This is a genomic window from Martelella sp. FOR1707, assembly GCF_053484265.1.
On sequence record NZ_JBAKFP010000002.1, the window covers coordinates 433,464 to 488,034 of the forward strand.

At 62.3% G+C, this 54,571-nt stretch carries 64 protein-coding genes, 1 pseudogene and 1 riboswitch (1 of these 66 running past the window's edge); of the genes and pseudogenes, 36 read left to right on the forward strand and 29 right to left on the reverse strand.

Going from position 1 to position 54,571, the window contains the following annotated elements; all coding sequences use genetic code 11:
* The 5 genes from V6765_RS05865 to V6765_RS05885 form a co-directional block, all read left to right on the forward strand.
* Positions 1-2,871 (forward strand): Ig-like domain-containing protein (locus V6765_RS05865; RefSeq protein WP_448427208.1); only part of this gene is annotated, 2,871 nt, incomplete at its 5' end.
* An 88-nt stretch (positions 2,872-2,959) separates the two neighbouring features.
* Positions 2,960-5,146, forward strand: a complete 2,187-nt coding sequence (locus V6765_RS05870; RefSeq protein ID WP_448427209.1) for a type I secretion system permease/ATPase — start codon at positions 2,960-2,962, stop codon at positions 5,144-5,146.
* Entirely contained in the window at positions 5,143-6,324 is a 1,182-nt protein-coding gene (locus V6765_RS05875; protein ID WP_448427210.1) for an HlyD family type I secretion periplasmic adaptor subunit, read from the forward strand. Before V6765_RS05870 ends, V6765_RS05875 begins: the two co-directional genes overlap by 4 nt.
* Before the next feature lie 61 nt (positions 6,325-6,385).
* On the forward strand, positions 6,386-6,790 hold the full coding sequence (gene bamE, locus V6765_RS05880; protein ID WP_448427211.1) for an outer membrane protein assembly factor BamE domain-containing protein: 405 nt from the start codon (positions 6,386-6,388) through the stop codon (positions 6,788-6,790).
* A 153-nt stretch (positions 6,791-6,943) separates the two neighbouring features.
* Positions 6,944-8,413 carry a TolC family protein gene (locus V6765_RS05885; RefSeq protein ID WP_448427212.1) on the forward strand — a complete coding sequence of 490 codons (1,470 nt, stop codon included), beginning with the start codon at positions 6,944-6,946 and terminating at the stop codon, positions 8,411-8,413.
* 91 nt (positions 8,414-8,504) lie between these two features.
* On the opposite strand, the gene V6765_RS05890 is transcribed toward V6765_RS05885, so the two are convergent.
* From V6765_RS05890 to V6765_RS05900, 3 genes are all read right to left on the reverse strand, one after another.
* Positions 8,505-9,869, reverse strand: coding sequence for a hypothetical protein (locus V6765_RS05890; RefSeq protein WP_448427213.1), 1,365 nt, complete (start codon positions 9,867-9,869; stop codon positions 8,505-8,507).
* Between the two features lie 90 nt (positions 9,870-9,959).
* Positions 9,960-10,355: a Co2+/Mg2+ efflux protein ApaG gene (gene apaG, locus V6765_RS05895; RefSeq protein WP_448427214.1), complete on the reverse strand. Its 396-nt coding sequence runs from the start codon at positions 10,353-10,355 to the stop codon at positions 9,960-9,962.
* A 154-nt stretch (positions 10,356-10,509) separates the two neighbouring features.
* Positions 10,510-11,694, reverse strand: coding sequence for an O-succinylhomoserine sulfhydrylase (locus V6765_RS05900; RefSeq protein ID WP_448427215.1), 1,185 nt, complete (start codon positions 11,692-11,694; stop codon positions 10,510-10,512).
* A gap of 33 nt (positions 11,695-11,727) precedes the next feature.
* A riboswitch (SAM riboswitch) is annotated at positions 11,728-11,805 on the reverse strand.
* 70 nt (positions 11,806-11,875) lie between these two features.
* Between V6765_RS05900 and V6765_RS05905 the strand changes: the two genes are divergently transcribed.
* Positions 11,876-12,964, forward strand: a complete 1,089-nt coding sequence (locus V6765_RS05905; protein WP_448427216.1) for a 2'-deoxycytidine 5'-triphosphate deaminase — start codon at positions 11,876-11,878, stop codon at positions 12,962-12,964.
* Between the two features lie 39 nt (positions 12,965-13,003).
* On the opposite strand, the gene V6765_RS05910 is transcribed toward V6765_RS05905, so the two are convergent.
* A complete protein-coding gene (locus V6765_RS05910) occupies positions 13,004-13,294 on the reverse strand; it encodes a YggT family protein (protein WP_018062808.1) in 291 nt (96 codons plus the stop codon).
* Positions 13,295-13,426: 132 nt separating this feature from the next.
* Here V6765_RS05910 and V6765_RS05915 point away from each other — a divergent pair, with 132 nt between their 5' ends.
* On the forward strand, positions 13,427-14,686 hold the full coding sequence (locus tag V6765_RS05915) for an MFS transporter (protein ID WP_448427217.1): 1,260 nt from the start codon (positions 13,427-13,429) through the stop codon (positions 14,684-14,686).
* Here V6765_RS05915 and V6765_RS05920 read toward each other — a convergent pair.
* From V6765_RS05920 to hemC, 6 genes are all read right to left on the reverse strand, one after another.
* A complete protein-coding gene (locus tag V6765_RS05920; RefSeq protein ID WP_448427583.1) occupies positions 14,683-15,414 on the reverse strand; it encodes a glutamine amidotransferase in 732 nt (243 codons plus the stop codon). The two genes, V6765_RS05915 and V6765_RS05920, sit on opposite strands and share 4 nt — an antisense overlap.
* On the reverse strand, positions 15,389-15,877 hold the full coding sequence (locus V6765_RS05925; RefSeq protein ID WP_448427218.1) for a tellurite resistance TerB family protein: 489 nt from the start codon (positions 15,875-15,877) through the stop codon (positions 15,389-15,391). The genes V6765_RS05920 and V6765_RS05925 overlap by 26 nt, the downstream gene beginning before the upstream one ends.
* Positions 15,878-15,991: 114 nt before the next feature.
* Positions 15,992-17,773: a heme biosynthesis HemY N-terminal domain-containing protein gene (locus tag V6765_RS05930; protein WP_448427219.1), complete on the reverse strand. Its 1,782-nt coding sequence runs from the start codon at positions 17,771-17,773 to the stop codon at positions 15,992-15,994.
* A gap of 11 nt (positions 17,774-17,784) precedes the next feature.
* Entirely contained in the window at positions 17,785-19,041 is a 1,257-nt protein-coding gene (locus tag V6765_RS05935; RefSeq protein ID WP_448427220.1) for a COG4223 family protein, read from the reverse strand.
* Positions 19,042-19,151: 110 nt separating this feature from the next.
* A complete protein-coding gene (locus tag V6765_RS05940) occupies positions 19,152-19,868 on the reverse strand; it encodes a uroporphyrinogen-III synthase (RefSeq protein WP_448427221.1) in 717 nt (238 codons plus the stop codon).
* 8 nt (positions 19,869-19,876) lie between these two features.
* Positions 19,877-20,806, reverse strand: a complete 930-nt coding sequence (gene hemC / locus V6765_RS05945) for a hydroxymethylbilane synthase (protein ID WP_448427222.1) — start codon at positions 20,804-20,806, stop codon at positions 19,877-19,879.
* 65 nt (positions 20,807-20,871) lie between these two features.
* On the opposite strand from hemC, the gene tsaD reads away from it, so the two are divergent.
* From tsaD to V6765_RS05980, 7 genes are all read left to right on the forward strand, one after another.
* Positions 20,872-21,969, forward strand: coding sequence for a tRNA (adenosine(37)-N6)-threonylcarbamoyltransferase complex transferase subunit TsaD (tsaD, locus tag V6765_RS05950; RefSeq protein WP_448427223.1), 1,098 nt, complete (start codon positions 20,872-20,874; stop codon positions 21,967-21,969).
* A complete protein-coding gene (locus tag V6765_RS05955) occupies positions 21,966-22,946 on the forward strand; it encodes an NAD(P)H-dependent glycerol-3-phosphate dehydrogenase (RefSeq protein ID WP_448427224.1) in 981 nt (326 codons plus the stop codon). The genes tsaD and V6765_RS05955 overlap by 4 nt, the downstream gene beginning before the upstream one ends.
* Before the next feature lie 11 nt (positions 22,947-22,957).
* Positions 22,958-23,251: a YciI-like protein gene (locus V6765_RS05960; protein ID WP_448427225.1), complete on the forward strand. Its 294-nt coding sequence runs from the start codon at positions 22,958-22,960 to the stop codon at positions 23,249-23,251.
* Between the two features lie 3 nt (positions 23,252-23,254).
* Positions 23,255-23,674, forward strand: a complete 420-nt coding sequence (locus V6765_RS05965) for an EVE domain-containing protein (RefSeq protein WP_018062797.1) — start codon at positions 23,255-23,257, stop codon at positions 23,672-23,674.
* 31 nt (positions 23,675-23,705) lie between these two features.
* Positions 23,706-23,891 (forward strand): hypothetical protein, encoded by a 186-nt coding sequence (locus tag V6765_RS05970; RefSeq protein WP_448427226.1) that lies wholly within the window; start codon positions 23,706-23,708, stop codon positions 23,889-23,891.
* A gap of 241 nt (positions 23,892-24,132) precedes the next feature.
* Complete coding sequence (locus tag V6765_RS05975) at positions 24,133-26,268, forward strand: sodium-translocating pyrophosphatase (protein ID WP_448427227.1); 2,136 nt, start codon at positions 24,133-24,135, stop codon at positions 26,266-26,268.
* A gap of 70 nt (positions 26,269-26,338) precedes the next feature.
* On the forward strand, positions 26,339-26,686 hold the full coding sequence (locus V6765_RS05980; RefSeq protein ID WP_448427228.1) for a hypothetical protein: 348 nt from the start codon (positions 26,339-26,341) through the stop codon (positions 26,684-26,686).
* A 65-nt stretch (positions 26,687-26,751) separates the two neighbouring features.
* Here the strand turns inward: V6765_RS05980 and V6765_RS05985 are convergent, their stop codons facing one another.
* Positions 26,752-27,285 carry an outer membrane protein assembly factor BamE gene (locus V6765_RS05985; protein ID WP_448427229.1) on the reverse strand — a complete coding sequence of 178 codons (534 nt, stop codon included), beginning with the start codon at positions 27,283-27,285 and terminating at the stop codon, positions 26,752-26,754.
* A gap of 255 nt (positions 27,286-27,540) precedes the next feature.
* Here V6765_RS05985 and V6765_RS05990 point away from each other — a divergent pair, with 255 nt between their 5' ends.
* The 9 genes from V6765_RS05990 (at position 27,541) to V6765_RS06030 (ending at position 36,121) form a co-directional block, all read left to right on the forward strand.
* The gene (locus tag V6765_RS05990; protein ID WP_448427230.1) at positions 27,541-28,125 is read left to right on the forward strand and encodes a ubiquinol-cytochrome C chaperone family protein; all 585 of its coding nucleotides are present in this window, start codon (positions 27,541-27,543) and stop codon (positions 28,123-28,125) included.
* Positions 28,118-28,693 (forward strand): YceD family protein, encoded by a 576-nt coding sequence (locus V6765_RS05995; RefSeq protein WP_448427231.1) that lies wholly within the window; start codon positions 28,118-28,120, stop codon positions 28,691-28,693. The genes V6765_RS05990 and V6765_RS05995 overlap by 8 nt, the downstream gene beginning before the upstream one ends.
* Before the next feature lie 134 nt (positions 28,694-28,827).
* Entirely contained in the window at positions 28,828-29,874 is a 1,047-nt protein-coding gene (plsX, locus tag V6765_RS06000) for a phosphate acyltransferase PlsX (protein ID WP_448427232.1), read from the forward strand.
* 54 nt (positions 29,875-29,928) lie between these two features.
* Positions 29,929-30,897 carry a beta-ketoacyl-ACP synthase III gene (locus V6765_RS06005; RefSeq protein ID WP_448427233.1) on the forward strand — a complete coding sequence of 323 codons (969 nt, stop codon included), beginning with the start codon at positions 29,929-29,931 and terminating at the stop codon, positions 30,895-30,897.
* A 102-nt stretch (positions 30,898-30,999) separates the two neighbouring features.
* Entirely contained in the window at positions 31,000-31,344 is a 345-nt protein-coding gene (locus tag V6765_RS06010) for an integration host factor subunit alpha (RefSeq protein WP_230721976.1), read from the forward strand.
* Between the two features lie 149 nt (positions 31,345-31,493).
* Positions 31,494-32,015 (forward strand): MerR family transcriptional regulator, encoded by a 522-nt coding sequence (locus V6765_RS06015; RefSeq protein ID WP_018062787.1) that lies wholly within the window; start codon positions 31,494-31,496, stop codon positions 32,013-32,015.
* A 162-nt stretch (positions 32,016-32,177) separates the two neighbouring features.
* Entirely contained in the window at positions 32,178-34,721 is a 2,544-nt protein-coding gene (locus tag V6765_RS06020) for a plasma-membrane proton-efflux P-type ATPase (RefSeq protein WP_448427234.1), read from the forward strand.
* 70 nt (positions 34,722-34,791) lie between these two features.
* Complete coding sequence (locus V6765_RS06025; RefSeq protein ID WP_448427235.1) at positions 34,792-35,625, forward strand: polyphosphate kinase 2 family protein; 834 nt, start codon at positions 34,792-34,794, stop codon at positions 35,623-35,625.
* 367 nt (positions 35,626-35,992) lie between these two features.
* Positions 35,993-36,121 (forward strand): hypothetical protein, encoded by a 129-nt coding sequence (locus V6765_RS06030; protein WP_448427236.1) that lies wholly within the window; start codon positions 35,993-35,995, stop codon positions 36,119-36,121.
* A 198-nt stretch (positions 36,122-36,319) separates the two neighbouring features.
* Here V6765_RS06030 and V6765_RS06035 read toward each other — a convergent pair whose 3' ends face one another.
* From V6765_RS06035 to V6765_RS06115, 17 genes and pseudogenes are all read right to left on the reverse strand, one after another.
* Entirely contained in the window at positions 36,320-36,811 is a 492-nt protein-coding gene (locus V6765_RS06035; protein ID WP_448427237.1) for a GIY-YIG nuclease family protein, read from the reverse strand.
* The gene (locus V6765_RS06040) at positions 36,808-37,920 is read right to left on the reverse strand and encodes a tyrosine-type recombinase/integrase (RefSeq protein ID WP_448427238.1); all 1,113 of its coding nucleotides are present in this window, start codon (positions 37,918-37,920) and stop codon (positions 36,808-36,810) included. The genes V6765_RS06035 and V6765_RS06040 overlap by 4 nt, the downstream gene beginning before the upstream one ends.
* A 17-nt stretch (positions 37,921-37,937) precedes the next feature.
* Positions 37,938-38,105, reverse strand: a pseudogene (locus V6765_RS06045) (helix-turn-helix domain-containing protein); the annotation flags it as partial.
* 2 nt (positions 38,106-38,107) lie between these two features.
* Positions 38,108-39,229: a DNA polymerase III subunit beta gene (gene dnaN, locus V6765_RS06050; protein WP_448427239.1), complete on the reverse strand. Its 1,122-nt coding sequence runs from the start codon at positions 39,227-39,229 to the stop codon at positions 38,108-38,110.
* A gap of 23 nt (positions 39,230-39,252) precedes the next feature.
* Complete coding sequence (locus tag V6765_RS06055) at positions 39,253-39,582, reverse strand: hypothetical protein (protein WP_448427240.1); 330 nt, start codon at positions 39,580-39,582, stop codon at positions 39,253-39,255.
* The gene (locus V6765_RS06060) at positions 39,582-39,845 is read right to left on the reverse strand and encodes a DUF2312 domain-containing protein (RefSeq protein WP_292051985.1); all 264 of its coding nucleotides are present in this window, start codon (positions 39,843-39,845) and stop codon (positions 39,582-39,584) included. The genes V6765_RS06055 and V6765_RS06060 overlap by 1 nt, the downstream gene beginning before the upstream one ends.
* 11 nt (positions 39,846-39,856) lie before the next feature.
* Positions 39,857-40,324, reverse strand: coding sequence for a single-stranded DNA-binding protein (ssb, locus tag V6765_RS06065; RefSeq protein WP_448427241.1), 468 nt, complete (start codon positions 40,322-40,324; stop codon positions 39,857-39,859).
* A 2-nt stretch (positions 40,325-40,326) separates the two neighbouring features.
* A complete protein-coding gene (locus V6765_RS06070) occupies positions 40,327-40,704 on the reverse strand; it encodes a hypothetical protein (RefSeq protein WP_448427242.1) in 378 nt (125 codons plus the stop codon).
* Positions 40,705-40,714: 10 nt separating this feature from the next.
* Positions 40,715-41,374 (reverse strand): hypothetical protein, encoded by a 660-nt coding sequence (locus V6765_RS06075; protein WP_448427243.1) that lies wholly within the window; start codon positions 41,372-41,374, stop codon positions 40,715-40,717.
* Entirely contained in the window at positions 41,371-41,679 is a 309-nt protein-coding gene (locus V6765_RS06080; protein ID WP_448427244.1) for an Arc family DNA-binding protein, read from the reverse strand. The genes V6765_RS06075 and V6765_RS06080 overlap by 4 nt, the downstream gene beginning before the upstream one ends.
* Positions 41,680-41,682: 3 nt before the next feature.
* Positions 41,683-41,838: a hypothetical protein gene (locus tag V6765_RS06085; protein ID WP_448427245.1), complete on the reverse strand. Its 156-nt coding sequence runs from the start codon at positions 41,836-41,838 to the stop codon at positions 41,683-41,685.
* Complete coding sequence (locus V6765_RS06090; protein ID WP_448427246.1) at positions 41,835-42,083, reverse strand: hypothetical protein; 249 nt, start codon at positions 42,081-42,083, stop codon at positions 41,835-41,837. The genes V6765_RS06085 and V6765_RS06090 overlap by 4 nt, the downstream gene beginning before the upstream one ends.
* Positions 42,080-42,352 carry a hypothetical protein gene (locus V6765_RS06095; protein WP_448427247.1) on the reverse strand — a complete coding sequence of 91 codons (273 nt, stop codon included), beginning with the start codon at positions 42,350-42,352 and terminating at the stop codon, positions 42,080-42,082. The genes V6765_RS06090 and V6765_RS06095 overlap by 4 nt, the downstream gene beginning before the upstream one ends.
* Positions 42,349-42,771 carry a hypothetical protein gene (locus tag V6765_RS06100; protein WP_448427248.1) on the reverse strand — a complete coding sequence of 141 codons (423 nt, stop codon included), beginning with the start codon at positions 42,769-42,771 and terminating at the stop codon, positions 42,349-42,351. The genes V6765_RS06095 and V6765_RS06100 overlap by 4 nt, the downstream gene beginning before the upstream one ends.
* Before the next feature lie 63 nt (positions 42,772-42,834).
* The gene (locus V6765_RS06105; protein ID WP_448427249.1) at positions 42,835-43,281 is read right to left on the reverse strand and encodes a hypothetical protein; all 447 of its coding nucleotides are present in this window, start codon (positions 43,279-43,281) and stop codon (positions 42,835-42,837) included.
* Positions 43,282-43,623: 342 nt separating this feature from the next.
* A complete protein-coding gene (locus V6765_RS06110; RefSeq protein WP_448427250.1) occupies positions 43,624-43,914 on the reverse strand; it encodes a hypothetical protein in 291 nt (96 codons plus the stop codon).
* A gap of 71 nt (positions 43,915-43,985) precedes the next feature.
* Positions 43,986-44,648 carry a LexA family transcriptional regulator gene (locus V6765_RS06115; RefSeq protein ID WP_448427251.1) on the reverse strand — a complete coding sequence of 221 codons (663 nt, stop codon included), beginning with the start codon at positions 44,646-44,648 and terminating at the stop codon, positions 43,986-43,988.
* 20 nt (positions 44,649-44,668) lie between these two features.
* Between V6765_RS06115 and V6765_RS06120 the strand changes: the two genes are divergently transcribed.
* Together V6765_RS06120 and V6765_RS06125 are read left to right on the forward strand one after the other, a co-directional pair.
* Positions 44,669-44,875 (forward strand): helix-turn-helix domain-containing protein, encoded by a 207-nt coding sequence (locus V6765_RS06120; protein WP_448427252.1) that lies wholly within the window; start codon positions 44,669-44,671, stop codon positions 44,873-44,875.
* Positions 44,872-45,057, forward strand: coding sequence for a hypothetical protein (locus V6765_RS06125; protein WP_448427253.1), 186 nt, complete (start codon positions 44,872-44,874; stop codon positions 45,055-45,057). The genes V6765_RS06120 and V6765_RS06125 overlap by 4 nt, the downstream gene beginning before the upstream one ends.
* A 14-nt stretch (positions 45,058-45,071) precedes the next feature.
* Here V6765_RS06125 and V6765_RS06130 read toward each other — a convergent pair whose 3' ends face one another.
* Entirely contained in the window at positions 45,072-45,380 is a 309-nt protein-coding gene (locus V6765_RS06130) for a hypothetical protein (protein WP_448427254.1), read from the reverse strand.
* Positions 45,381-45,468: 88 nt separating this feature from the next.
* Between V6765_RS06130 and V6765_RS06135 the strand changes: the two genes are divergently transcribed.
* The 11 genes in view from V6765_RS06135 to V6765_RS06185 are tightly spaced (at most 14 nt apart) and all read left to right on the forward strand, a layout consistent with a single transcriptional unit that may run on beyond the window.
* Positions 45,469-45,762, forward strand: a complete 294-nt coding sequence (locus V6765_RS06135) for a hypothetical protein (protein ID WP_448427255.1) — start codon at positions 45,469-45,471, stop codon at positions 45,760-45,762.
* The gene (locus V6765_RS06140; protein WP_448427256.1) at positions 45,746-46,201 is read left to right on the forward strand and encodes a hypothetical protein; all 456 of its coding nucleotides are present in this window, start codon (positions 45,746-45,748) and stop codon (positions 46,199-46,201) included. Before V6765_RS06135 ends, V6765_RS06140 begins: the two co-directional genes overlap by 17 nt.
* Positions 46,201-46,485 carry a hypothetical protein gene (locus V6765_RS06145; protein WP_448427257.1) on the forward strand — a complete coding sequence of 95 codons (285 nt, stop codon included), beginning with the start codon at positions 46,201-46,203 and terminating at the stop codon, positions 46,483-46,485. Before V6765_RS06140 ends, V6765_RS06145 begins: the two co-directional genes overlap by 1 nt.
* Positions 46,485-46,997 (forward strand): GcrA family cell cycle regulator, encoded by a 513-nt coding sequence (locus tag V6765_RS06150; protein WP_448427258.1) that lies wholly within the window; start codon positions 46,485-46,487, stop codon positions 46,995-46,997. Before V6765_RS06145 ends, V6765_RS06150 begins: the two co-directional genes overlap by 1 nt.
* The gene (locus V6765_RS06155; RefSeq protein ID WP_448427259.1) at positions 46,994-49,738 is read left to right on the forward strand and encodes a DNA methyltransferase; all 2,745 of its coding nucleotides are present in this window, start codon (positions 46,994-46,996) and stop codon (positions 49,736-49,738) included. Before V6765_RS06150 ends, V6765_RS06155 begins: the two co-directional genes overlap by 4 nt.
* Entirely contained in the window at positions 49,735-50,739 is a 1,005-nt protein-coding gene (locus V6765_RS06160; protein WP_448427260.1) for a phosphoadenosine phosphosulfate reductase domain-containing protein, read from the forward strand. The genes V6765_RS06155 and V6765_RS06160 overlap by 4 nt, the downstream gene beginning before the upstream one ends.
* Positions 50,736-51,128 (forward strand): hypothetical protein, encoded by a 393-nt coding sequence (locus V6765_RS06165; protein ID WP_448427261.1) that lies wholly within the window; start codon positions 50,736-50,738, stop codon positions 51,126-51,128. Before V6765_RS06160 ends, V6765_RS06165 begins: the two co-directional genes overlap by 4 nt.
* A complete protein-coding gene (locus V6765_RS06170) occupies positions 51,119-51,295 on the forward strand; it encodes a hypothetical protein (protein WP_448427262.1) in 177 nt (58 codons plus the stop codon). Before V6765_RS06165 ends, V6765_RS06170 begins: the two co-directional genes overlap by 10 nt.
* On the forward strand, positions 51,295-51,624 hold the full coding sequence (locus V6765_RS06175; protein ID WP_448427263.1) for a hypothetical protein: 330 nt from the start codon (positions 51,295-51,297) through the stop codon (positions 51,622-51,624). Before V6765_RS06170 ends, V6765_RS06175 begins: the two co-directional genes overlap by 1 nt.
* A 14-nt stretch (positions 51,625-51,638) precedes the next feature.
* The gene (locus V6765_RS06180) at positions 51,639-53,711 is read left to right on the forward strand and encodes a DNA cytosine methyltransferase (RefSeq protein WP_448427584.1); all 2,073 of its coding nucleotides are present in this window, start codon (positions 51,639-51,641) and stop codon (positions 53,709-53,711) included.
* On the forward strand, positions 53,708-54,571 hold the 5' portion of the coding sequence (locus tag V6765_RS06185; protein WP_448427264.1) for a DUF7146 domain-containing protein. The gene runs 384 nt beyond the window's last position; only the first 864 of its 1,248 coding nucleotides appear in the window; it begins with the start codon at positions 53,708-53,710; its stop codon lies beyond the right edge, outside the window. Before V6765_RS06180 ends, V6765_RS06185 begins: the two co-directional genes overlap by 4 nt.

The following is a 54,571-nucleotide window of genomic DNA, read 5'->3' on the forward strand; positions in this document are numbered from 1 at the left end:
GTGACGGCCACCGTCACCGAAGGTTCTTACACGGATACGGCCGGCAATGAAGGTTCCGAAGGCGTCGACACCGAGACCTTCGACGTCGACGGTCCGTCCGTCGTGGTCGATATCGTCAACGAAGGCCAGACCGGCACGGTCACCTTCACCTTCTCCGAGCCCGTGACCGGCTTCGATGGTAGCGATGTTACCGTTGGCAACGGCACACTGTCGAACCTGACGCAGACCGGCCCCAACACCTGGACGGCAATTGTAACGCCTGCCGCCACCGGCGATGTCACGGTTGCCGTCGGCGATGGCTCCTACACCGACCTTGCCGGCAATCCGGGCACGCCCGGCTCCGACAGCGAGGTCTTTGACCGCACCGCGCCGACGGTCGGCGTCGAGATCACCGATAACGGGCAGGACGGCACGCTGGTGCTGACCTTCTCGCCGGATACCGATCGCGACAGCTTCAACCCGGCCGACGATCTCGATCTGGAGAATGCCGATCTCGGCACGGATGGCACATGGTCGGAAGATGCCGACGGCAACCAGGTCTGGACGGCAACCATCACGCCGACCGGCAATGGCGAAGTGACGGCCACCGTCACCGACGGCTCTTACACGGATACAGCCGGCAATGAAGGTTCGGAAGGCGCAGACACCGAGACCTTCGACGTCGACGGTCCGTCCGTCACGGTCGATATCGTCAACGAAGGCCAGACCGGCACGGTCACCTTCACCTTCTCCGAGCCGGTAACCGGCTTTGAGGCTGGCGATGTTACCGTTGGCAACGGTACGCTGTCGAACCTGACGCAGACCGGCCCCAACACCTGGACGGCGACGGTCACCCCGGAAACGACCGGCGATGTGATCGTCTCCGTCGGCGACGGCTCCTACACCGACCTTGCCGGCAACCCCGGCACGCCCGGCTCCGACAGCGAGGTCTTTGACCGCACCGCGCCGACGGTCGGCGTCGAGATCACCGATAACGGGCAGGACGGCACGCTGGTGCTGACCTTCTCGCCGGATACCGATCGCGACAGCTTCAACCCGGCCGACGATCTCGATCTGGAGAATGCCGATCTCGGCACGGATGGCACATGGTCGGAAGATGCCGATGGCAACCAGGTCTGGACGGCCACGATCACCCCGACCGGCAATGGCGAAGTGACGGCCACGGTTACCGACGGCTCCTACACCGACACGGCCGGCAATGAAGGTTCCGAAGGCGCCGACACCGAGACCTTCGACGTCGACGGTCCGTCCGTCGTGGTCGATATCGATATCGACGATGACGGCCTGGGCGGTGACGTCACCTTCACCTTCTCCGAAGATGTTGATGGCTTCGATGCCTCCGATATCAGCGTCAACAACGGTACGCTTTCGAACCTGCAGCAGGTCGACGGTCATACCTGGACCGCGAGGGTGACGCCTGAAAAGGCTGGCGGCGACCTGACCGTAACGGTTGCCGATGAGAGCTATACCGACAAGGTCGGCAATCTCGGCTCTGAGGGCGCGGATACCGAGGCATTTGAGCGCAATGCGCCGCTCGCATACGAAGACGATATCAGCCTGCAGCTTGCCGGCGATGACTTCAAGAGCGACGAGAACTTCAACATCGCCTTCGTTCTCGATTTCAGTGGCAGCGTTAACAACTACGAAGCAGGTCAGATGCTGAGTGCCGTGAAGACGGCCGGTCAGGCCTTCTTCGAAGGCACGACAGGTGATGTCAAAATCCAGCTTGTGGCTTTTTCTTCGGGTGCCACTTCGACAGTATCCTTCAGTAGCTATGCCGAATTCGCGGCGCAGGTTGATGCCTGGAATTCCCATCGTCCCTATAACGACCAGACCAATTACACGGCGGCCGTCAACGAGACAATGGAGTCCTATCAACCTATCGACGGTTACAACAATCGCGTCTTCTTCATGAGCGATGGAGAGCCCACCCGGGACTATGAAGGCACGTCGACCAGCGACATCGACCATTCGTTGAAGAGCGCCACCCAGACTGCATGGAATAATTTTGTTGCAGACAACAAAATCGACGTGCAGACGGTCGGCATCGGCCAGGGCGTCACGGTGCCCCGTCTGCAGGATGTCGATGAAGCCGATGGCGACAACCATGTCGTCCAGGTGGCCAACTTCGACGACCTCGTGGACGACCTGCTTGACGTTCTCAAGGAAGTGGACATCTCCGGCAATGTGCTGAACGGCGCCGATGGCGTCGCCGGTACCGCGGATGACGATCTTCTCGGTATCGATGGCGGCCGCATCCTCTCGATCGATGTCGACGGCGAGACCTACACCTATGATCAGGGCCGTATTGTCGACCACAACGGCAACCAGGTCGAGGACGGGTCGATCCTCAACGTGGAAACCGATCAGGGCGGCAGGCTCGTCTTCGATTTCGAAACCGGCGACTGGACCTACACGGCTGATCCCGACACGGGCACGGGCGAAGAAAACTTCCGCTATGTGCTTACCGATGACAGCGGTGATACCAGCGAAGCCTCGTTGAAGATCGATGTTCAGGAGGCCGGCGCCACTGCGTCTGCCGCACGCATGGCAATCGAGACCGACAGTGCGGAAGACAGCGGCGACGCGGCGGTTCAAGGCATGTTCCACGCCGAGACGCTGGGCCTCGCCTCGATCGGTGAAGCCCCGGCCGAGGAAAATGACGCCAGCGGCGATCATCCGGCCGCCGATGACGACATCAACGTGGCCGAGCTTGTCTACGAGGACAATGTCGAAAGCCTCGAGGCCTATCTGCCCGAGGAAAAGCACGCGGATCGCACGGCGGCAAATGACCCGCAGGACTTCAGCGATCCGGGCACGGCCAGCATCGATCTCAACGAGCTTGAAGATCACGCGATGATGGTGGGCTGAGCCCCCATCAGTGCCCATGAAGCACGATTGACAGCCGGGGCTCGGTCCCGGCTGCTAGCCCCCTTTTTCTCACAAGTCTGGCCCGGCCATGAATATCCACATCAACAGTAGTCGCGAGAACGGTGAAAAGGTCGAGCTTTCGGCCGGGACCGTTTCGGCCCGCTGGATCGAGGCCCTGCTGGCGGTTGCCGGCCATTACCGGATCGACTGTTCGCCCGAGCAGCTTCGGCTCGCCGATGCCTGGGACAACAGCGGCGACCGCAAGAGAAGTTTCGGCAAGCTTGCCCGCCAGGCCGGACTTTCGATCCGGTTCATCAGCACCGATCTTCGCATGATCAACGATATGCGGCTGCCTGTCGTGCTGGTCTTGAAGGATGGCGAGGTGGCCGTCGCCACCCGGCGCAATGGAGACCGGCTGACGCTCGGCTTTTCCGGCGATGGCGGGCTGACATCGGATATCAAGATTGACGGGATCCGGGACAGGATCGAACTGGTGGCGGTGATCCGCCCGGCCGGCGGCATGCCGGATGGCCGGATCGACAATTATATCGAGCCGTTCAAGAAACACTGGATGAGATCGATCGTCCTTGCCGATCTCAGGCCCTATGTCTTCATCATGCTGGCCTCGCTTGCGGCCAATATCCTTGCGCTCGCCAGCGTCATCTTTTCCATGCAGGTCTATGACCGCGTGGTGCCGGCGCAGTCCTATCCGACGTTGTTTGTGCTTGGCGGCGGCGCGCTTATCGCGGTGATCTTCGCCTTCGTCATGCGCCAGATGCGCATGAAGATCACCGATGTTCTGGGCAAGCGGGCCGATCTGCGCATATCCGACAAGGTGTTCGGCCATGCGCTTCGGGTGAAGAACAGCGCCCGTCCGCAGGCGACCGGCACCTTTATCGCGCAGCTTCGCGAACTGGAACATGTGCGTGAGATGATGACCTCGTCGGCCGTCTCGGCCATCGCGGATATCCCGTTCTTTCTGCTGTTCTGCCTGATCTTCTGGTGGGTTGCGGGCAATCTGGTCTGGGTTCCGGCGGTCGCGGTACTGCTTCTCATCCTGCCCGGCGTTCTCGCGCAGGGCCGGCTCAGGGCGCTGGCCAAGGCCAATATGCGCGAATCCGCGCTGCGCAACGCCATGCTGGTCGAGGCCGTCCAGGGGCTGGACGACATCAAGCTGTTGCAGGCCGAGGACCGGTTCCAGAACCACTGGAACCATTACAACGCCGTCAACGCCGACAGCGGCATGAAGCTGCGCGACCTTGTCGGTACGCTCGGCAACTGGACGCAGACGGTGCAGGGCATGGTCTATATCGCCGTCGTCGCGGCCGGCGCGCCGGCGGTAATGTTCGGCGACATGACGACGGGTGCACTGGTTGCCGCCGCCATGCTGTCGACTCGCATGCTGGCGCCGCTCGCCAGCGTTGCGCAAATCCTCAACCGTTGGCAGCAGGCGAAGATCGCCGGCGAAAGCCTCGACAAGATCATGACGCTGCCGGTCGACCACCCCGAGAATGCCAAGCGCATCCACAAGCCGGTGATCAAGGGCGAATTTCAGTTCACGAATGCAGTCTTTGCCTATGAAAAGGAGCCGGTGCTCACCGTCGAGGCGCTGAAAATCGCGGCGGGCTCGAAGGTCGGCATTATCGGCCGCAACGGTGCCGGCAAGTCGACCCTGCTGCAGGGGCTTTCCGGGCTGATGGAAGCGCGCTCGGGCACGGTGCTGGTCGATGGCGTCAATATCACCCATGTCGATCCGGCCGATCTGCGCCGCCATATCGGACTTGCCGGCCAGAACGCCCGGCTGTTCTACGGCACGATCCGTGAAAATCTCTGCCTCGGCGCGCCCAATGCCCGCGACGAGGAACTGATCGCCGCCCTTGAGCGCACCGGCGCATGGGAGTTCATCCGCGCCATGCCCGAAGGGCTCGATCGGCAGATCCAGGAGGGCGGTATCGGCCTTTCCGGCGGCCAGCGTCAGGCCATTATTCTGTCGCGCCTGTTGTTGCGCGAACCCTCGGTGATCCTGCTCGACGAGCCGACCGCGTCGCTTGATGAAACCGCGGAGCAGAAGGTGCTTTCCGCGCTTTCGGAGCTGGCAGGGGAAACCACGCTGGTCGTCGCCACCCACAAGCCATCGATCCTGGCGCTGGTGGACCGGCTGCTGGTGGTGTCGAACGGCAAGATCATCATGGACGGGCCGCGCGACACGATCCTGACCCGCCTGCGCAAGGGCGAGGCGCTGGCCGCCAAAAAGCGCGAGGTGAAGGTCCAATGAGCGCCGCTTCTTATGACAGCCTGATCGAGGGCGACGATATTTCGGCCAGCGGCGCCAACCGGGTTGTGCTGGTACTGTTCCTGATCCTCGCCGCCTTCTTCGTCTGGGCCTACTTCTTTTCCGTGGAGGAAGTGTCGTCGGGGCCCGGCACGGTGGTGCCGCTCTCGCATGAACAGGTGATCCAGTCCTTCGACGGCGGTATTCTGGCCGAGCTTGATGTCAGCGCCGGCGAGATCGTCGACAAGGGTCAGGTGCTGGCGCGCCTCGACCCCACACGCGCCCAGGCCGAATATGACGAGACGGCGGCGCGCTACCGCGCTTCGCTGGCCCAGGCCGCGCGCCTGCAGGCGGAAGTCACCGGAGCGGAAAGCGTAACCTTTCCGGCGGCGCTCGACGATTATCCGGAGCTCAGAGCTTCCGAACAGGCCCTGTTTACGGCCCGGACGGAAAGCTACCACGAATCCATCACCGATATGGAAGCCGATATGGCGCTGCTCGAGGAGCAGCTTCGCCTGACCACGCCGCTGCTCGCGACCGGGGCTGCGAGCAAGGTCGAACTTATCAAGCTCAAGCGCGACCGCGGCGACATCAAGCTCAGAATGGATGACATGCGCTCCAAATATGTCATCGAGACCGGCGAGAAGCTGGCCGAGGCGCAGGCGGAAGTGCAGTCGCTGCTGTCCACGCTGAACGGGCTTGAGGACACGATTTCCCACACCACGATCCGCTCCCCGGTTCATGGCGTGATCAAGGATGTGGCGGTGACCACGATCGGCGGCGTGATTTCGCCGAATGGCGCGGTGATGACGATCGTGCCGCTCAACGACCAGCTCTTGATCGAGGCGCGCGTCTCGCCGCGCGATATTGCCTTCATCCATCCCGGCCAAGACGCGCTGGTGAAGATCACCGCCTATGATTACTCGGTCTATGGCGGGCTTGAGGGCACGGTCGAGAATATCTCGCCGGACACGATCCGCGACGAGATCACTCCGGAAAACCTCTATTACCGCGTCTATATCCGCACCGCCTCCGACGCGCTGGTCAATGCGGCCGGCAAGCGGTTTCCCATTTCCCCCGGCATGATCGCGACTGTCGATATCAAGACCGGCGAAAAGACCGTCTGGGATTATCTCATCAAGCCGCTCAACCGGGGTCGGGAGGCTCTCAGGGAGCGCTGATCATCATGAAAGGCCCGTCAGGGCGAACCAACCGATGTCAATGAAACTGAAGGAGAGAGAAATGCTGAAGACCATATCCATCGCCATCCTTGCGGGCGTTCTGTCCGCCGGTGCCGCCAGCGCGGGCATGCTGAATGTCCATAACCCGAACATGCGGTTTGACAGTGTGTCGCCGGCGCTGACCGAACTGGACGCTTATTTCGTCCGCCCCGGCAAGCCCGTCAGCGTCAACCGGGTTCGCGAAATCCAGCTCGGCGCTTCGCAGAGCGACGTTGCCAAGTTGCTGGGCCAGCCGGTGCGCACCGCCAAGAATGGCAAGGCTTGGGATTACGATCTCAAATTCGTGACGGCGGAGGAAGGCGAGATCGTCTGCCAGTACAAGGTTCTGTTCGGCAATGGCAACGCGGTTGAAGAAACCGTATGGCGCCGTCCGCAGTGCCGCGACCTCGTGATCGGCCGCAACTAAGTTGTGGATAACGAATCAATAGGTTATGTTGATCTAGGTATTGATTCGTTCTTCTCCCGCAGCAATCTGTGCGTGCGTTGTCCGCTCGGGAACAAAGCAGTCTGGGAGGCCCATTTCGGGCGTTTTCTCAAGACCGCATAGTATGGAAGCGCAGTGGCACAGCAAATTATGCTCTGTGTGGCTTCGGCCGCACGGCGTCTGAATCTCGCCCTTTTTTTGAGCCTGGCGGCCGGCGTCGCCAGTTGCTCGACAAGTGGCGCCGGACGACCCTCCGTATCATTCGAAGACAGGACCGGCTCGATCCAGGAAGAGCGACCGGCGATCGACAAGCCTGCCGATTTGACCGCGGCCGGCCAGAGCATTGACGGTCTGGTGCAGGTCGCGCTCTACCAGAGCCCGGCGATGATCGAGAGCGCCGCAACCATTCGCGAAGCGTCCGGCAATATCGATGTCGCCAAGGGCGGCTACCTGCCCACGATCAGCGGCGGGGTGACAGGCGGCGTGGGCGATGCCGACGACCCATCCTTCGTGCTTTCGGCCAACCAGCTGCTCTTCGATTTCGGCAGGACGGACCGCGAGGTGGCGCGCGCCGACCTTTCCGCACAGGAAGCCGTGCTGGAGTTTCAGGCCAATGCCGACAAGGTGCTGATCGATGTGCTGACCGCCTATGCCGAGTTCAGCCGCTACCGCAACAATGTCAAAATAGACCAGGAACGGGTCAAGCGGCTCGGCGAACTGAGCAATCTGATCGGCCAGCGCGCATCGGCCGGCGCCACCACCCAACCGGATGTGCTGGCGGCGCAAAACAGCCTTGAGAAGGCCCGTCACGATCTGCTCGAAATGCAGTCCGAACGCGACCGGGCCGCCAACCAGCTTCGTGAATATTCGGGCCCCTTCGCCATCGACCTGAATGTGGATCTGGAGAAGGTCCCGGGGTCCTGCACGCCGACCCCGACCGTACCCGACACGCTCCCGGAAGTGGCGCTTGCGCATCTGGAAATCGCCCAGGCCCAACTTGAATATGAGGATGCCCAGAAGGCCCGTCTGCCCGGCGTTTCGGCGGAGGCCTATGGCCGACAGCCGCTTTATGACGAGGGGTTCAGGGTGGGCATCAATTTCAATGTGCTGCCGACGCTCTGGCAGGGCGGCGCGATCGAGGCGGCGAAAAGGGCGGCCGAGGATGCGCTCGCTGCCGCGAAGGCGCGCCTCGACAAGGTGCGCCAGACCGCCTCGCTCGATGCGCTCGATGCCGGAACCGCCATGACCAATGCCCGTCAGTTGATTGCATCCGCGAACACCCAGACGAAATTGCTCGATCAGACCCGGGCGCTTTACCGCAGCCAGTATTTCGATCTCGGCACCCGCAACCTCAACGACCTGCTGGATGCGGAGGAGGATTACTACAACGCCCTGATCGAGCGCAGCGACAGCGAACGCGATCTCGACGTCGCACTGCTGCAATGCCACCTCACCGGCGGCACGCTCCGCTCCGCCCTCGGCCTCTCCAACGTGACGCTATACGGCTACCCCATCGACAGTTTCGGCGTCGATGTCGGCGAGGAGACGGCGGAGGTCGAGGAATCCAGTGTCGCGATGAAAGCCGCAGATAGCAGCGCTCAGTGATGGGAGTAATTGCGACTAAAATGGCTTCACAGGAAAGGCCCTGAGAGTTTCGCCTTTCCCTCGCTCGCTCATGGATGGAAGCGAATAAACTTCATGCTGTTCCGTCCTGAGGTAAAGCACCAGCTGCGCCGAGGTCATGCAACTCAATCTCGCCAGGGTCTGCCGCACTCCGAGGCTTTATCGGTTTGGGTGGTGCGGCTTGCCATGCTTTCAAATTGACGCCTACGAGGTCATAAAACGCCGGAACGATTGTCTCCAAGTCTTCTATGAAAGTCTTCCTGCCGGAAAAGCGCTTTCCCAGCGACTCTACTAAGAGAACCTCAAAGCTATGGGGCACCAAGTCGGAATTGTCGGTCTGGATCGATTCCGGTGTTTCGCGGAGCTCCGATGTTAATTTTGTGGTTGGTGCACCGCGGCCGGGCCAATGTGCTCTTACGAGCAGCCGTTCATCTTTATCCGGCAGCATGCGAAGTAGCCAGTTAACTCGAGCTTTGGTCGATTTACGGTCGCCTGGCGCTTTCACGTTCATTGAACAGCAGATCGTTTTTCGCGCGAGATCTGCCACCAGATCAATGTCGGAGGCACAATCCGGTACGCGGATCGTTGACTTCAAATAATGATGCTCTACCAATCCATCAATTTGCTTCTTTCTCCGTCCTTCGGGGTCCCCTTGCAGGCGTCGTTCGATAATGGCCTGCACCTGTCTACCGACATGGCTCGAAAGGTGGAGACACAAATCGCGCTCCTCTGCGAGCCAACTCGAAGCGACATTTTCCACGTCTTGCGCGGTCTTCTTTAGCTTGACGTCATTGGAAATCGCCTGGACAACATCTTTCCATTCCGGCGCCATTTGCGTGAATCTTTCGATGCCTGTCGCCGGGTGGGCGAAAAAGTCATTGAGTTGATTAAGCAGGTAGGATTGTTCACTATCAGTAACTTCTTCAGCGTAAGCCAAGATTTCGCAAATTGTGGCCAGCCAAGTCCATGACCAGTGGTAGAGACCAACCTTTCGAAGCAAGTTTTTTGGCACTGGGACCGGAGATTGGTCGGCGCGAGCTACGAACTGATTTGAAATTGTAATGACGGCATCAATTCCCTGCGACCGCGCAACCTCCACGTAGCGCTGAACCTGATCAGAATCGAGGTCGTTCTTGCCTACTTTGGCTTCAATCAAAGCGGACCAGATGTTCCGTCCCGTCTCGACCACGATTAGGCCGTCAGGCCGGCAACCGCTGATGCTCTTCTCTCTGAATACGACTTCGGTGAAAGCTCTGACTCGAGTTCGCTTTCCCACTCGGACGCCCACTGTGCCAAGCACGTTTTCCGCGACTGCGGGGATTTGGGTCATGACCGAGAGAAATATAGAAGCTACACGTTTCTCTTTACTGGTTTCGGCCAAGATCGGAAATAGTCTGGCCTGATCCCCACTCGAAAGATATTCTGGCAGTTCTGTCATATACGGTTCCCCCTCCGTTTCTCAAACAGAATAGCGAGGGAATATATTGGAGTCTATGGTGCCGGTTTCATGAATGGACGTGGGCGGCTCTCAATGCCGGCTTCCGGCGTCGTAGGGTGAATCCAGCGAGAAGGCGGGGATGTCGATCTTAAGGAGGCGGTTGTCGGCGGTTTTGACGATGTAGTGGCCGACCATGATGCCGGAGGGCGTGTCGAGCGGAGCGGCGGATTGGTAGCTGTAGCGCTCTTCCGGTTCGATCACCGGATGCTTGCCGGCAATGCCGTCGCCCGACACGGTTTCGACAATGCCGCTGGCATTGGTGATCGTCCAGTGACGCGAGACGATCTCGATCCGGCTGTCGCGGTGATTGGCGATCTCGATCTCATAGGCCCAGACGAAATGCTCGTCCTCCGGCATGGAATGGTTTTCCAGAAAGCTTGGCCTGACGCTGACCTCGATCTCGTGGGTGATCGCCCTGTAGTGCACTGGTTCTCCCTGCAAGCCCCGGCCGGCTTGAGTCATCGGGCGTCAATCTGAATCGCCCGATGATCCAGCTCTTTGTCTCAACGCATCGGGTTATCGAAAAGCCGGCTCCCGCTTTTTCGCCCGATGCTCTGGCCGCCCGTGAGGCCAATGTGGCTCAGTCAGGCAGTTTTGCAAGGGCCTGGGCGAAATCCTCGATCAGGTCGTCGGTGTCCTCGATGCCGGCGGAGAACCGGATCGTGCCGCCGGTGATGCCGAGTTCGGCGCGCGCGTCCTCCGCGAGGTTCTTGTGCGTCGTGGTCGCCGGATGGGTGATCAGGCTCTTGGCGTCGCCGAGATTATTGGAGATCGAGACGATGTCGAGCTTGTCCTGCAGCGCGAAGGCCGCCTCCTTGCCGCCCTTCAGCTCAAACGCGACCAGCGTGGAGCCGGCGGCCATCTGCTTCTTGACGATGTCGGCCTGCGGATGGTCATCGCGGCCGGGATAGATCACGCGCGCGATCTGCTTCTGGTCGGCCAGGAAATCGGCGATCTTTCCGGCAGTCTCGGTCTGCTGGCGCACGCGCAGCGGGAAGGTTTCGAGACCCTTCAGAAGCAGCCATGCATTGAAAGGGGAGAGGGCAGGGCCGGTATGGCGGAAATAGTCTTGCAACTCTTCCTCGATCCATTCCTTCGACGACAGCACGAGACCGCCGAGCACCCGGCCCTGGCCGTCGATATGCTTGGTCGCGGAATAGACGACGATGTCGGCGCCGAGTTCCAGCGGCTTCTGGTAGAGCGCGGTGGCAAACACATTGTCGACCACGGTGCGGGCGCCGGCCTGCTTTGCGAGCGCCGCAACGCCGGCGATATCGACAACTTCCAGCGTCGGATTGGTCGGGCTTTCGAGGAAGAACAGCTTGGTGTTGGGGCGGATCGCGGCTTCCCAATTGGCAAGATCGCGGCCATCGACCAGCGTGCATTCAATGCCGTATTTGGGAGCCAGCGTCTCCACCACCCAGCGGCAGGAACCGAACAGCGCACGGGCCGCGACGATATGATCGCCGGCCTTCAACTGGCACAGGATCGCCGCGGAAACCGCGGCCATGCCGGAGGCGGTGGCGCGGGCATCCTCGGCGCCTTCCAGCGCGCACATGCGTTGCTCGAACATCGCATTGGTGGGGCTGCCATAACGGGCGTAGATGAAGCCCTCTTCCTCGCCCTTGAAGCGCGCTTCGGCGGCGGCGGAATTCTCGTAGAGAAAGCCCTGTGTGAGGAAAATGCCCTCCGACATTTCGCCATACTGCGAACGGAGGCTGCCGCCGTGAACGAGCTTGGTCTGAGGACGCCAGGACTTTTTCATCATATCTCTCCAAACAAAAAAACCGGTCGCGCGGGACCGGTTCACCCGGCCTTTTAGCTAGTTGTTTAACGTGGCTGCAAGCCGACCGGCCAAATCACCACGGGTATAAAGGCGGCATAATCCCTATAAGCGCTTGCGTCAATTCTGAAAGCTTGGTTTTGTCGCGCAACAGGAGCAAAACATGTCACAAAAGCCCGGAATTCTGGCCGATCGCGCGATCGCCAGCCTGTTTGAAAACGGAAATCTGATTGCGGCCGCGCCGCGCGACGACGACCAGATCCAGCCGGCAAGCCTCGATCTAAGACTTGGTGCCAAGGCCTATCGCGTGCGCGCGAGCTTTCTGCCGGGGCCCGGCCACCAGGTCGCCGACAAGCTGTCGCGACTTTCCCTGCACGAGATCGACCTCACCGAGGGCGCGGTGCTGGAGACCGGCTGCGTCTATATCGTGGAACTGATGGAGGCGCTGAAGCTTAAGGACGGGCTGTCGGCCTCGACCAACCCGAAAAGCTCCACCGGCCGCCTCGATATCTTCACCCGGGTGATCTCCGATTACGCCCAGGAATTCGATATCATCCCGGCCGGCTATGAGGGACCGCTCTATCTCGAAATCTCGCCGCGCACCTTTCCGGTGATCGTCCGGCAGGGGTCGCGGCTGTCGCAGATCCGCTTTCGCACGGGGCAATCCGTGCTCACCGAGTCCGCCCTTCTGGCGCTGCACGAGCGCGAAACGCTGGTGGCGAGCGAGATGCCGAATGTCTCCGGCGGCGGGATCGCGCTGTCGATCGATCTGGCGGGCGAGGGGCTGGTTGGCTATCGCGGCAAGCACCATACCGGCGTGATCGATGTCGACCGCAAGGCCGGTTACGACGTGCTGGATTTCTGGGAGCCGATCCATGGGCGCGGCAAGGGCGAACTGATCCTCGATCCCGACGAATTCTACATTCTGGTCTCGCGCGAGGCCGTTCACGTGCCGCCGCTTTGCGCCGCCGAGATGACGCCGTTCGATCCGCTGGTGGGCGAGTTCCGGGTGCATTATGCCGGCTTCTTCGATCCAGGCTTCGGCCATGCGGGCGCAGGCGGCAAGGGTGCGCGGGCGGTGCTGGAGGTGCGCAGCCACGAGGTGCCGTTCATCCTCGAACACGGCCAGATCGTCGGCCGGCTGATCTATGAGAACATGCTGGAAATGCCCGAGACGCTTTATGGCGCGGGTCTCGGCTCAAACTATCAGGCGCAGGGCCTGAAGCTTTCCAAGCATTTCAGGGCCGACTGACCGGCCAACTCTGCGTTGCGGGGGGCCTTGCGGGCGGGCTCAGTAGAGCCGCGGCATGACGCCGGTCAGGATCAGGCGCTGCAGGAAGAACACGATCAACAGCACGATCACCGGCGAGATGTCGATCCCGCCGAGATTGGGCAGGAAGTTGCGGATCGGCCGGTAGACCGGTTCGGTGACCGCATAGAGCCCGCGACCGATCGAGTTGATGAAGGGGCTGTGCGCATTGATGATGTTGAAAGCGTAGAGCCAGGAGAAGATAGCGCTGGCGATGATCACCCACTTATAGATTTCAAGTGCGTAGTAAATCGTCTCGAACAGCGCGATCATGAAGGACTCCCGTTTTTTCCTTGCAAACATTTAGACATTCAATTCTAAACGAGCAAGGGGCGGCGGGTTTTGTCCGGTATTTATTGCCGGTTGCGCCCTCAGCGCATTGTGTCTCCCGAAAGCTTATCCAAGATGACCCTGTCCCCCTCCGGCGCCCGCTTCGATGCCTTCCGCCACAAAGGCTATTCGCTTTATTTCTTCTCGCGGTTTCTCGGCACGTTCGCGGTTCAGATCGTTTCCGTTGCTGTCGGCTGGCAGATGTATGACGAGACCGGCAACGCCTTCTATCTCGGTCTCATCGGTCTGTTCCAGTTTCTGCCGGCGCTGCTTCTGACGCTGGTGACCGGCACGGTCGCCGACCGCTACAACCGCCGGATGATTGCCGCGATCTGCTTTGCGGTGGCCACCGCCTGCGCCGCTTGCCTTCTGGCGATCACCGTGCTTGGCCTGTTTTCGCCCTGGCCGGTGTTCGCGCTACTGGCGGTGTTCGGCACGGAACGCGCCTTTTCCGGCCCGGCACTGCAGTCGCTCGCACCCAACCTTGTGCCCGAAAAGGATCTCGCCAACGCGATCGCCTGGAACTCCTCGTCCTGGCAGATCGCCTCGATCGTCGGCCCGGTCGCGGGCGGCCTGCTTTACGGCGGCGGCGCGACGCTTGCCTATTCCACCGCGCTTGCGCTCTTCGCCGCGGCCACGGTGTTGATGATGACCGTGCCGAAGCCGAGCCAGCGCCGCCCCACAAGCGCGGTCACGCTCAACACCATTCTCGCGGGCTTTCGCTTCATCACATCCGAAAAGGTCGTGCTCGGGGCAATCTCGCTCGATCTGTTCGTGGTGCTTTTGGGGGGCGCGGTGGCGCTGATGCCGGTCTTCGCCCGCGACGTTCTGGATCTCGGCCCGTGGGGGCTCGGCCTGCTGCGGGCCGCGCCGGGCTTCGGCGGCGTGCTGGTCGCGCTGCTGCTTGCCAGCGTGCCGATCCGCCACCATGCCGGCTATTACATGTTTGCCGGCGTGGCGATTTTCGGCCTTTCCACCGTGGTCTTCGGCCTGTCCGAAAGCGCCTGGATTTCGATCGCCGCACTTGCCGTCATGGGCGGGGCCGACATGATCTCGGTCTATGTCCGCGAAACGCTAATCGCGCTTTGGACGCCGGACGAGCTGCGCGGCCGCGTCAACGCCGTCAACATGGTGTTCGTCGGGGCCTCAAACGAACTCGGCGAGTTTCGCGCCGGCACCATGGCCCATGTCATCGGCGCCGTGCCGGCGGTGGTCTTCGGCGGGGTTGGGTCGCTGGCGGTCGCTGTGGCATGGGCGATGACCTTCACCAAGCTCAGGAAGGTCGACAGCCTGGAGACGCCCGAGCACCTGGTTGGCGAATCGAATCAGCCCTAAAGCGATTGCGCCGGCATGCGCTCGAAAACGATGTCGAGGAATTCGCTGAGCCAGGCCTTCAGCGCCCGGTCATGCAGCATCCGGCCTTCGAGGTGAAGGTGGCCCGCCTGCGCCTGGGGCAGCGAGAACCGGCTGGCGCCGTGCACCACCCATCTTTGCATCATCGCGCGGGTCAGTTCGGCGTGAAACTGCACGGCATAAGCCTTCTCGCCATAGCGGAAGGCCTGGTTCGGGTAGAGGTCGCCGCTGGCCAGCAGTTCGGCGCCATGCGGCAGCTCAAATCCCTCGCGGTGGAACTGATAGACCATGGACGGCCATTTCATCATCAGCCGGCCGTGCTCAGTCGCGTGCAGCGGATACCAGCCGATCTCGACCGAGCCGTCGCTGTTGCTCTGGACCTTGCCGCCGAGATGGCGGGCCAGCATCTGCGCGCCGAGGCAAATGCCGAGATAGGGACGGTTTTCCTTGAGCGGAACCGAGAGCCAGTCGATCTCGCGCCGGACATAGTCCTCATTGTCATTGGCGCTCATCGGGCCGCCGAACACCACCGCGCCTGCATGGGCGGCGAGCGTATCCGGTAGCTTGTCGCCAAGCGCGGGGCGGCGGATGTCGAGACGGAAACCCTTTTCGGTAAGCATCTGGCCAACGCGGCCGGGGGTCGAGCGTTCCTGGTGAAGGACGACCAGGATCGGCCGTGTCGGTTCAATCGTCACCGGGCAGTTCTCCATCGTCGACAACGGCCGCGCGCTTGAGCGCAGCCTGGCGCTCCAGCACCCGCTCGCGGCCCGAAACCCCGATCAGTTCGGAAATCCGCCAGACGACATTGTCCTCCATCTCGCTGCGGCTGCCATCGGCATAGGCGATATCCCACAACAGTCCGATGAGGCGCACGCGCTGGTCCTCATCGAGATGGCGCTTGACGTCGGAGGTGAAGCGATAGAAATCGACAGCCTCGTTGCCGGCTTCCTCGCCGGCGGAAATCAGCTCTTCCAGCCCGGCGCCGTGTAGATCGTACTGGCTTTCGATCAGTTCCCGAAGCCTGTTGCGTTCGCTGTCGCTGATGACGCCGTCGGCCTCCATCACCTGATAACAGAGCGCCACCACGGCCACGCGAGCATCATCGGGCCGGGCCTCGCCCCTGGGAGCGTCGCTGCCGATGTCCTGGAGAAACCTGCTGATCTTTTCTAACATTCTCGGAGATTCGCCTTGTTCATTGCGCCATCATGACCCGCCCGGGCCGCTACGCCAATAGATCACTTAACATCAGTCAATCAAATTACGGTTACGACACATGAGCGGACCGGATCAGAAAAACAGGCGTTTCTTCGCGGCCGGCGGCGTTTCGTCGTCATCATCGCTATCGTCAATACCCGGATCGTCCGGCGTGCGTCCGCCAAAGGGCTTCAACGGGGCGTTGGCGTCATCGTCCTCTTCCACGCTGCCCTCGGCGGGTTTCGGCGGAATGTCTTCCGAGCGGGCCTCCACCACGAGCGGCTTTTCCTCCGGCGCGACCTTCGCTTCATCAGTTTTGATCGCGGATGCGCCGGGAGCGGGGTCCATGATCACGGGCCGGACCGTTTCCGTTTTCGGGGGCTCATTCTTGCTTTCGTCCTCGGCGGGGGCCGCAGATTCGGGGGCTTGCGCCGTCTCGGCCTCGGCTTCAGGCTTGGTGTCCTCCTGGAAAATCGGAACGTCGTCCGCGGGCGTTTCCGGTTCCGCCCGGCTTCCGCCTACAGGGGGAAGGCTCCTCAAGGCCTCGTCGAGCCGCGAGGCGCTGCCCTCCTCGATCGGACCGGCGATTTCGCCATAGGGCACCTTCCATGAGAAGGCGTCGAGCTGACCGGTTGCCGGCGAGAACGGCCGCCAGTATTCGGAGACCAGACCATCGGCGACCCAAGTCGGGTCGCGCTCGGAGCGGAGCGCCTGCGCCATCCAGTGGCGCACGCGACCCTGGTCGACGGTTTCGGCCTCCTCGATATCGGCGAGCAGCAGGAAGGCGCTTTCGCGCGGCTGCATGCGCGCCGCGGCTTCCGCCTTTTCGCGGGCCTTTTCGAATTCGCGGGCGTCGAGTGCTGCGCGCGCGACAACCATCAGCGAGACCCAGTTGTTGGGCTTCAGACCCTCCAGCTTTTCGGCCCGCTTCAGCCTGTCGACGGCGCTGTCGCCGCCGCGGGCGCGCACGTAAAGCGCGCCGGTCTGCGGGTGGGGCTCCTTCTTCCACACCATCTCCAGAACGCCGGCGGATTTCCTGAGATTGCCCTGCGCCAGATAGGCCTTGGCGGCGATGATCGCGGCGGGGTGGAAATCGTCGCGCAGCTTCAGCGCCTGCAGCGCATCGGCGGCCGCCGCCTTCGGGTCGGTATCGAGCCTGCTTTCGGCGCGCGCGGTCAGCACCACCGATTTCAGCCTCGCCGATTCGTCCTTGTCGGTCACCTTGGCGGAGCGCTGCTGGTCCAGAAGGCGGATCGCGTCGTCCCAGCGGCCCTGGCGGGCGCGCGCTTCCAGCGTCGCCTTGGCGGCCCAGGCGAGATAGGGCGCCTTGTCGGCGGCCTGCTCGGCAAAATGCTGGGCGGCCTCATCGGCGCCGACGCGCTTGGCCTCAAGATAGAGACCGCGCAGACCGAGTTCGGCGGTTTCCGGATCCTCCGACATCGCCTCAAACAGCCGCCGCGCCTTGTCGTAATTGCCTTCGGTCAGCGCAACCTGCGCATCGAGCACGTGGATGAGCGGCTCCTGATCGGCGCTCAGAAGCGCATGGGCGCGCGTGCTCATCTTGCGCGCCTGCACCAGATTGCCGGCGCCGACGGCAATCAGCCCGGTCGAGATCGCCTGATAGCCGCGGTCGCGCTTGCGGGCGCGGAAATAGCGGGTGACGCTTTTCGGCGAGGTCCAAATCGCGCTGATCAGCCACCACACGATCATCACCACGAAGATGAGGGCGATCAGCAGCGCGAGCGCGGTGGTCAGCGGGGTTTCGAACATCTGGCCCTGCCAGACGAGCGTCAACTCGCCAGGCCGGTCGGCAAACCAGGAAAAGCCGAGCGCGAAGGCAAGAACGATGATCGCGAAAATCAAGAGCCTGATCATATCCTACCTCCTCAATTGCCGGACGGCGTAACGGGCGCGCCGGCGGTGGCGCCGAGCGCGCTTGAAAGCGTGGTGGAGACGAGATCATCGGCCTCGATCCGCGCCTTCAGCCCGTCGGCAAATTTCTGTGAGGCCTGCTTTGCGGCGTCAGGTAGTGTTTCCCACTCGCTTTCCGCCGTCTTCAGGTCGCCCTTGCTCAGCGCGTTTTCGATGCGCGCGACGATCGCCGGCACGGTGTCGCCCTCGACATCGCCGACGGGACGCACGCTGACGAGGCCTTTGGCGCTGTCGACAAGACGGTTGAAGATATTGCCCTCCGGCGGCGGCGGTTCGGCGGCCGCGATAATGGCGTCGGCGGCGTCGGAGAATTCGTCGGCGAGTTCCTCGCGGGTCGGGATTCCGCTTGTCGCGAGCGCCTTCAGCTTGGAGAGATCGGCGTTTTCCGGCGCTACCTCGGCATAGGTCGCAAGCTCGGTCGCGAAACTGTCGCCCCGGTCGATCGCCGATTTCAGCGCGGCGGCGGCGATGGCGCGGGCAACGGCCAGATCCTTGCCGGGCGTGTTCACCTTGGCTTCCAGAGCCGAAAGCTTCTGCTGGATTGCCTGCTGGTCGGAGCTCAGGCTGGATTTCAGGTCGTTAAAGGCCGATTGCAGGTTCTTGACCGCACCGACATCGTTCTGCTGCGTGCTCTGGATGGAGCTTACCTGTTGTTTGAGCGAGGCAATGTCCTCGCCCGAGCCTTTGGAGCTCTGGACCTGCTGTTTCAGGGCATCAAGCTGTGACTGCAATTCCGATGAGCCGTCATTGGCCTTGAGAGTGGCGAGTTCCTGGCGCAGCGAAGCAATCTCGTCATTGATCTTGCCGCCTACGCCCCCGCCCAGCATGCCCGCCGACGACAACGTGTATGCGCCGGCGAGTGCAATCACGGCGCCGGCGACGCCGGCCAGAAGCACCGGGCCGAAGCCGGGGCCTTTGCGGAGCGGCGGGGACGATGCCGGGGGCTCCGGCGGCGGTGGGCTGTCTGCCTTTTCGTCGACGGTCTCTCCATCGGCGCGCTCTTCATCGCCGAGGCTCGCCGCCTGTGAAATTTCCTTGTCCTGATGCTCCTCATGGCGCTTGATCGCCGCGGCGACATCGGCCATGGCGGTTTCAACGGCAGCATCATCGGTCTTGGGCGGGAGCGGCCCGGTCGGGCCTTCCGGCGCCGTGTCTTCTGCTGTCGCGTCGTTTTTCTTGTCGTTTTTCGAAGACGGCGTATCCGAAACCATGGCTACCTCTTTTTCGCTTCCCGACCATAGGGTAGTGGCCGAGGGGTATTAAGAAAAGGCTTTTGTTGAAGACTTGTTCCCCGCCGCGCCCGGTCTTTCTGGCGAAACCGTCAGGGCAGCAGCGCAAGCAGGCTTTTCTCGGTCGTCCTGTCGGCGATGCGCACGTGATCGGCCAGCTCCGCCGGCACGGCATGCGCGACATTGGCCGAAAGGCACAAAAGGGCCGGCGGCTCGTCGCGTTTCGCGAGTGCCCTGCCAGCGCCGAGCGCGAAGAAGCGGGCGGCCGTCATGTGGGAATAGAATAAGATCGCATCGGCCGCTCCGACCAAAGCGTCGACTTCCTTCGCATCATAGTTCAGCGGCTCCATTGCATAGATGGTGACGGTCTCGAACGGCACGTGCAGGGCCTCGAGCCTGCGCTCCAATAAGGGCGCGCGCGGCGAGCCGGCCAGATAGAGAAGAGGGGCGCGCACGAACAGCGATGGTTCGGCGGCGATCGCCTCGGCAAGCCGCTCGCCATTGCCCTGGCCGGTGAAAACGCGCGTGAAGCCGGCGTCCCTGGCTCTACCGGCGGTCTCGGTTCCGACAGCGAAGACCGGTCGGTCGATCATCTCGCGGGCGTCGCGCTTCGCCTCGATCCCGTGCAGGGCCTCGGTGCTGGTGACCGCAAGCGCCGCCCAGCTTTCACGCGCGATTGCCTCCCTGGCTTCGTCCACATGGTGCACGGTCTTAAACAGCGGCATCGAAACCGGCTGATGGCCCATGGCGGAAAGCAATGCGCCGGTCTTCTCAGCCTTGTTTTGCGGACGGGTTACCAGAACGCGCATCGCAAACCTCAGACCCAGTCCTCGAAAAAGCGCGGGCCGGCGCGACCGCGCAGGGTTTCGCCGGCCGCGCGGCCGAGCGCCTCGGCCTCGGCACGCGTTCCTTCAACGGCAATGTCGTGGGCCTGCCGCCCGTCCGGCGTCAGGATCAGGCCGGAAAAACGGATCGTTTCGCCATCGAGCAGGGCATGGCCCGCGATCGGCGTGCGGCAGGAGCCGTCGAGGGCCGCCAGAAAACCGCGCTCGCAGGCGACGGCATCATAGGTGTCACGGTCGTTGATCGGGGCGAGCAGGGCCGATATCCGTTCGTCGCTCTCTCGCTGCTCAATGCAGATCGCGCCCTGGGCCGGGGCAGGAATAAATTCCTTCGGGTCGAGAACCTCGGTCGCCACATGCCGCATGCCGAGCCGCGTCAGGCCGGCATAGGCGAGGAAGGTGCCGTCGACGGCGCCATCGGCGAGCTTCTGCAGCCGCGTCTGTACCGAACCGCGGAAGATCACCACTTCGATATCGGGCCGCAGCCGGCGAATCAGCGCCTGGCGTCTGAGCGAGGCGGAGCCGACGATCGCGCCCGCCGGCAGATCGGCGAGGTTTTTCACGGTGCGGCCGATGAAGGCATCGCGCGGGTCGGCGCGCGGCAGAAAGGTGGAAAGCGTCAGCCCTTCAGGCAGCGCCGTCGGCATGTCCTTGGAAGAATGCACGGCGAAATCGAGCGCGCCGGAAAGCAGTTGTTCCTCGATCTCCTCGGTGAAAAGCCCCTTGCCGCCGATCGCCGCCAGCGCGCGATCGGTGATCCGGTCGCCCTTGGTGGAGAGCACTACGATCTCGAACATCTCCTCCGGCAGGCCATGGGCGGCCATCAGCCGGTCGCGGGTTTCATGCGCCTGGGCCAGCGCCAGCGGGCTGCCGCGCGTTCCGATCCTGTAAGGTTTCGTTTGCATCCTGCGTCCACCATTGTTACCGGGTGTCTCGTAAACCGGATTGCGCCCTGCCGCAAACAATCGCGATGAAAAAACAGACACTCTTTCTCGGCATCGAATCGAGCTGCGACGAAACCGCCGCCGCCATCGTGGCGATGGATGAGGATGGTCGCGGCGAAATCATCGCCGATCTGGTGCTGAGCCAATTGGAAGAACACGCGGCCTTCGGCGGCGTGGTGCCGGAGATCGCGGCCCGCGCGCATGTCGAGGCGATGGACGGGTTGATCGCCGGCGCGCTTGCAGAAGCGGGGCTGGGCTTTGCCGATCTCGACGGCATTGCCGCGACAATCGGTCCCGGGCTGATCGGCGGGCTGATCACCGGCGCGATGAGCGGCAAGGCAATCGCCTATGCTGCGGGCAAGCCGTTCTACGGCATCAATCACCTCGAAGGCCATGCGCTGACCGCGCGGCTGACCGATGGCGTCGCCTTTCCCTTCCTGATGCTGTTGGTCTCGGGCGGCCATACCCAGATCGTGCTGGTGAAGGGCGTGGGCGAATACGAGCGCTGGGGTTCGACCATCGACGACGCGCTGGGCGAGGCCTTCGACAAGACGGCGAAGCTTCTGGGCCTCGGTTATCCGGGCGGGCCGGCGGTGGAGAAGGCGGCTGCGACCGGCGATCCGCGGCGGGTGAAACTGCCGCGACCGATGAAGGGCGAGGACCGGCTGGATTTCTCCTTTTCCGGGCTTAAGACGGCGGTGCGTCAGGCGGCACAGGCACTGGCGCCGGTGAGCGGGCAGGATATCGCCGATATCTGCGCCGCTTTCCAGCTTGCCGTCACCGATACGCTGGAAGACAGGATCGCCCGCGCGCTTCAGCGCTTCAGGGCCGAAGGTCTCGCTGCCGATAATCAGCCCGCGCTGGTGGTGGCGGGCGGCGTTGCCGCTAATGGCGCGATCCGGGCGATGCTGACAGGGCTTTGTGAGAAACAAGGCTTTGCCTTCGTCGCGCCACCCTTGCGGCTGTGCACGGATAACGCGGTGATGATCGCCTGGGCGGGGCTGGAGCGTCGGCGCGCCGGATTTGATCCGGACGATATGGAAATTTCGGTGCGCTCGCGCTTTCCGCTGGACGGCAATGCGGCGGCGCTGATCGGCAGCGGCAGAAGAGGGGTCAAGGCATGACCAGAAACACAGTCGTCATCGGCTCCGGTGCATTCGGCACGGCGCTTGCCGCCGTTTTTGCCCATGAGGGCGAGGACGCCGTCACGCTGCTCGGCCGGGATGCCGGGCTGATCGGCATACTGAAAACGACCCGACGGCATCAGGCAGCGCTTCCCGGCATCACTCTGCCGCAAGCCCTTGCGTTCACGATCGATCCGTCGGTGCTCGAAACGGCCGATATCGTGGTATTGGCAATGCCGGCACAGGCCCAGCGTGCGGCGGCGCTCTACTACGGCCCCTATCTCAATCCCGATGCGGTGATTGTCTCCGCCGCCAAGGGCATCGACCGCGCCAGCGGCCGGCTGATCACCGAGGTCCTGAACGAGACGCTTCCGAACCATCCCGCCGGCGCGCTGTCCGGTCCCGGCTTCGCCGTCGATCTCGCCGCCGGCAAGCCGATCGCCATGGTGCTCGCCTTCGCAAATGGAGAGCGGGCCAAGGAAACCGCGACAGTTCTTTCCGGCCGGACCTTCCGGCTCTATGCCTCGGGCGATCCCGTCGGCGTGCAGATTGGTGGGGCGCTGAAGAATGTGCTGGCGATTGCCTGCGGCATCGTCGAGGGCGCGGATCTCGGCGAATCCGCCCGCGCGGCATTGATTTCGCGCGGACTTGCCGAAATGTCGCGGCTGGCTGTCGCCATGGGCGGCGAACCGGAAACCGTGCGCGGTCTTTCAGGCCTCGGCGATTTGGTGCTGACCGGCACCTCGCGCCAGTCGCGCAATTTCCGCTATGGCGTGGCGCTCGCCGAGGGTAATTTCGAGAGCGTCAATGCAGCGCTCGTCGAGGGCGTCTACAGCGCCTCCGTTGCCAGCGAGCTTGCCGCAAGCCATGGCGTCGAGATGCCGATATCGAGCGCTGTCGCCCGCGTGCTCGAGGGCAAGCTCGGCATTCCGCAGGCGCTGGAGGAACTGATGAGCCGGCCGATCACGACCGAATGAAGGAGAAGACCATGCTTTACGCCGTCTTGTGCAAGGACAAGCCCGATCACCTCCATATCCGTATGGAAAACCGCCCGCGTCATCTCGAATGGCTCGACGGGCTCAACGCGGCCGGCACGCTGAAGATCGCCGGTCCGTTTCTTGACGGCGACGACAAGCCCTGCGGCTCGATGCTGCTCATCGAAGCCGACACCCAGGCGGGCGCGGAGGCGATCGCGGCCGAGGACCCTTATGGCAAGGCCGGCCTGTTCGAAAAGGTCGAGGTCAAGCCCTACAAGTGGCTCTACAATAATCCGGAGGCATGAAGCATGGCCTATTGGCTGTTCAAATCCGAGCCGTTCAAATTCTCCTGGCAGATGCTGAAAGACAAGGGCGCGGCCGGGGAAGAATGGGACGGCGTGCGCAATTATCAGGCGCGCAACAACATGCGGGCGATGGAAATCGGCGACAAGGGCTTCTTCTACCACTCCAATGAGGGGCTGGAGGTCGTCGGCATCTGCGAGGTCTGCGCGCTCGCCCATCATGACAGCACCACCGATGACCCGCGCTGGGAATGCGTCGATATCCGCGCGGTCGAGGACATGCCCAAGCCGGTGACGCTGAAGGATGTGAAGGCCAATCCCAAGCTTGCCGACATGTCGCTCGTCACCTCCATGCGGCTCTCCGTTCAGCCGGTAAAGGAAGACGAGTGGCTGGAAGTCTGCCGCATGGGCGGGATGGACGTCTGAGAGGCGGGAAAAGCAAACGGGAGATGTTTTGATGATCTGGAAGCTGATGATTCTGGTGATCTTTGCGGTCGGCTACATCTGGCCGGTCACGATCATCCTGAAACGTATGGGCTATTCACCTTGGTGGGCGCTGCTGACCGTGGTCTCTCCGCTGAACATGATTGGCCTGTGGGTGCTGGCCCGCGCCCGCTGGCCCCGCGTCGAGGAAAAGCTTTAGGTCCCACACAGCCTGCCATGTCTATCGTCTAAAGTGCGCAAAGGGCACTTGACGCTTCGCGCCCGGCCCATCACTCTCCCTTTGGCTGCGGGACGCGGGAGGAACTGGACGTCCGGCGGCGCTATACGGCGGTTTCGGACCAGCCGGCAGGTGGAAAACCTTCCGACAGGGCGAGTTTCGCCGTGAGGTCAATTCGGCCGACATGCGCCTTCGCGCAGGCCGTAGAGGGAAGGAAAGCGAAATGACGATACTGCTTGCCGTGATTGTCTGCGGCCTTTTGTCGATCGTATACGCCCTGTGGGCGATCCGCTCGGTCATGGTCGCCGATCAGGGAACCCCGCGCATGAAGGAAATCGCGGGCTATATCCGGGAAGGGGCGCAGGCCTATCTGACGCGCCAATACACCACGATCGCCATTGTCGGCGTGGTCGTCTTCATTCTGGCCTGGCTGCTGCTCTCGCTGACGGCGGCAATCGGCTTCGTCATCGGCGCGGTGCTTTCGGGCGCGGCCGGCTTCATCGGCATGCATGTCTCCGTGCGCGCCAATGTGCGCACCGCCCAGGCGGCGTCCTACAGCCTGGCGTCGGGCCTCGATATCGCCTTCAAGTCCGGCGCGATCACCGGCATGCTGGTGGCCGGTCTCGCGCTGCTCGGCGTCTCCGTCTACTACTATATCCTGACCGCCATTCTCGGCCACGCGCCGGATGACCGTCATGTCATCGACGCGCTGGTCGCGCTCGGCTTCGGCGCTTCGCTGATATCCGTGTTCGCGCGTCTTGGCGGCGGCATCTTCACCAAGGGCGCCGATGTCGGCGGCGATCTGGTCGGCAAGGTCGAGGCCGGCATTCCGGAGGACGACCCGCGCAACCCGGCAACCATTGCCGATAATGTCGGCGACAATGTCGGCGACTGCGCCGGCATGGCGGCGGACCTGTTCGAGACCTACGCCGTCTCGGTGGTCGCGACCATGGTGCTCGGCGCGATCTTCTTCGGCGGCGCGTCGGTGCTTGCCGATGTCATGCTGCTGCCGCTTGCCATCTGCGGCGTCTGCATCCTGACGTCGATTGTCGGCACCTTCTTCGTCAAGCTCGGCACCAATGGCTCGATCATGGGCGCGCTCTATCGCGGCCTGATCGTGACCGGCCTGCTGTCGATCGTCGGCATCGGCCTTGCTGTCTGGGCGACCATCGGTTTCGGCTCGATCGGTGAGGTCGCGGGCCGCAACATTACCGGTCTGGCGCTGTTCATCTGCGGCATTGTCGGCCTTATCGTCACGGCGCTGATCGTGGTGATCACCGAGTATTATACCGGCACGGGCAAGCGCCCGGTGACCTCGATCGCCCAGGCCTCGGTCTCCGGCCATGGCACCAATGTCATCCAGGGGCTTGCGGTCTCGCTCGAGGCGACCGCGCTGCCGGCGCTGGTGATCTGCGGCGGCATCATCGTCACCTATCAGCTTGCCGGCCTGTTCGGCACCGGGATCGCGGTGACCGCCATGCTCGGCCTTGCCGGCATGATCGTCGCGCTCGACGCCTTTGGCCCGGTCACGGATAACGCCGGGGGCATCGCCGAGATGTCCGGTCTGCCGCCGGAAGTGCGCAAATCCACCGATGCGCTCGATGCCGTCGGCAATACCACCAAGGCGGTCACCAAGGGCTATGCGATCGGCTCGGCCGGTCTCGGCGCGCTGGTGCTGTTTGCGGCCTATTCGAACGATCTGGCCTTCTTCGCGGCCAATGGCGATCAATATCCGTTCTACGCGGATATGGGCGATATCTCGTTCTCGCTGTCGAACCCCTATGTGGTCGCCGGCCTGATCTTCGGCGGGCTGATCCCCTACCTCTTCGGCGGCATCGCGATGACGGCCGTGGGCCGGGCGGCAAGTGCCGTGGTGGCCGAGGTGCGCCAGCAGTTCCGCGACAAGCCGGGCATTATGGGCGGCACGGAGAAGCCGGATTACGGCCGGGCCGTCGACATGCTGACCCGCGCCGCGATCCGCGAGATGATCGTGCCCTCGCTACTGCCGGTGCTGGCGCCGCTGGTGGTGTTCTTCGGCGTCTGGCTGATGTCGGGATCCAAGGCGTCGGCCTTTGCGGCCCTCGGCGCATCGCTCCTCGGCGTGATCGTCAACGGGCTGTTCGTCGCGATCTCGATGACGTCTGGCGGCGGTGCATGGGACAATGCTAAGAAGAGCTTCGAGGACGGCTTCGTCGATGCCGACGGCGTGACCCACGAAAAGGGCTCGGAAGCGCATAAGGCGTCTGTCACCGGCGATACCGTCGGCGATCCCTACAAGGACACCGCTGGCCCCGCCGTCAACCCGGCGATCAAGATCACCAACATCATGGCACTGCTGCTGCTGGCGGTGTTGGCTTAGGGGCCATTCCCCGGCTTCGGCCGGGGGCGTTTTTCGAGTTCGCCGAGTCCAAGGAAAAAAGAGGAATTGCATGAAAAGACTTTTGGTGACCGCTCTCGGCCTTGGCCTTCTTGCGGGTTGTCAGTCGACGCAGGAAGCAAATGAATTTGCTGTGGCCCAGACGGCGCTGGCCGGCAGCAAGGCCATGCAGAGGGAAGTTTCAAAAGAGTGCGTCAACGAGATGAAGGCGCTCAGCGTCGAAGACATACGCATGATTGCGGTCGTGCTCGACACGACCAAGTCCAAGGCTCTGCCCCTGCTGTGCTCGCGCATCGTGACCGGCATGGCCAATGGTGACCTGACCTACCAGGATTACAAGGCCGCTCAGCGTGGACAGCTTTCGCCGAAGGTCGTACGGGTGATGCAGGGCACGAACTGAGCGCCTGCGAAAATCGCTGCTCAAATGAAATGGCAGGCCCGGGGCCTGCCATTTGTGTTTGTGGATTAGGGCCCGACCACACCGGCATTGTTGCCGGCGCCGAAGAAGTCGCGGGCGGCGCTGCCGCCGGTGCCCTGCAGGATCTGCTGGATGAAGGTGATGTCCTTGCCGCCGGTCGGCGTCGTTTCGGTCGCCATGTCGATGACATTGCCGTCCTGCAGCGTGTAGCGGCCGATGCGCTCGACGCGGCCATTGCCGTCGAAATAGACAGCCAGGATTTCCTGGTCGACGAGGCGCGGCTTCTGGAAGGTGAAGCGCTTTTCCTTCTTCTGCGAGATATAGAAGAACACCTCGTTGTCGAAGGTCGCGGTGGTCGAGGGCTCGCCAAGCGTCAGAATAACCTGCTCGCGGCTGGAGCCGACCTTGACGAGCTGCAGCATCTGCTCGTCGACGACATAGCCCTGGTAATAGACGTTCTTGCTGCCGATGACATCGCTGGTCGAGCAGCCTGCAACCAGAAGGGTGACGGCGACAAGGGCACCGGCGGCTGCCGGTCGGGCCGGCCTCAGATCAAATTTCACACCGTGCGTCTTCAACATACACTCCCTGGCAGGTCTCGGCGCCGGTCGGGCGAACCCGCCGGCTGATTGTTTTCATCTTTCGCCAGCTTCAGGCAATGCCTGTTGCCGGCGACGATTCCCGGTTGCGGCCAGCCCCCGCGCAAACTACCATTGTCCATGGTTGGTTCAGGGGACTGCAGCCATCTTCGGTCGGCTCGTCATCGAGCTTCGCGTTTTCCAGTGTAACTGGATAAACCAGCTTGGGTCCGGATGCAATTGCATCGGGCGGGTGCGATGCCATGGAATTTTTGTAGAGAGAGTGGGACGACCTTGGGACTATTCAGCAGAAGACGCGGCAACCGTCAGGTGGTGGAGCGCCAGTATGGCGTGATCACGACGACGGCGCGCCAGCCGTGTTTTTATACCGATTACAACGTGCCGGACACGGTGATGGGTCGTTTCGAGATGCTGTCATCGGTGATGATCCTGTTCCTGTGGCGCACCGCGAAGTCCTCCGACAGCGGCAAGCAGCTCTCGCAGGAGGTGGTCGACGCCTTCTTTCTCGACATCGACTACTCCATCCGCGAACTGGGCGTCGGCGACAATTCCGTGCCGAAGCGGATGAAGAAGCTCGCCGGCATGTTCTACGGCCGGCTGGAGCGCTATGTGCGCTGCCTCCAGGATCGCGATCTCGGCCAGCTCGCGATCGCGCTTTCGCAGAATTTCCACGGGGTCGACTCCGAGCCGGTCGACATGGCGGAACTCGCGCGCTGGATGCTGGCCAATGCCGATCATCTCGGGCGCATGGACGAGGTCATGGTCGAAACCGGCATGGTGAGTTTTCTGGTGCCGGAAAGCACGGAGGTTGCCCGTGGCTGAAGAAAACGCCGAAGACAGAAAGCTGCCCTTCTCACGGCCGTTCGCCGTCGCCCGCGCCTCATCCGCCGCCTTCGACATGCGTGTGGAGGCCGCTGAGGCGGAGCGCGCGGCGACAGCGGATTTCCTCGATATCCGCTCTGTCGAAAGCCTTACGGCGGATCTGAGAATTTCCCCGTGGCGGCGCGATGGCGTCCGGGTCAAAGGCACGGTCAGGGCCGAGATCACCCAGAACTGCGTGGTCACGCTCGAGCCGCTGGAGGCGACGATCGAGGAGGAGGTGGATGCCACTTTCCTTCCGGAAAATTCCCGCCAGTTTCATAGCAAGTTCAACGAGGAAGGCGAGCTGATCGTCGATCCAGACGGTCCGGATGAGCCGGAGCCGTTCGCCGGAAGCGAGGTCGATATCGCCGCCTTGGTGATCGAGACGATCGGCCTTGCGATCGATCCCTATCCGCGCAAGCCCGGTGCCGCCTTGCCGGAGGATTCGGCCGAAGGGGATGACACGGAAGATGACGCCGCGCCGTCTCCCTTTGCCGCGCTGAAGGACTGGAAAAACAAATCCGAATAGATTTTTGCTGATTGGCGGGGTGGCTGCAAGCGGTGGAAACTGATGTTTTTCAACCGGCCTAGTTGTCTCGGGAAGCAAAAAGGGTATTTTGGCCCGGCTCCGCCGATGCACGTGTAAACAGGGACCTGGAACGTTTGATTAGAATTTCCATTGATGTCATGGGGGGAGATGTCGGGCCGGAAGTCGCGATTGGCGGCGCTGCCCAGTCGCTGATGCGGCATCCCGATATCAGCTTTCTCCTCTACGGCAGGAAGGACGCGATCGAACCGCTTCTCGCAGGCTATCCGAAGCTTGCCGAGCGGGCTGAGGTTATCGATTGCGAAGTCACCGTCGAGATGGATGAGAAGCCGAGCCAGGCGCTCAGGCGCGGCCGCAATGTCTCCAGCATGTGGCGCGCGATCGACGCGGTCAAGGAAGGCCGGTCCGATGCGGCTGTCTCCGCCGGCAATACCGGTGCGCTGATGGCGATGGCGATGTTCTGTCTGAAAACCATGCCGGCGATCGACCGCCCGGCGATCGCCGGCATCTGGCCGACGCTGAGGGGCGAGAGCATCGTGCTCGATATCGGCGCCACGATCGGCGCCGATGCCAAGCAATTGCTCGATTTCGCGCTGATGGGCGGGGCGATGGCCCGCGCGCTTTTCGAGATCAAGAAGCCCACGGTCGGCCTCGTCAATGTCGGCGTCGAGGAGGTCAAGGGCGTCGAACAGGTCAAGGAAGCCGGCAAACTGTTGCGCGAGGCCGATATCGACAATCTCGAATATGCCGGCTTCGTCGAGGGCGACGATCTCGGGCGCGGAACCGTGGACGTGTTCGTGGTCGAGGGTTTCACCGGCAATATTGCGCTGAAGACGGCGGAGGGCACCGCCCGCCAGATCGCCGAATATCTGCGCTCTGCGATGTCGCGCACCTGGATGACCCGGCTTGGCTATGTGCTCGCCCGCGGCGCGTTCCAGATGCTGCGCGACAAGCTCGACCCGCGCAAGGTCAATGGCGGCGTGTTCCTCGGGCTGAACGGCATCGTCATCAAGAGCCATGGCGGCACGGATGCGGAAGGCTATGCCTCGGCGATCGACGTGGCCTACGATATGGTTCACAACGGCTTGCAGGCCAAGATTCAGCATGATCTGAACGAGTATCACGCCCGTAACGAATCACCGATGGGTCCGGAAGCGGCCTGAGGCCGGCAATACCGGATAAACGCAGCCCTGCTGCTGCCAATAAGGAAAAGAAACATGACCCGTTCAGTCGTTTGCGGTTTCGGTAAAGCCCTGCCCAGACGCGTCGTGACCAACGAGGAGCTTCAGAAGCTTGTCGATACCTCCGATAGCTGGATCCAGCAGCGCACCGGCATAAAGCAGCGCTATATCGCGGGCGAGGGCGAGACCACGGCTTCGCTTGGCGAGGCCGCCGCGCGCGAAGCCCTTGCCAATGCCGGGCTGACGCCCGATGACATCGATCTCATCGTGGTCGCGACCTCCACGCCCGACAACACCTTCCCGGCCACCGCCGTCAATATCCAGCATCGCCTTGGAATGAACCACGGCTTCGCCTTCGACATGCAGGCGGTCTGCTCGGGCTTCGTCTACGCGGTGACGACGGCGGACAATTTCATCCGCGCGGGGCGGGCGAAGCGTGTGCTGGTGATCGGCGCCGAGACCTTCTCGCGTCTTCTCGACTGGACCGACCGCACCACCTGCGTGCTGTTCGGCGACGGCGCCGGCGCGATCATCCTTGAGGCGACCGACGACGCGGCGGCGGGCGATCGCGGCATCATCGCCGCCAGCCTGCGCTCCGATGGCGCGCATTGCGAAAAGCTCTATGTCGATGGCGGCGTATCGACGACCGGCGATATCGGCCATCTGCGCATGCAGGGGCGCGAGGTCTTCAAGCATGCCGTCGGCATGATCACCGACGTGATCGAGGCCGCCTTCGACGAGGCCGGCATCGCCGCCGACGAACTCGACTGGCTGGTGCCGCATCAGGCCAATCGCCGCATCATCGAGGGGTCGGCCAAAAAGCTCGGCATCCCGATGGAAAAGGTCGTGGTCACGGTCGACCAGCACGCCAATACCTCGGCGGCCTCGATCCCGCTGGCGCTGGCCGCTGCCGCCGGCGATGGCCGGATCAAGCGCGGCGACACTGTAATGCTGGAAGCCATGGGCGGCGGTTTCACCTGGGGCGCGGTGCTTTTGCGTTGGTAGCGGCGCTCATCGCGGATTCCGTCCCATCAGGCGCTTGACCGCCATGCCGGTCGGCAATAGTGTTCTGGGCGACGGGGAAATAGACAAAATCGGGATGCGGTAATGCCTGGCAAAACTGTGACGCGCGCGGACCTGGCCGAATCGGTTTTCCGCAAGGTGGGACTTTCGCGAACGGAATCCGCCGAACTGGTGGAAACCGTGATCGACGAAATCTGCGACGCGATCGTGCGCGGCGAAACGGTCAAGCTCTCTTCCTTCGCGACCTTCCAGGTGCGCGACAAGAACGAGCGCATCGGCCGCAACCCGAAGACCGGCGAGGAAGTGCCGATCTCGCCCCGCCGCGTGATGACCTTCAAGGCGTCCAACGTGCTGAAGCAGAAGATCCTCAAGTCGCATCTGATGCGCCGCAACAAGGCCGAGAAGGCCGCCGCCAAGTCGGCTGGCTGATCCGTCCCCTGCCAATTTTCGATTCCGCCTTGTCATCGCGGCGCGTTCGCGATGAAATAGCCGCGATTCGATAGTGTTTTCGCGCGTCTGGACGGGAAACCCACCGCCACTTTTTCTTGACGCGTTTTAACGGGGAGCGTTTGACTGGCATGGACAAAAGTCCCGAGGCGTTTCGCACCATTTCCGAGGTTGCCGAAGAACTGGAACTGCCCCAGCACGTGCTCCGGTTCTGGGAAACGCGCTTTACCCAGGTCAAGCCGATGAAACGCGGCGGCGGGCGGCGCTATTACCGGCCCGAGGATATCGAGCTCCTGAAGGGCATCCGCCATCTCCTCTATGATCACGGCTACACCATCAAGGGCGTTCAGAAGCTTCTGAAAAGCAACGGCAATCGCTTTGTCACCGCGGTCGGCAGCGGCGACGCCGAACTGATCGAGGCGCTTGCGCCCCAGCCGGAGGCCCGCAAGGAGGATCAGCATTCGATCTTCGACGATGACCAGGTCGTCGGTCGGCCCAAGAAGGCAAGCGGCAAGAGCTTCTTCCGGCGCGCCAAGGAAGGCGAGGGCGATGTCGATCCCGCGTTTGGCCTTGCGCGTTCCGACGACGCGATGCTGAAGGAAGTGCTTTCCGACCTTCTGGAATGCAAGCGGCTTCTCGATCAGGTTCGATAGGCGCTGGCAAAAACATGCCGGTTTGATCGACGTCATCCAAATATCGCGTTTTTCGTGTAGCGATCCTTTCGTACACGCATATTGCCAAACCGCCTGCGTTCTGTTTCCACTTATGGTGGCGAGACCGTGCGGTTTCGCAAACGCCCTTGCTGGAGTTGGACGATGGCAGATGAAGCGGCAGGAACGGACCTCGAAAACGCGCCGGTCGACGCGGTTGTTGAAAAGCTGAAAACCGATATTGCGTCGGGGCTTTCCGAAGACGAGGCCGCCAGGCGGCTTGCGACCTACGGCCCGAACGCGCTGCCGGAGGAGAAGACCAGTCTGGCGCGGCAGATCCTACGGCACTTCGTCGGACCTATCGCCTTCATGATCGAGGCTGCCGCCCTGGTCTCGCTTCTGCTCGGCGATAGGGGCGATTTCGTCATCATTTTCGGCCTGCTGCTCTTCAATGCGGGCCTCGAATTCTATCAGGACAGCAAGGCCACCAATGCGCTTGCCGCGCTGAAGAACTCGCTCGCCCCGCAGGCAAGCGCGGTGCGCGGCGGCGTGGTCAAGACGGTGGATGCCGCGACGCTGGTGCCCGGCGATATCGTCAATATTCATCTCGGCGGCATCGTGCCGGCCGATATCAGGTTGGTCTCCGGCGATTATGCCTCGATCGATCAGGCCGCGCTGACGGGCGAATCGCTGCCGGTTACCAAGAAGGTCGGCGATCTCGCCTATTCCGGCAGCGTGGTGAAGCAGGGCGAGATGGCCGGCGTGGTGATCGCTACCGGCGGCAACACGTTCTTTGGCCGCACGGCCAAGCTCGTCGCCGGAGCCGGAGCGGTCAGCCAGGCGCAGAAGGCGATGTTCCACATCGGCAATTTCCTGATCGTGCTTGCCGTGGTCCTGGCGCTGATCATGGTCGCCGTTCAGGTCTATGTCGACATCGTGAAGGCCGATAATTGGGGCCTTGCCGATGCGTTGGCGATCCTGCAATTCGTGCTGGTGCTGCTGGTTGCCTCGATCCCGGTCGCCATGCCCGCCGTGTTTTCGATCACCATGGCGCTCGGCGCGCTGGCGCTGTCGAAGGAAAAGGCGATCGTCTCGCGCCTGTCCTCGATCGACGAAATGGCCGGGGCCGATATCCTGTGCTCCGACAAGACCGGCACGCTGACCAAGAATATCCTGACGCTCGGCGATCCGATTCCGCTCGATGGCGCTGATCCCGCCGAGATCGTGCTGGCTGGCGCGCTCGCCTCGCGTTCCGAGGATAGCGATGCGATCGACGGCGCGGTGATTGCGGCGCTGCCGGACAAGGCCGTGCTTGGGCAATACCGGCTTTCGCGGTTCACGCCGTTCGACCCGGTTTCGAAACGCACGGAGGCTGCCGTTGCCGGGCCGGATGGCACGGCGTTCCTGGTCTCCAAGGGCGCGCCGCATGCGATCGTGGCGCTTTGCGGTGGGCAGAATGCAAGGGCGGTCGATACCCATGTGGCGACGCTGGGCGAGAAAGGCTATCGCGCGCTCGCAGTGGCGCGCTCGGATGATGACGGCGAGCATTGGCGGTTGCTTGGCATTCTGCCGATGTACGATCCGCCGCGCGACGATTCCAAACAGACCATCGACAATGTCCGCGCCAAGGGCGTGACGGTGAAGATGATCACCGGCGACGATACCGCGATTGCACGAGAGACCGCCCGCCAACTGGGCCTCGGCACCAATATTCTCACCGCGGCGGATGTGTTCCCCAAGGACATGGATCCCGACAACGTTCCGGGGCCGATCGCCAACCGCATCCTGACCGCAGACGGCTTCGCGCGCGTCTTCCCCGAGCACAAATACGCCATCGTCAAGACGTTCCAGAAGAACGGCCATCTGGTGGCGATGACCGGGGATGGGGTCAATGACGCGCCGGCGTTGAAACAGGCCGATTGCGGGATCGCGGTCTCGGGTGCAACCGATGCCGCGCGCAGCGCCGCGGCGCTGATTCTCACCGCCCCCGGCCTTTCGGTGATCGAAAACGCGATCGACGAGGCCCGGCGGATTTTCGGGCGGATCACCAGCTACACCGTCTATCGCGTTGCGCTGACCATGACGATCATGTTCCTGGTGGTGCTGTCGACGATCTTCCTCGGTTTCCAGCCGCTGACGCCGATCATGATCGTGCTGATGTCGCTGCTTGACGATATCCCGATCATGACGGTCGCCTATGACAATACCACCGTTTCGGATCAGCCGATCCGCTGGCGAATGCCGCATCTGTTGACGGTCGCGGCTGTTCTGGGCTTTGCCTCGATCGTGCAGTCCTTCGGGCTGTTGCTGATGGGCATGGAGGTGATGTCGGAGCCGGCGCGCTGGCCGGGACTTGGCATAACGGACACTGCGCATCTGCAATCGATGATGTTCCTGCAGCTTGTCGCCGGCGGCCACCTGCTGTTGCTGGTCGCGCGCAAGGAAAACTGGTTCACAAAAAGGCCCTATCCGGCGGCGCCCTTGCTGATCGCGATGGTCGCCACGCAGCTCGTGGCGGTGCTGATGTGCGGTTTCGGCATTCTGGTCCCGCAAATCCCGTGGCTGGTGATCGGTCTCGTCTGGGTCTACCTCATCGCCTGGCTGTTCGTGCTCGGGCTGGTGCGGATCGGCATCGATCATGTGCTCGAAAACCGCAGCGCGCGCCGGGCGATGTCGATCGATGTGATGAACGAGCGCCTGTTCCGGTAGTGACAATTTAATGCCGTTTTTGCCGCTCGTGCGTTAGGTTTGAAGAAAGCGCAGAGCAGGGGAGTATGTCATGGATTTTCGCAAGAAGCTTGCCATCGAGCCGGGCAGCACGGTTTCGCTTGCCGATATCGATCCGCACCAGGACGGCGGTATCGAGAGCAAGGAGGAGGGCAAGGAGAAGCTTTCCGGGATACTGGACGAAATCACGCCGCTGCAGGAAATGCTCTATGCGGAAAAGAAGCATGCGCTGCTGATCGTGCTGCAGGGCATTGACGCGGCTGGCAAGGACGGGGTCTGCTGGCACGTGATCCGCGCCATGAACCCGCAGGGCACATATGTCGCGAGCTTCAAGCAGCCGACGGAGGTCGAGAAGGCGCATGATTTTCTCTGGCGCGTGCACCAGCGCGTGCCGGCTATGGGCCAGGTGGCGGTCTTCAACCGCTCGCATTACGAGGACGTTCTGGTGGCTCGCGTGCACAATCTGGTTTCCAAGCAGGAATGGTCGAAGCGGTATCACCAGATCAACAATTTCGAGGAATTTCTGACCGAAAACGGCGTCACCATCGTCAAGTTCTTCCTCTATATCTCGAAGGATGAGCAGCTCGAGCGGTTCGAGAAGCGGTTGGAGGACAAGGACCGGCAGTGGAAGATTTCCGCCTCGGATTACGCTGAGCGCGATCGCTGGGACGAGTATATCGAGGCCTATGAGGCCATGCTTTCCCATTGTTCCACGGCCCATGCGCCCTGGTATGTGATCCCCGCCAACCGCAAGTGGTTCCGCAATCTGGCGGCCGCTGACATCATTCACCGCGCGATGCTAGATATGCAGATTGAAAGCCCGCGGCCGACGGTGGATATCAATGAGATTTATCGTCGCTATCATCACGCCGTGCGCGAGCAGTGAATGGCCGGACTGGTCCCAACGCTGGTTGGAAGCGCAATTTCCTCTCTCGCCTGAAAAATCATCCAAGGATAAAATAGATTTATCGCAATTTATTCTTGGATAGATGACGGCGATATCAAAGTAATATTATTAGTTTATTTTGTTATAGTGTTAACTTATATGTAAGTATTGTGATATATTCCGGATATAGCGCTATTTATATTGAATAAAAAGCGGAGGTGTGTTTTAATTTACTTATTGTGACGGCTTCAGGAGAGCCGATATGCGTCTTTTTCGGTGCGGGAATTGCAGGCATCGCCTTCGCTATGGCGGAGTGGTCTGCTCGGTATGTTACACGCCAACTCCGTTTGCCAACAGGAAGTGGTTTTTGCTGACCTTCATCGTCGCAATGACCGGCCTGATCTCCTCTGTCTTCCCCTTTCTTTCATCGACATTCGGCGCAGGCCTGGACGCTATCCAGCCCGTACCTCTCTTCTGGCAAACCACGGCTGTCTGAAAACCTGTCGCGGTTTTTGTGCGCAAACCCGGTTTTGCCTCTTGCGCCTGCCTGAGCGAAAGTCTAAAGGGGACGGGCCGTCTAGACGGTTGGTCGGGGTGTAGCGCAGCCCGGTAGCGCACTTGACTGGGGGGCGGTGAGCCGCATTTCCAGATAGCCCCTGAAATTTCAAGCATTTACGCAGATATTTGAGCGCCTCTACGGTAATTCCTGTGGGACTGATTGTCGCTGCTCTGCTTCGAACTCTTTCAGAAAAGCCTTTAGCTTGCCGCAATGAAAGAACCATTCTTTCTGGTAATGGCAGGCCGCGAACTCGCTATGGAGTTGACGCTCGAGTTGTAGCGTCCCTCTGATGCAGAACAGCAGTTCACAATCAAATGGCGTCGACGTGAAAATTTTCTTGATCCGTTCGTTCGGATCGTTCGAGTAGCCTATTTTCACAAAGTAACTGCTCTTTATGAAATAGACGTATCCGGCCGATGCCGAAAGCTTTGGCGGCAACCTTCGCCGTGCTCGCTTAAGGACTGAGCGGCAAAGTGGGCTGATCGTTACGATCTCCGCTTTGATCGTGCGCTCAATTGCGATCGCCTCGTCATAATCGTCCGTTTGGGTGTTGCCGGAATATCTCCGCCCTTCAAGCCAAAAATCGTAAGAGAAATGCTCGCTGTCGCCACGCTTGTAGATGGTCATCCGTTGGCTTTCCTTTCTTCTCCCTGCCTTGGGTTTGCCGTTGGCGACGCCGCGTCCAGGGCGGCGCGGATGTCCTCGTCCAGGGCGTGGGCATACTTCGTTGTCGTCTGGATATCGGCGTGGCCGAGGAGGCGCTGGGCGACGCGGAGGTTTGATTTTCTCAAGACGCGGGTTGCCGCCGTGTGGCGGGTGTCGTGGAAGCGGAAATCCTCGACGCCGGCGGCCGGGACGGCGCGGCGCATGGCCGTCTTGAGGCCTGCTTCCGTCAGCGGATAGCGGCGACCCTTGACCAGGTTGCGCTTCTTCAGCGTGCGCCTGGCGACGTAGGTGAAGACGATTTCGGGGTGGTGGTCCTTCTGCGACCACAACAGATCATAGATCGCCTGCGACATCGGGATCACGCGCCGCCTGTCACCCTTACCGGTGACCGTGAACTGGCGGCCGAAGAAATCGACATGCGGCCATCTGAGGCCGAGGATTTCCATGCGGCGGCAACCGGTGAGGAAGGCGAACAGAACCGCCTCGGCATAGCCGGGGCTGAGCTGCGACAGGATCCTGTCCTCCTCGGCCGCGCTCGCCTCGCGGACGCGTTCCTGCCGTTCCTTCAACAGGTGCTGACCGAAATGGAAGTCGGCTGTCTTGACCTTCCAGACATTTTTCGCGCGCAGCATGATTTCGCGCAGCGGCTGGGTGCAGGTGCGGTTGACGGTGGCCGCCGAGACGAGGGGGCGCTTCGGATCGCCCTTAATATGTTCGCCGCGGCGTCTGGCGACGATCGCCGCGATCCGGGCGTCATCGATCTTCGCCAGATCGGTGTTCTTGCCGACGGCGTCGTTCAACCAAGCGAGGACCTGGAGCGTGGTTTCGACATTCTTGTGATGCTGGCCGATTTCCAGCCACCAGCGCGAGGCCGCCTCCTCGAAGGTCATGCGATCGGCCGGGCGGGTCTCGGCGGCGATCAGTTCGGCGCGGACCGATTCCTTGATGCTGTCTTCGACGCGCTTTGCTTCCCGCTTCGAAGTTGCGCCAGTTTTCCCCGAAAATCGACGACCCCGGACGACGAAGTCGTAAGAGTATGTCGCCTCGCCTGATCGCTTGTAGACTGACACTCGCACCTCCTCGCATCAATGAACTCATCGAGATCGGCCCGGGTGTAGCGCCGCGTCGGCCGTTTCTCGCCGAGGCCGATATTAATCCAGCGCAGGCTTCCCGCCTGCGTCAAGTGGGCAAGCTGCTTTTTCGAGATATTGAGATAGCTTGCCGCCTGATCGGCGTTAAGAAGCCCTTCGCTCATCGTTACCCCCGCATCAGCATGATGATGATCAGGTCGTCTTCGTGGCCGTCCGGGCTGGTGAGCCTGAGCTGCTGGCTGGCCGCGTCGCCGGTGTTGATCGCGATGCGGGCGCCGGGGATATGGTCGAGTGCTGCGGCGAGGTATTGCTGGTTGACGCCGATGCGTTTTTCGATCTCGCCTTCGATCTCGACTTCCTCGCTGGCGTCGCCGGCCTCGCGGTCGGCGGCCTCGATCGTCAGCTGGCCGTTGGCGAAGGTGAGGGACGCGGCCTTGCTCATGGCGGTCAGCACCAGGCCGACGCGCTTTGTGGCCTCCAGCAGCTTCTTGCGTTCCACCGTGACGGCATCGTCCAGGCCGGCGGCGATCATGCGTGGGTAATCCGGATAGGTCGCGCCGATCAGCTTCGCCGTGATCGTGCGATTGCCGATCACGGCCGAGATGCGGCGTTCGTCCAGCCGCAGCGATACGGTTCCGGTCTCCGGCAGCGCCTTGACGAGGATGCCGACCATCTTGTCGGAGATGATGACGCCGGGAAGGTCCTTCGGGCTGTCGAAGGCATCGATGACTCTGACCGACAGATAATGGCCGGTGGTCGCCACGAGGGCGAAATCGCTTTTGCGGCGGTGAAGATAGACGCCCTTCAGATAGTCGCGCGTGTCCTTCGCCGGCGCCATGGCGAACGCCGTTTCAACGAGCGCCTGGCGGAAGGGCTGGGCGTCGACGGTGATGGGCTTGGCGGTCATCTCCGGCAGGGTGGGGAAGTCCTCGGCCGGGAGAACGGGCAGGCGGAATTTCGAGCGGCCGGATTTGACCGTGACATCGTGCAGGGCGTTGGCCTTGGCGTTCGCATTGGCGATGGTGATCGCGCCGTCGGGCAGGCTCTTGACGATCGACAGCAGCATGGCGGCCGAGACCGTAAAGGGCTCGAAGCCTTCCGCCGCATCGGCCGCGAAGCTGACGGTGATCTCGATATCCAGATCCGTTGCCCGCAGCGTGAGCCTGTCCGGATCGTCCGCCCGCTCAAAGAGGACATTGGCGAGGATCGGGATGGTGTTGCGGCGCTCGACCGCGCTGTTGGCCGTTTCGAGCGCGGAGAGAAGCGCGGATTTTTCAGCGGTGAACATGGGCGGGCTCCTTGTAGAACGCTTCAATCCGCATTTGCGTCTGCGGCGCCATGAGCTGGGCGTGGGGGGGCGATCTCTCTCAGAAGCTCGAGTGCCTCAAGAGATTTGCCGGCTGCAATCAGGCGACCAAGGTGCTCGATTTCAGCGGTATCATCGGGCACGCTGGTGATGCCGCGTTCAATGAACTCCTCCTTGATGAAGTCATCCGAAAGATCGTCGAGAATTTCCTTGCGATAGGCTTCACCGAGGCCTCGATCGAAAAACTCGTTGCGGATTTCCCCGTCGCTCAGTTCCTTGCACGCCAGTTCGGCGGGAATGGCGACGGTGAGTTCAAGTTCGAAGGTCCTCGACATCACGCATCCTCCGGCGCGGGGATCATGCCGAGCGCGATCATGTAGGTGTCGAGCACGGTTTCCTCTTCCATGCGCTCCTGTTCGTCCTTCTTGCGAAGCGCGATGATCTTGCGGAGCGCCTTTGTGTCGAAGCCCGTGCCCTTGGCCTCGGCGTAGACATCCTTGATGTCGTCGGCGATGGTCTTCTTTTCCTCTTCCAGCCGCTCGATCCGTTCGATGATCGAACGCAACTGGTCGCGGGCAATGCCATGTGCATCTGTCATGTGGGTTCTCCTCAGAACGGAATGTCGTCGTCGAGATTTTCGCGGGACGGCAGGTCGCGGGCCGGCTCACGCGTGGTTTCGCGGCCGTAATCGTCGGGATCGGTCGCGGGCGGCGGGCGGTTTGAGCCGGTGCTGTCGAGCATGGTGAGGACGGCGTTGAAGCCGTTCAGCACGATTTCTGTTGTGTAGCGGTCCTGGCCGTCATTGCCCTGGTATTTGCGGGTGGAAAGCTGGCCCTCGATATAAAGCTTCGCGCCCTTCTTCAGGTGTTGCTCGGCGATCTTCGCCAGGGCTTCGGAGAAGATGACGACGCGGTGCCATTCGGTGCGTTCCTTGCGCTCGCCGGTGGCGCGATCGCGCCAGCTTTCCGATGTGGCGATCGACAGGCTGGCGATCTTGCGGCCATCCTGCGTTGTGCGGATATCCGGATCGCGGCCGAGATTGCCGATCAGGATGACCTTGTTGACGGAACCTGCCATGATCAGCGCTCCCAGCAATCAATATCGGCGAGCGCGCAGGACTCCGGTCCGTCGGTGCGCTGGCCTACATCATCGAAATACGAGGGGGCGATCTCCGCCGCATAGTCGGCGATCGATTGGCCGCCGGTGAAGCGATCGCCAGCGACGCGGACCATTTCCTTCACGAAACGGTCAATGAATTCCTGCCGGCTCGGCGGCTTTTCCGCTGGCAACAGCTCAAGCGCATGCCCCGGATATATCTGGACGGAGCCTTTTTCCAGAAGGCTCTCGACGCAATAGCCCTGCGGGGTCAGGTCCGTGGAATACTCGCCGACGATGCGGCCATGCCATGATGAACCGTGTCTCTTGCGCACACGGTCGCCACGTTCGAATTTCGGCATCTCGTTTTCCTCACACTCTGGCCGCGCGGGGCTGCTGACCGGCGAAGATCGGCAGGAGGCGGCACATGTCGTTGAATTTTTCCTCGGCCTTCATGGGCGGCCAGGGCTTGATTGCGCCGCGCGTTTTCGGCGGCTTCGAGAGCGGCAGCGTGCGGGCGGCGGCGGGGCCGAACAGGGCTTGCACCTCGGCGCGCAGCATGCGGTTGTCCATGTCATGCACGGCGGCGTGGCGGGCATTGGTCCAGTGCTCGGGCGGGGGCAGGCCTGCGGCGTGGCAGATCGCGCGATCCCAGCCTTCCTTGATGCGCGCGGTCGCGAGCATGAAGTGGTTCGCCGCCTCGGCGCTTTCCGCGCGGATGGTGGCGGCGATCAGTTGCTGGGCCGGGCGCGTCCAGTCGCCGATGAGGTGCTCATGGGCATCATGAATGAGGAACAGCGCCGCGGTGAAATGATCCGCGCCCTCGTTCAACAGGGCGTCGGCGCCCATGACGGAATGCTGGGCGACGGAATAGGCCGGGCCGGGCGCCGTGCCGTTGAAACGGGCGATCTTCGACAGGCCTTGCGCGATCTGGTCAAAGAATATCTCGGCGGCATCCGGCGCGCCAAGATCGACCAGCGTTCCGGTCGGGCGAAAGGCGTGGACGGGGTATTCGGTGAGGCGGGGGATCATGGCGCGTGACCTCTGACCTTGAGCATCGCGTCGGCTATGTCGTAGCCATACTGCGCGACTTCCTCGTTGTAGCGGTTGTGCGGGCCGCCGCTATCCGGGTCCGCCATCGAGGCGATGTATCCGGTGATGGCGGCCATCGCGAACCTGTCTCTCATCGAGAAGGCGGCGTTGGCGCTGATGCGCGCCAAGATTTCAGCATTCATTGAGCGACCGTTTTCGGCGGCGGCGGCTTTGATTTCATCGCGCGCGCCGACCGGAAGTCTCAGCTGGTATCCGTCGATGTTGGTTCGGTTCTCAGATGTCATGCGTCACACTCCTGTGCTGGCCGCGATCGCTGCCTCGTAGGCGGCGAGCTGGTGGGCGGCGGTGATGATGAGGATGGCAAGGCCGGCGATGATGGCGGGCCACAGGGCGCGGCGCATGGCGGCGCAATCGGCCTCGGTGAGCGGGTGGCGGGCGGTCATGATGCACCGCCTTGCTTGCGGCTGGCGTAGAGCGCGATGCGCTCTTCGACCCTTGGCACAAGGCCCTCATTGAGCAAGCCGGCCGCCTTTCTCGCGTCACAGTCGCATGTTGCCAGAAGTACGGTCGCGACCACGTGCTCAAGCGTCACCATGATCGACGGCATATTATCCGTCGGCCATCGGCCATCGACGATGGCTTTAGATGCATCGAGCGCTCGCCGCGCGTCCTTGATATCGTCGCTCATGCCGCACCGCCTTCGCCTTTCAGGCGGGCGCGGGCGTCGTCGGAGAGGGGGAGGAGGGCGGCTTGCCAGTTGCCCTTGATCCATGCGCTGATCGCGCCCTTGATGACGGGGGCGTCGAGGCCTGCGGCGAGCAGGGCGGCGACGAAGGCTTCCATGGCGCAGGGGCGGCCGTCGTCATCCTGCCGCACATAGCGGATTGGGCGCGACTTCCGGCCGTCCGCCGTGTGCCAGCCTCCGATGAGGATGACCTTGGGTGCGTGAATGCTCATGACCAGCCTCCCGAGACTTCCATGGCCGCGCTGACGGCAAGAACGGCGAGGACGATCATCCAGAACGCTTGCCAAGTTGTCGGGCGCTGCTCGACGACTTTGATGAGTGCGTCAAACTGCGCCAGGGCAATGATCGATCCCGTTTCGTGATCGCAATCTTCGACTGAGGGTGTGCAAGCAACACGATTGAGGCGGACGCCATCGAAGACACGTTTGTCCGAACGACGCGTGTGAATGCCGCACGCTGCCATCTCGTGGACAATGCGGCGGTGAAAGCTGCCCGAGGACAATACGGTGGTCTCGCCAGCGTCGCGGGCGTATTGCCGGTAGGCTTCATACAGGTCGCGCGGCGAAAGCTGATCATCCTGATCGCCTGTCGCCTCGATGCTGTCGAGCAGCCTTGTCATTGCATCTGCCATGTGAACCTCCGTTCCGTTCGGGATGCCGGCTCGCGGGGAGCCGGACACCGGAGCGGAACGGGGTTAGAAGCTCAAACAGGACGGCAAGTCGTACTTGCGGATTTCAAACGCGCGGAAGACGGATAGCCTCGGCAGCCTTACCTGAGGGTCGAGGTGAGAAACGCAATAGCCCATGCTCTTGTCGGAGAACGTGACGTAGCCGACCACCTTGCCGGTGCGTTCGCCGCCGCTCTCCCTCGGCGAAAGATAAACGTCGTCGCCAAGCTGGAACTCGCTCGCCGGGTATCCTGTACCTGAGGATGCCGGCAGGCCGCTGAGCATATGGCAAACCATAGCTTCGGCTTGTCTCGCGTTAAGAAGATTGGTGCCAACGGGTTTGTAGGTTTCCTCCCAACCGTCGCCGCCTATGGTCTTTTTCCGAAAGCTGATGCCTCCATCGGGCTCAAAGTCTTCCGGTAGTTTCCATGTTAGAAAGCGCTCAACCATGTGGTCGATCTGTTCGTCGGTCATCATCTCTTCCTTCCCGTGGGGTGATGCCGCCGCGCGGGTGGGGAACGGGCCTGCGCGGCGGCGGGGTGCGGGCCGGACGGTTGGCCTGCTGGGGAGAGATGTTACCCAAAATGGGGATTATAGCAACCCCATATTGTGTAATTTTTATTGTGCGCTATTGTCGCCTATTGTCGGCCATTGTCCGTGGCCACAAAAAAAAAGCCCGCACGAGGCGGGCTTTTGGCAGTCAGATCAAGGAGTGGTTACATGTGTGATAGCGCCGCAGCACTAAAGCCAGATGACTTTGTCATCATGTCAATGGATTGCAGGAATGCGGTCTGGTGCCTTAATGGCAAGGCGGGTTTATCCTTTTTCGATAATGCCCGCGCGCGCAGCATCAAAGAACGCCTCCAAGTTCTCGATGGAGAACCTCATGATGCGCGCCTCGCTTTCTACAGGGATATCTTCGGTATCTAGGCCTTTGGCATGGAAAATCGCTTGAGAGCGAAGATCATCCAGCCATGACAGGTCGTCTGTGCCTTGAAGCTCGGCTAGCTGATCGACCGCCAATCGTAAGGCAGAGCCGTATGCGGATGCCAATGCGCCTAGGGACCGCACAGGATCATTGACGTCGTAGTTTATCGTAAATTCCATCTCTTTGCCTCCTATTGGCGTTCTTCGCCTCTTCGGCCATGGAATAGGCGAGTGATCATTCTTCCATTAGATCAGGCTCCATTCCCCAAGCTCTCACGCGGCAGGATGGCGAAAATCTCGCCAAGCCAGACCGGCACGGCATTTTCGATCGGGGGCGCGTTTGTTGAATAGAGTGTTGTCGGGTTGCCGCGCATGATGGTCTTGACGAAGCGCCGACCGTCTTCGGTGCGCACTACGGCCTCTTTGCCAAAAAACCATTCTCCCGGCCGGCGCTGTTCGCGATAGACCACAAGCACCATGCCGTCGCGATAGACGGGCAGCATGGAGTCTCCCCGGATCTGGAAAGCGATCATTTCAGCGGGAAGTGCAAAGGGGATGTGTATCTGTTCCAAGCCCTCCGGCGGGACCTGTTCAAAATCTGGCTGAACCTCGGCACCCGCACCAACGTAGCCCACAAGCGGGACATTCGTTGGGGGAGGGTCGTCTGAGACTATATCGGCTGGTGACACGCCGAAAGCGGATGCCGCGCGCTCGATGTAGTCGATGGTCAGCCGTCTCTCATTGCGCTCGAGCTTTATGTACTGGCTTCGGGAAACGCCCATGGCTTCCCCGGCCTGCTCGTGCGTCATGCGCGCTTTTTCTCGAAAGAATTTCAGCTTGTTACCCATAGCAGGGAAGATACGCGGCTGAAAAAATCTGTCGCGCCCCATTTTGGGGTTGTCGATATTCCCCATATTGTGTAACTTCAGCGATCATGAAGCTGAAACAGTACCTCACAGAGAAGAACATCACGCCAGAAGCCTTTGCGGCTCTGGTGGGCGGCGTTTCTGAAAGCGGCGTCCGCAAGTGGATGTATGGCGAGCGGGTGCCGAGGCGGGAGCAGATGATTGCGATTGCCGAAAAGACTGACGGCCTCGTCATGCCCAATGACTTCCTGTTGCCCCAGGAGCCCGCCCAATGACCCGGCTTGTTCTGATCATCATGGCCGGTCTGGCGGTTGCCGCGTTTTCGGCGATGCCGCCGATCGTGGGGCTTTGCGTGGGGTCTTTCGCGGCCTGGACGCTGTTCCTGATCGGCGAGGGCTGCGCCCTGCACGGCGAGGACCTGGCCGACGACCTGAAAGACGAGTGGGAGGATTATTGATGACCGTGTGGAAATCATTGCGGCCTGTCCCTTGGCGTGATCGCGGCAATCATTCGCAGCGAAAGATCGTTGGCGTAGGCGACCGCATCGTCGGCGCGCTGCTTGGTCTCAGGATCGGCTTTCTCCGCGGCGCGCGCGGCCTTCGCGAGAGCGTCCTCGACCTTGATCATAATGCCCCGGATATATTCCGGCGGATTGTCCGTGAGAGCGGCAATCGAGGCCATGAAGCAGGTGGTGATCTGTTCGTTCACCGCCTGAACGGCCGCAAGCTCGCGGCGCATGGTTTCGATCTCGCGCCGAATTTCAACATCGTGCTCGCTCATGGGTCTTCTTCTCCTTTGTCCGGGAATATCTGGTCTGACGTTGCGATGATGCACTGGCGGCCGGCGACCGTCGAGTCGGGGTGCTGACATGAAGTTCCTCGCCGCCATAGCCTGGGGGATCATCATCTCGCTTTTCGTGATTGCCGAGTTGCTTCCGCTTCCGCGCATCGGGCGCTCCTCCTCCCCGCCCGCGGGAAATGCGCGGTTGCGGCCCGGCCTGTTCGTTCCTGCCGGACAGGCCGGGCGGGATTGCTGTGCATGGTCGTGTTCTCCGTTGTTCGATGGGGTGACCGTAGGCCAGCGCGCGGGGCGGATCACCGCAGAATTTTTCGAAAAATCTTCCTTGCATTTTCCGGAGGCTCGCCATGCGCGTGATCACTGAAGACGACGGGCGCGCGCTGAAGGCGGCGACGCGGCGGGCGGTGAAGGCGGCGGGCGGCGGCGAGGCGCTTTCGCTGGTCTCGCGGGTCTCGGCCGCGCAGCTTTCCAAATACGGGCTTGCCGGCGACGAGCATGCCGAGACCTTCATGCCGCTGGACGTGGCGCTTGAGGCCGACCGCGAGGCGGGCGCGCCGATCATCGCCGCAGCCCTTGCGGCCGCGCAGGGGTTCCGGCTGGTCTCGGCCGATGGCGCGGACCATGCGCATGATCTCGGCTTTTCCGATATTTCGACGGCGAATGTGGCCTTCGGTAAATTGCTGACCAGCATGCATGAAGGTCTTGCCAATGACGGCAGGCTTGACGAGGCGGAACGGCGCGCCGTTCTTCGCGACCTCGACAAGTTCATGCGGGTTTTCCTGCCGATCATGGGGCGGGTGTGATGAACGAGCTTGCCCGCATCATTCCGATCCCTCTGCCTTTTTCCCATGGCTATGAGGCGCATACCGACATGCGGGCGCGGCTGGCCGTGGAAGGCGGGCGCGACTGGCGCGGGCCGGAGCAGATGCGGGCGCGGATGCCTGGGCATGCCATCGGCCGGGAGGGGCGCAAGCCTCAGCCGCCGCGCGCCTGCAGGCTGACCGAGGTTTGCGGTTTCAGCATGTGCCATGTGTGCGGGGGTAACGACATCTATGACGCGCCGTTTACCTGCGGGGAGGGGCGCTGATGCGGACGGACTGGACACGCGAGAAGATCGCCCGCGCCGCGACACTGAAGCGGGAGGGCATGAGCTTTGCCCAGCTTGCCGAATATTTCGGCGTGAGCCGGAGCGCGATGACCGGCCTTGCCAATCGCAATCGCGATCTCTTTGAAAAGTCGAAGAACGCCGCAGGCGGCAGGCCGCGCAAGGACCGGGGCAAGACCGTTCCGGTGGAAGCGCCGCGCAGGCTTGTAGCGAAAGAAAGGCCGGTGGCGCGGGTAGAGCCCGTTGTGCGGCAGGTCGAGCCGGCATGGCCGGAGGGCGCGAGCGGCGATCTTTCGCGCTATCGGCTGCCTGCCGTTGTGCCGAAGACGACGCTCAGCGTTGGCGCGGGGGAATGCCGGTTTCCGGTTTCCGCCTTCGATGCGCCGGACGATGCGGCGATGCCGCTTTGCGGGGCTGAAGTCGTGGAAGGCAAGAGCTGGTGCCCGGCGCATTGCCGCGTTGTCTATCGCCCGCGCGAGGGGAGGGCGGCATGAACGTGTGTACCGATCTGAGCGGGTATGTCGATTTCCTGAAGGCCAAGGTTCAGATGGCGAAGGTAGGCGGGTTTGTCGTCGAGGATGACGATATCAACCCGATCCTGCTGCCGCACCACCGCGCGATCGTCAAATGGGCCTGCCTTGGCGGGCGGCGGGCGATCTTCGCGGCTTTCGGGCTGGGCAAGACCGTCATTCAGCTTGAGATCATGCGGCTGGTGCTGGCGCATGCCGGCGGGCGCGGGCTGATCGTTATGCCGCTTGGCGTGCGGCAGGAGTTTCGCCGGGACGCGGCGATGCTGGAAACCGGCGAACATCCGAAGATTACCGACCGGCAGCGGCACGACCTTGCCAAATGGCGGAAGGGGCGGGCCGATCGGTGTTATGGCGTGAAATTCATCCGTTCGATCGACCAGGCCGGCGAGACCGGGCTTTACCTGACCAATTACGAGCCGGTGCGTGACGGCAAGCTTGATCCGCGGGCTTTCACCTGTGCCTCGCTGGACGAGGCGAGCTGCCTGCGCGGCTTTGGCGGCACGAAGACGTTTCGCGAGTTCATGCGGTTGTTCGACGGGATCGCCTACAAGTTTGTCGCGACCGCGACGCCGAGCCCGAACGAATTTATCGAGCTCTTGGCCTATTCCGCGTTTCTCGAGATCATGGATGTCGGCCAGGCGAAGACGCGGTTCTTCAAGCGCAATTCCGAGAAGGCCGACAGCCTGACGATCCATCCGCACAAGGAACGCGAGTTCTGGCTGTGGGTGGCGAGCTGGGGGCTTTTTGTCGAAAAGCCCTCCGATCTCGGCTTTTCCGACGAGGGCTATGACCTGCCGGCGATCGACGTGCGCTGGCATGAACTGCCCGCCGACCATGCCTCGGCAGGCGCCGAGAAGAACGGGCAGGGGCGGCTTTTGCGCAATGCGGCGGCCAGCCTTTCCGATGCCGCGCGCGAGAAGCGGGAGAGCCTGCCCGCGCGTGTTTCGAAGATGATGGATATCCGCGCCGAGGATCCGGGCGCGCATCGGCTGATCTGGCACGATCTGGAGGCCGAGCGGGCGGCGATCGAGGCCGCGATACCGGGGATCGCCACGGTTTACGGTTCTCTCGACCTCGACACGCGCGAACAGCGGATCATCGACTTTTCCGAGGGGCGGTTGCCGGAGCTTGCGGGCAAGGCCTCGATCATGGGTTCGGGCTGCAATTTCCAGCGGCATTGCCACTGGGCGATCTTCCTCGGGATCGGCTTCAAGTTCAACGATTTCATCCAGGCGGTGCACCGCATCCAGCGCTTTCTCCAAACGCACGAAGTGCGTCTCGACCTGATCTACACCGAGGCCGAGCGGCCGGTGCGCGAGGCGCTGGAGGCGAAGTGGAAACGCCACATAGAGCAGAGGGCGATCATGACCGGGATCATCAAGGAATACGGACTGTCTGCCGCCGCGATGGCGGAAAGCCTGACGCGCGCGCTGGGCGTGGAGCGGATCGAGGTTTCCGGGCCGGGGTTCCGGCTGATCAACAATGATTGTGTGATGGAAACGCGGACGATGGCGGCCGACAGCGTCGACCTGATCGTGACCTCGATCCCGTTTTCCACGCAGTATGAATATTCGCCGAACTATGCCGATTTCGGCCATACCGACGACAATGACCATTTCTGGCGGCAGATGGATTTTCTGATCCCCGAGCTCTTGCGGGTGATGAAGCCGGGGCGGATCGCGGCGATCCATGTGAAGGACCGGATCGTGCCGGGCGGCATGACCGGGCTCGGGTTTCAGACGGTCTATCCGTTTTCCGATGATTGCGTGCGGCGGTTTGTTCAGCACGGTTTCGGGTTCATGTCGCGCAAGACGATTACCACCGATGTGGTGCGTGAGAACAACCAGACTTACCGGCTGGGGTGGTCGGAGCAGTGCAAGGACGGGACCAAGATGGGCAATGGCATGCCGGAATATCTGCTTATCTTCCGCAAGCCGCCGAGCGATGCATCCAACAGCTATGCCGACGAACCGGTGAAGAAGCCGAAACGTGAATGGTTGCGGGGGCGAAACCTTGGCGTCGACCCCAACATGGAGCTCCAAGACCCGGAGAAGTGGGCTGAACAAGGGTATCCATCCCCGGAAACTACAGATGCCGGTAGAGGCGCATGGTCGAACAAAGACGGCTATTCGCGGGCGCGGTGGCAGCTTGATGCGCATGGGTTCATGCCTTCCTCCGGCGAGCGGCAGTTGACGGCGCAGGAGCTTGCCGGGCTGGAGCACCACCAGATTTTCAAACTGTGGAAGGCCTATAGCCTGGATGCGGTCTATGATTTCGAGCATCACGTGAAGATTGCCGAGACGCTGGAGGAGCGAGGCATGCTGCCCTCGACCTTCATGCTGTTGCCGCCGCATTCCAAGCATGAGGATGTGTGGACCGATGTGACGCGGATGCTTTCCATGAACACGCTGCAGGCGGCGGCGGGCAAGGAAATGCATCTCTGCCCGCTGCAGTTCGACATCGTGGACCGGGCGATCGCGCAATATACGCAAGCCGGCGAGACGGTGTTCGACCCGTTCGGCGGGCTGATGACGGTGCCCTACCGGGCGATACGGCTGGGGCGGCAGGCGATCGCGACCGAGCTGAACCCGGGCTATTTCCTCGACGGCTGCAAATATGTGCAGGCGGAGGCCGAGAAGATGGCGATGCCGAGCCTGTTCGACCTGATGGAGGAAGATGCCTCCGGAAAGGCGGCAGCGGAATGATGCGGCAAATCGTTTCCGTTTCAGGCGGAAAAGACAGCACGGCGACATACCTGCGGGCGATCGAACGCGGGTTGCCGTTTGAGGCCGTGTTTGCCGACACCGGCAACGAGCACGATTGGACCTATGATTTCGTCCGCTCGCTTCCCGAGAAAACCGGCGGCCCGCCGATCCGATGGGTCAAGGCGGATTTGAGCGAGCGTCTGGCCAAGAAGCGTGACTATATCGCGCGGCGGTGGCCGATCGATGGCGTGGCGCAGGAGACCGTTGACCGCGCTTTGTCGCTGCTTTGGCCCACGGGAAATCCTTTCCTCGATCTGTGCCTTTGGAAAACGCGGTTTCCCTCGGCCAAAACCCGGTTCTGCACCGACGTGCTGAAACTGGAGCCTATGTATCTGGCTGTTCAGAGGCCGGTTCTGGAAGCTGGCGAGACAGTGATTTCCTGGCAGGGTGTTCGCGCCGAAGAGAGCCTTGCGCGTTCCGTTTTGCCGAAATTCCAGAGCATCAATTCGGTTCCCTACTCCTTCCCGAAGGCAGAGCAGGATCGTGCGCAGGGCTGGGCGACATATGCGTATCGCCCGCTGATCGACTGGTCGACTCAGGATGTTTTCGCGTTTCATCGCCGGCATGGCGTGGCGTGGAACCCGTTATACGACCACGGCATGATGAGGGTCGGCTGCATGCCGTGCATCATGTGCAAGAAGGCCGAAATCCGCGAGATCGCAGGCCGTTTTCCCGAGCATATCGACAAGATCGAGGAGTGGGAGGCGATCGTCAGCGCCGTGAGCAAGCGCGGCAGTTCGACCTTCTTCAATATGACCGATGATCCGCTGCTGGCCGATGGCTGGCGAGATGACGATTACGACTGGTCGTTGAGCCGCGTGGGTATCCGCGCCCGTGTGGAATGGTCGAAAACCTCGCGCGGCGGCCGACAGTATGACGCGCTGCTCGCCGCTGGCGATGCGTTCGGGACCGCGTGCAATCAGTGGGGGGCGTGCGAATGAGCGGCAAGCGGCTTTACATCATCACCGACGATGCGCGTCGCGCCTGCCTGACGGTGTTCGGGATCGGGCTTTACGGGTTGCCGGACTGGGCCGAGATCGTCACCACCCCGGAGGGGATCGAGGATATTCCGGCCGGGTCTCTGCACCGGGGTCTCTGGCATTTCGAGACATCTCAGAGCCGGTACATGCAGCGGCTGGCGACCGAGCGCTGGGCGGCGGGTGAACTGGTGACCGCGCCGCAGGCCTTCATGGACAAGATCGAGGCGATGATTGCCGCGCGCGACCGCAGGCCGGATGCGCCGGCGGCTGTCGATGCGCCACGCGCGGCCGCGATCGCCAGCGAACCGAATCGACAGGCAACAGCGAGGAAGGCGAGCAAATGGCACTGATCGAGTTGAACGCCGACTGGGAAAAGCGCGAGTTCGGCGTGTTCGGCCTGGCGCGCGATGCGTGGCGGGTTTTGAGCGAGGCAGAGCGGCGGGAGGCGGAAGCCTTGCGCCGGGAGAAGCTTGCCGAATGGGGCGAGCGGCCCATGCGGACGCGGGAGGCGGGCTGATGCGGCGGTACCGGATGCGCGGCGAGCGGGTGCCGATCCTGCTGGTGATTGCCATGAACCGCCATGAGGCGGCGCGGGCGATGGAGGCGCATGGGCTGGATTTTGGCCGCATGGAAAACATGCGGATCGTGACGAAGGCTTATCTGCTTTCGCAGTGGTCGGCCGGGGCGGCTTATATCACCGCGTTTCGCGAGACATGGGGCGCAACGGCCGAGGGGCGGGCGCTGGACGACGTGCTTTCGATCCGCACCCGCAGCCATGCGCTGCGGCCGGCGAACGAGCGCGATCTGGCGCCGCTGGTGCGGGCGGTAAGGGAGGCTGCGGAGTGAAGGCGATCGATGACATGCTTGGCGCACATATCATGCCAGCCCCGAAAAAATGCAGATTTGAACACGGCCTTCCGCTGATCGTCGACAGTTTCGCCGGCGGGGGCGGGGCTTCCACGGGTATCGAGATGGCGCTCGGGCGCTCGCCGGATATCGCGATCAACCACAATCCGGTGGCGCTGGCCATGCATGCGGCGAACCATCCGGATACGCTGCACCTTTCGGAAAACATCTATCATGTCGACCCGCTCGACTATGTGGCCGGGCAGCATATCGGCCTCGCCTGGTTCTCGCCCGACTGCAAGCATTTTTCCAAGGCCAAGGGCGGCAAGCCGGTGGAGCGGAATATCCGCGATCTGGCGCATATCATTCCGTTCTGGGTGGATCGCATCCAGAAATCCGGCGGCAAGATCGACGTGATCATCATGGAAAATGTCGAGGAGTTCGCCACCTGGGGGCCGCTGATGCGCACCGAAAAGGGCGAGGTGCCGGATCCCGAGCGCCGCGGCGAGACCTTCCAGAAATGGTGCCGGCGGCTGCGGCGACTTGGCGGCAAGCTGGAGATGAAGGAATTGCGGGCTTTCCGCTATGGCGCGCCGACGATCCGCAACCGGCTGTTCGTGATCATCCGTTTTGACGGCAGGCCGATCGTGTGGCCGGAGGAAACCCATGGCGAACCGGACGATGCCGGGGTTTATTTCGGCCAGAAGCTGCTGTGGCGCACGGCTGCGGAGATTATCGACTGGTCTTTGCCATGCCCAAGCATTTTCGACAGCGTTGCGGAGATCAAGGCCAAGCACGGAGTGAGCGCCAAGCGGCCGCTGGCGGACAATACCGAGGCGAGGATCGCGCGCGGGTTTGCCCGCTATGTGCTGGAGGCGGATGCGCCGTTTCTGGTGAACCTGACGCATGGCGGGCGCTGCGAGGCGGTTTCCGAGCCGTTCCGCACGATCACCGGCGCGCATCGCGGCGAAAAGGCCGTGGTGGTGCCGCATGTGATGACCATGCGCAATTCCGGCAAACCCTTCAACGGGGCGGATGAGCCGACGCATACGATCACGGCGGGTGGGGCGGGGCTTTCGCTGGTTTCGGCCTTTGTGTCGCGCCAGTTCGGGGCCTCGATTGGGCATCCCGTCTCCGCGCCATCCGCCACTGTAACAGCGGGCGTGAACAAGTCGGCGCTGGTGGTGCCGCATCTCATCAGGACGGATATGACGTCGGCAGTGAAGCGGAACGGGATCTATGGCCTCGACAGCCCGTTGCGCACGGTGATGACGGCGACATCCTTTGCCCTCATGGCTCCGCATCTGATGAGCCTGAAGGGCTCGGCGCGGCGTGACAGCGCGGTGACCGCGCCGCATCCCACCGTGTTGGCAGGCGGCGGGCATTCGGCGCTTGTTATCCCCTCGCTTTTCGGCTGCGGCGGGCGCGCCGGGCAGAGCCGCCCGCGCGGCGGCAACGAGCCGCTGCACACGGTGACCGCCAAGGCCGATACCTGCATCGCCGCCGCCTTCGTTGCCCAGCACAACAATGACAGCCGGCGTGACGGCGGGGTCAATCCGGGCCGGCCCATGGATGCGCCGCTTTCCACTATCACCGCTTCCGGCGCGCAACAGGGCGCGGTGGCGGCCTATTGCGCCAAGTATTTCGGCACGGGCGACGGTGCGGATTATGGCGGGCCGCTGCACACCGTGACGACGAAAGACCGGTTCGGCCATGTCCAGGCCGCGCTCGATGCGCCGCCCTTCACCGAAGAGCAGGCCGACAGGGCGCGACTGGTGGCAGCGTTCCTGCGCAAGCACGGGTTCTGGGATGACCGGGAGTTCGTGACGCTAACGATCGGCGACGCGAGTTTCGTGGTGGTCGATATCGGCATGCGCATGCTGACCCCGCGCGAACTGTTCAATGCGCAAGGCTTTCCGGCTGATTACGAGATCGATCGCGGCCCGGACGGGCAGGCCTTCACCAAATCGCAGCAGGTATCCGCCTGCGGCAACTCCGTCTGCCCGCCCGTGGCAGCGGCGCTGGTCGCGGCCAATTGCGGGCATCTGCGGGCGGAGCCAGAACCGATGATGGAGGCGGCGGAATGAGCGCGGTCATTGATGCCTTTGTTGCCGAGGCGCGCGCGATTGATCTTGCCGATTATGCGGGGCGGATCGGGCGGGTTCCGTTGCGCGGGACGGAATGGACCGGGGCTTGTCCAGCGCTTGGACGTGGCACGGACGGGTTTGCGGTGAACCCCGGAAAGGGCGTGTGGAACTGCCGGATATGCGGGCAGGGCGGGCATGATGCCATCTCGCTTGCCGCGCATGAGCTGGGGCATGACCTGAAAAGCCGGACGGGGTTTCTGGAGGCGTGTGCTGCGGTGTTGAACCGCGATATCCCAGACCCGGAACAACGCGAGAGCGAGGAAGAGCGGGCGGCGCGTGAGGCGCGGATGGCGAAGGCGCAGGCCGATGCGGACGCGCTGGCCGGCAAGCGCGAAGCCGAGCAGAACGAATTTCGCCAGCGATCGATCTCCCGGGCGCGCGGGATATGGTTCAACGCTGCCTCTGTGACCGGCTCGGCCGGGCAGGTGGTGCGCGACTATCTGCGGCTGCGCTGCGGCGCGGATATGGACGATGCCGTCTTCGACAATATCCGTTTCGATGGGCAGCATACCTTCTGGCATGGCTCCGATCCGAACTTCGGCCGGCCGCTTTCCCTGCATTGCGGGCCGGCAATGATTGCGCCCTATGTCGATCTGACAGGCAGCGTGACCGGGTGCCATGAGACATGGATAGACCTTGAGAACGCGCCGAAATACCGGCCGGTGCTGATCTGCCCGAAGGAAGGCAAGCAGCTTTCCGCCAAGAAGATGCAGGGTGCGAAGAAGGGATCGGTGATCCCGGTTTGCGGCGATCTTTCGGCGAGGCGATGGGTGCTTGGCGAAGGAATCGAGAATGTCGCC

Coding starts and splice junctions, on each gene's coding strand:
- V6765_RS06060 (WP_292051985.1), bottom strand. CDS start 39,845: ATGACAGATGCACATGGCATTGCCCGCGACCAGTTGCGTTCGATCATC.
- V6765_RS05910 (WP_018062808.1), bottom strand. CDS start 13,294: ATGATCGCGCTGTTCGAGACGATTTACTACGCACTTGAAATCTATAAG.
- V6765_RS05925 (WP_448427218.1), bottom strand. CDS start 15,877: ATGTTAGAAAAGATCAGCAGGTTTCTCCAGGACATCGGCAGCGACGCT.
- V6765_RS05990 (WP_448427230.1), top strand. CDS start 27,541: ATGCCATGGAATTTTTGTAGAGAGAGTGGGACGACCTTGGGACTATTC.
- V6765_RS06010 (WP_230721976.1), top strand. CDS start 31,000: ATGCCTGGCAAAACTGTGACGCGCGCGGACCTGGCCGAATCGGTTTTC.
- V6765_RS05960 (WP_448427225.1), top strand. CDS start 22,958: ATGCTTTACGCCGTCTTGTGCAAGGACAAGCCCGATCACCTCCATATC.
- tsaD (WP_448427223.1), top strand. CDS start 20,872: ATGAAAAAACAGACACTCTTTCTCGGCATCGAATCGAGCTGCGACGAA.
- V6765_RS05930 (WP_448427219.1), bottom strand. CDS start 17,773: ATGATCAGGCTCTTGATTTTCGCGATCATCGTTCTTGCCTTCGCGCTC.
- V6765_RS06125 (WP_448427253.1), top strand. CDS start 44,872: ATGACCCGGCTTGTTCTGATCATCATGGCCGGTCTGGCGGTTGCCGCG.
- ssb (WP_448427241.1), bottom strand. CDS start 40,324: ATGGCAGGTTCCGTCAACAAGGTCATCCTGATCGGCAATCTCGGCCGC.
- V6765_RS05965 (WP_018062797.1), top strand. CDS start 23,255: ATGGCCTATTGGCTGTTCAAATCCGAGCCGTTCAAATTCTCCTGGCAG.
- V6765_RS06085 (WP_448427245.1), bottom strand. CDS start 41,838: ATGACCGCCCGCCACCCGCTCACCGAGGCCGATTGCGCCGCCATGCGC.
- V6765_RS06035 (WP_448427237.1), bottom strand. CDS start 36,811: ATGACCATCTACAAGCGTGGCGACAGCGAGCATTTCTCTTACGATTTT.
- V6765_RS06020 (WP_448427234.1), top strand. CDS start 32,178: ATGGCAGATGAAGCGGCAGGAACGGACCTCGAAAACGCGCCGGTCGAC.
- V6765_RS06110 (WP_448427250.1), bottom strand. CDS start 43,914: ATGGAATTTACGATAAACTACGACGTCAATGATCCTGTGCGGTCCCTA.
- V6765_RS06180 (WP_448427584.1), top strand. CDS start 51,639: ATGCTTGGCGCACATATCATGCCAGCCCCGAAAAAATGCAGATTTGAA.
- V6765_RS06095 (WP_448427247.1), bottom strand. CDS start 42,352: ATGAGCATTCACGCACCCAAGGTCATCCTCATCGGAGGCTGGCACACG.
- V6765_RS05970 (WP_448427226.1), top strand. CDS start 23,706: ATGATCTGGAAGCTGATGATTCTGGTGATCTTTGCGGTCGGCTACATC.
- V6765_RS05900 (WP_448427215.1), bottom strand. CDS start 11,694: ATGAAAAAGTCCTGGCGTCCTCAGACCAAGCTCGTTCACGGCGGCAGC.
- V6765_RS06115 (WP_448427251.1), bottom strand. CDS start 44,648: ATGGGGAATATCGACAACCCCAAAATGGGGCGCGACAGATTTTTTCAG.
- V6765_RS06150 (WP_448427258.1), top strand. CDS start 46,485: ATGCGGACGGACTGGACACGCGAGAAGATCGCCCGCGCCGCGACACTG.
- V6765_RS05870 (WP_448427209.1), top strand. CDS start 2,960: ATGAATATCCACATCAACAGTAGTCGCGAGAACGGTGAAAAGGTCGAG.
- V6765_RS05955 (WP_448427224.1), top strand. CDS start 21,966: ATGACCAGAAACACAGTCGTCATCGGCTCCGGTGCATTCGGCACGGCG.
- V6765_RS06105 (WP_448427249.1), bottom strand. CDS start 43,281: ATGACCGACGAACAGATCGACCACATGGTTGAGCGCTTTCTAACATGG.
- V6765_RS06145 (WP_448427257.1), top strand. CDS start 46,201: ATGAACGAGCTTGCCCGCATCATTCCGATCCCTCTGCCTTTTTCCCAT.
- V6765_RS06015 (WP_018062787.1), top strand. CDS start 31,494: ATGGACAAAAGTCCCGAGGCGTTTCGCACCATTTCCGAGGTTGCCGAA.
- V6765_RS05940 (WP_448427221.1), bottom strand. CDS start 19,868: ATGCGCGTTCTGGTAACCCGTCCGCAAAACAAGGCTGAGAAGACCGGC.
- V6765_RS06075 (WP_448427243.1), bottom strand. CDS start 41,374: ATGATCCCCCGCCTCACCGAATACCCCGTCCACGCCTTTCGCCCGACC.
- V6765_RS06170 (WP_448427262.1), top strand. CDS start 51,119: ATGGCACTGATCGAGTTGAACGCCGACTGGGAAAAGCGCGAGTTCGGC.
- V6765_RS05980 (WP_448427228.1), top strand. CDS start 26,339: ATGAAAAGACTTTTGGTGACCGCTCTCGGCCTTGGCCTTCTTGCGGGT.
- V6765_RS05915 (WP_448427217.1), top strand. CDS start 13,427: ATGACCCTGTCCCCCTCCGGCGCCCGCTTCGATGCCTTCCGCCACAAA.
- V6765_RS06130 (WP_448427254.1), bottom strand. CDS start 45,380: ATGAGCGAGCACGATGTTGAAATTCGGCGCGAGATCGAAACCATGCGC.
- V6765_RS05975 (WP_448427227.1), top strand. CDS start 24,133: ATGACGATACTGCTTGCCGTGATTGTCTGCGGCCTTTTGTCGATCGTA.
- bamE (WP_448427211.1), top strand. CDS start 6,386: ATGCTGAAGACCATATCCATCGCCATCCTTGCGGGCGTTCTGTCCGCC.
- V6765_RS06070 (WP_448427242.1), bottom strand. CDS start 40,704: ATGCCGAAATTCGAACGTGGCGACCGTGTGCGCAAGAGACACGGTTCA.
- V6765_RS06005 (WP_448427233.1), top strand. CDS start 29,929: ATGACCCGTTCAGTCGTTTGCGGTTTCGGTAAAGCCCTGCCCAGACGC.
- V6765_RS06160 (WP_448427260.1), top strand. CDS start 49,735: ATGATGCGGCAAATCGTTTCCGTTTCAGGCGGAAAAGACAGCACGGCG.
- V6765_RS06055 (WP_448427240.1), bottom strand. CDS start 39,582: ATGTCGAGGACCTTCGAACTTGAACTCACCGTCGCCATTCCCGCCGAA.
- V6765_RS05905 (WP_448427216.1), top strand. CDS start 11,876: ATGTCACAAAAGCCCGGAATTCTGGCCGATCGCGCGATCGCCAGCCTG.
- V6765_RS05875 (WP_448427210.1), top strand. CDS start 5,143: ATGAGCGCCGCTTCTTATGACAGCCTGATCGAGGGCGACGATATTTCG.
- V6765_RS06165 (WP_448427261.1), top strand. CDS start 50,736: ATGAGCGGCAAGCGGCTTTACATCATCACCGACGATGCGCGTCGCGCC.
- V6765_RS05920 (WP_448427583.1), bottom strand. CDS start 15,414: ATGGAGAACTGCCCGGTGACGATTGAACCGACACGGCCGATCCTGGTC.
- V6765_RS06025 (WP_448427235.1), top strand. CDS start 34,792: ATGGATTTTCGCAAGAAGCTTGCCATCGAGCCGGGCAGCACGGTTTCG.
- V6765_RS06090 (WP_448427246.1), bottom strand. CDS start 42,083: ATGAGCGACGATATCAAGGACGCGCGGCGAGCGCTCGATGCATCTAAA.
- V6765_RS06155 (WP_448427259.1), top strand. CDS start 46,994: ATGAACGTGTGTACCGATCTGAGCGGGTATGTCGATTTCCTGAAGGCC.
- V6765_RS06140 (WP_448427256.1), top strand. CDS start 45,746: ATGCGCGTGATCACTGAAGACGACGGGCGCGCGCTGAAGGCGGCGACG.
- V6765_RS05985 (WP_448427229.1), bottom strand. CDS start 27,285: ATGTTGAAGACGCACGGTGTGAAATTTGATCTGAGGCCGGCCCGACCG.
- V6765_RS05935 (WP_448427220.1), bottom strand. CDS start 19,041: ATGGTTTCGGATACGCCGTCTTCGAAAAACGACAAGAAAAACGACGCG.
- V6765_RS06100 (WP_448427248.1), bottom strand. CDS start 42,771: ATGGCAGATGCAATGACAAGGCTGCTCGACAGCATCGAGGCGACAGGC.
- V6765_RS06135 (WP_448427255.1), top strand. CDS start 45,469: ATGAAGTTCCTCGCCGCCATAGCCTGGGGGATCATCATCTCGCTTTTC.
- hemC (WP_448427222.1), bottom strand. CDS start 20,806: ATGCAAACGAAACCTTACAGGATCGGAACGCGCGGCAGCCCGCTGGCG.
- V6765_RS06120 (WP_448427252.1), top strand. CDS start 44,669: ATGAAGCTGAAACAGTACCTCACAGAGAAGAACATCACGCCAGAAGCC.
- dnaN (WP_448427239.1), bottom strand. CDS start 39,229: ATGTTCACCGCTGAAAAATCCGCGCTTCTCTCCGCGCTCGAAACGGCC.
- V6765_RS05890 (WP_448427213.1), bottom strand. CDS start 9,869: ATGACAGAACTGCCAGAATATCTTTCGAGTGGGGATCAGGCCAGACTA.
- V6765_RS06080 (WP_448427244.1), bottom strand. CDS start 41,679: ATGACATCTGAGAACCGAACCAACATCGACGGATACCAGCTGAGACTT.
- V6765_RS06175 (WP_448427263.1), top strand. CDS start 51,295: ATGCGGCGGTACCGGATGCGCGGCGAGCGGGTGCCGATCCTGCTGGTG.